Source organism: Streptomyces umbrinus (assembly GCF_030817415.1).
GTDB lineage: Bacteria > Actinomycetota > Actinomycetes > Streptomycetales > Streptomycetaceae > Streptomyces > Streptomyces umbrinus_A.
The window spans coordinates 7842045-7899509 of sequence record NZ_JAUSZI010000002.1 but is presented as its reverse complement, the minus strand read 5'-3'; the positions used below and the strand labels follow the sequence as shown (position 1 = coordinate 7899509).

The 57465-nt window shown below is 69.8% G+C and carries 49 protein-coding genes and 4 pseudogenes (2 of these 53 running past the window's edge); 25 read left to right on the top strand and 28 right to left on the bottom strand.

Annotation, left to right across the window (positions count from 1 at the left end; translation table 11 throughout):
- Together QF035_RS34885 and QF035_RS34880 are read right to left on the bottom strand one after the other, a co-directional pair.
- Positions 1–445, bottom strand: partial view of a helix-turn-helix domain-containing protein gene (locus QF035_RS34885; RefSeq protein WP_307524607.1) — the 5' portion only. It extends 407 nt beyond the left edge of the window; only the first 445 of its 852 coding nucleotides appear in the window; it begins with the start codon at positions 443–445; its stop codon lies beyond the left edge, outside the window.
- A gap of 17 nt (positions 446–462) precedes the next feature.
- Positions 463–1222: pseudogene (locus QF035_RS34880) on the bottom strand (DUF6879 family protein).
- A 168-nt stretch (positions 1223–1390) separates the two neighbouring features.
- Between QF035_RS34880 and QF035_RS34875 the strand changes: the two are divergent.
- Together QF035_RS34875 and QF035_RS34870 are read left to right on the top strand one after the other, a co-directional pair.
- Positions 1391–1597, top strand: coding sequence for a hypothetical protein (locus QF035_RS34875; RefSeq protein WP_307524605.1), 207 nt, complete (start codon positions 1391–1393; stop codon positions 1595–1597).
- The gene (locus QF035_RS34870; RefSeq protein WP_307524603.1) at positions 1594–1815 is read left to right on the top strand and encodes a hypothetical protein; all 222 of its coding nucleotides are present in this window, start codon (positions 1594–1596) and stop codon (positions 1813–1815) included. The genes QF035_RS34875 and QF035_RS34870 overlap by 4 nt, the downstream gene beginning before the upstream one ends.
- Before the next feature lie 497 nt (positions 1816–2312).
- Here QF035_RS34870 and ppdK read toward each other — a convergent pair whose 3' ends face one another.
- Both ppdK and QF035_RS34860 read right to left on the bottom strand, forming a co-directional pair.
- Positions 2313–5063 carry a pyruvate, phosphate dikinase gene (ppdK, locus tag QF035_RS34865; RefSeq protein WP_307524602.1) on the bottom strand — a complete coding sequence of 917 codons (2751 nt, stop codon included), beginning with the start codon at positions 5061–5063 and terminating at the stop codon, positions 2313–2315.
- 439 nt (positions 5064–5502) lie between these two features.
- Positions 5503–6720, bottom strand: coding sequence for an ROK family protein (locus QF035_RS34860; RefSeq protein WP_307524600.1), 1218 nt, complete (start codon positions 6718–6720; stop codon positions 5503–5505).
- Positions 6721–6865: 145 nt separating this feature from the next.
- Here QF035_RS34860 and QF035_RS34855 point away from each other — a divergent pair, with 145 nt between their 5' ends.
- Both QF035_RS34855 and QF035_RS34850 read left to right on the top strand, forming a co-directional pair.
- Positions 6866–8365: an MGH1-like glycoside hydrolase domain-containing protein gene (locus QF035_RS34855; RefSeq protein ID WP_373466780.1), complete on the top strand. Its 1500-nt coding sequence runs from the start codon at positions 6866–6868 to the stop codon at positions 8363–8365.
- Positions 8362–10296: an amylo-alpha-1,6-glucosidase gene (locus QF035_RS34850; RefSeq protein ID WP_307524598.1), complete on the top strand. Its 1935-nt coding sequence runs from the start codon at positions 8362–8364 to the stop codon at positions 10294–10296. Before QF035_RS34855 ends, QF035_RS34850 begins: the two co-directional genes overlap by 4 nt.
- Before the next feature lie 171 nt (positions 10297–10467).
- Here the strand turns inward: QF035_RS34850 and dusB are convergent, their stop codons facing one another.
- Positions 10468–11622: a tRNA dihydrouridine synthase DusB gene (gene dusB, locus QF035_RS34845; RefSeq protein ID WP_307524596.1), complete on the bottom strand. Its 1155-nt coding sequence runs from the start codon at positions 11620–11622 to the stop codon at positions 10468–10470.
- Between the two features lie 126 nt (positions 11623–11748).
- Here dusB and QF035_RS34840 point away from each other — a divergent pair, with 126 nt between their 5' ends.
- The gene (locus QF035_RS34840) at positions 11749–13191 is read left to right on the top strand and encodes an MFS transporter (RefSeq protein ID WP_307524594.1); all 1443 of its coding nucleotides are present in this window, start codon (positions 11749–11751) and stop codon (positions 13189–13191) included.
- A gap of 216 nt (positions 13192–13407) precedes the next feature.
- Here the strand turns inward: QF035_RS34840 and QF035_RS34835 are convergent, their stop codons facing one another.
- On the bottom strand, positions 13408–14397 hold the full coding sequence (locus tag QF035_RS34835) for a helix-turn-helix transcriptional regulator (protein WP_307524592.1): 990 nt from the start codon (positions 14395–14397) through the stop codon (positions 13408–13410).
- A gap of 101 nt (positions 14398–14498) precedes the next feature.
- Here QF035_RS34835 and QF035_RS34830 point away from each other — a divergent pair, with 101 nt between their 5' ends.
- The 3 genes and pseudogenes from QF035_RS34830 (at position 14499) to QF035_RS34820 (ending at position 17981) form a co-directional block, all read left to right on the top strand.
- Entirely contained in the window at positions 14499–15926 is a 1428-nt protein-coding gene (locus QF035_RS34830; RefSeq protein ID WP_307524590.1) for an MFS transporter, read from the top strand.
- Positions 15927–16158: 232 nt separating this feature from the next.
- Positions 16159–16365: a hypothetical protein gene (locus QF035_RS34825; protein ID WP_055616036.1), complete on the top strand. Its 207-nt coding sequence runs from the start codon at positions 16159–16161 to the stop codon at positions 16363–16365.
- A 211-nt stretch (positions 16366–16576) separates the two neighbouring features.
- A pseudogene (locus QF035_RS34820) lies at positions 16577–17981 on the top strand (cation:dicarboxylate symporter family transporter).
- 93 nt (positions 17982–18074) lie between these two features.
- Here the strand turns inward: QF035_RS34820 and QF035_RS34815 are convergent.
- Both QF035_RS34815 and QF035_RS34810 read right to left on the bottom strand, forming a co-directional pair.
- Entirely contained in the window at positions 18075–19013 is a 939-nt protein-coding gene (locus QF035_RS34815) for a DUF4394 domain-containing protein (protein ID WP_307524588.1), read from the bottom strand.
- 211 nt (positions 19014–19224) lie between these two features.
- Positions 19225–20607 (bottom strand): glycine--tRNA ligase, encoded by a 1383-nt coding sequence (locus tag QF035_RS34810; RefSeq protein WP_307524586.1) that lies wholly within the window; start codon positions 20605–20607, stop codon positions 19225–19227.
- A 216-nt stretch (positions 20608–20823) separates the two neighbouring features.
- Between QF035_RS34810 and QF035_RS34805 the strand changes: the two genes are divergently transcribed.
- From QF035_RS34805 to QF035_RS34790, 4 genes are read left to right on the top strand one after another with little or no spacing between them, the layout of a single operon-like run.
- Positions 20824–21786: a metal ABC transporter substrate-binding protein gene (locus QF035_RS34805; RefSeq protein ID WP_307524584.1), complete on the top strand. Its 963-nt coding sequence runs from the start codon at positions 20824–20826 to the stop codon at positions 21784–21786.
- A 22-nt stretch (positions 21787–21808) separates the two neighbouring features.
- Positions 21809–22606, top strand: a complete 798-nt coding sequence (locus QF035_RS34800; protein WP_307524582.1) for a metal ABC transporter ATP-binding protein — start codon at positions 21809–21811, stop codon at positions 22604–22606.
- A gap of 5 nt (positions 22607–22611) precedes the next feature.
- Positions 22612–23526 carry a metal ABC transporter permease gene (locus QF035_RS34795; protein ID WP_190227970.1) on the top strand — a complete coding sequence of 305 codons (915 nt, stop codon included), beginning with the start codon at positions 22612–22614 and terminating at the stop codon, positions 23524–23526.
- 59 nt (positions 23527–23585) lie between these two features.
- Positions 23586–24005 carry a Fur family transcriptional regulator gene (locus QF035_RS34790; RefSeq protein ID WP_055613414.1) on the top strand — a complete coding sequence of 140 codons (420 nt, stop codon included), beginning with the start codon at positions 23586–23588 and terminating at the stop codon, positions 24003–24005.
- A gap of 157 nt (positions 24006–24162) precedes the next feature.
- On the opposite strand, the gene QF035_RS34785 is transcribed toward QF035_RS34790, so the two are convergent.
- From QF035_RS34785 to QF035_RS34765, 5 genes are all read right to left on the bottom strand, one after another.
- Complete coding sequence (locus QF035_RS34785; RefSeq protein ID WP_200398269.1) at positions 24163–25014, bottom strand: isoprenyl transferase; 852 nt, start codon at positions 25012–25014, stop codon at positions 24163–24165.
- 48 nt (positions 25015–25062) lie between these two features.
- Positions 25063–25809, bottom strand: a complete 747-nt coding sequence (recO, locus tag QF035_RS34780) for a DNA repair protein RecO (protein WP_307524578.1) — start codon at positions 25807–25809, stop codon at positions 25063–25065.
- A gap of 150 nt (positions 25810–25959) precedes the next feature.
- Positions 25960–26574: a DUF1266 domain-containing protein gene (locus tag QF035_RS34775; protein WP_307524576.1), complete on the bottom strand. Its 615-nt coding sequence runs from the start codon at positions 26572–26574 to the stop codon at positions 25960–25962.
- 35 nt (positions 26575–26609) lie between these two features.
- Positions 26610–26813: a hypothetical protein gene (locus QF035_RS34770; protein WP_307524574.1), complete on the bottom strand. Its 204-nt coding sequence runs from the start codon at positions 26811–26813 to the stop codon at positions 26610–26612.
- A complete protein-coding gene (locus QF035_RS34765) occupies positions 26810–27037 on the bottom strand; it encodes a hypothetical protein (protein WP_307524572.1) in 228 nt (75 codons plus the stop codon). The genes QF035_RS34770 and QF035_RS34765 overlap by 4 nt, the downstream gene beginning before the upstream one ends.
- A gap of 127 nt (positions 27038–27164) precedes the next feature.
- On the opposite strand from QF035_RS34765, the pseudogene QF035_RS34760 reads away from it, so the two are divergent.
- Both QF035_RS34760 and QF035_RS34755 read left to right on the top strand, forming a co-directional pair.
- Positions 27165–27997 (top strand): annotated as a pseudogene (locus tag QF035_RS34760) (helix-turn-helix domain-containing protein).
- Entirely contained in the window at positions 27979–28269 is a 291-nt protein-coding gene (locus tag QF035_RS34755; RefSeq protein ID WP_307524570.1) for a DUF397 domain-containing protein, read from the top strand. The pseudogene QF035_RS34760 and the gene QF035_RS34755 overlap by 19 nt, the downstream one beginning before the upstream one ends.
- Before the next feature lie 64 nt (positions 28270–28333).
- Here the strand turns inward: QF035_RS34755 and QF035_RS34750 are convergent, their stop codons facing one another.
- Entirely contained in the window at positions 28334–28804 is a 471-nt protein-coding gene (locus QF035_RS34750; protein WP_307524568.1) for a peptidoglycan-binding protein, read from the bottom strand.
- A 37-nt stretch (positions 28805–28841) separates the two neighbouring features.
- A complete protein-coding gene (locus QF035_RS34745) occupies positions 28842–30098 on the bottom strand; it encodes an MFS transporter (protein WP_307524566.1) in 1257 nt (418 codons plus the stop codon).
- 56 nt (positions 30099–30154) lie between these two features.
- Here QF035_RS34745 and QF035_RS34740 point away from each other — a divergent pair, with 56 nt between their 5' ends.
- Positions 30155–30757, top strand: coding sequence for a CGNR zinc finger domain-containing protein (locus QF035_RS34740; protein WP_307524564.1), 603 nt, complete (start codon positions 30155–30157; stop codon positions 30755–30757).
- A gap of 14 nt (positions 30758–30771) precedes the next feature.
- Here the strand turns inward: QF035_RS34740 and QF035_RS34735 are convergent, their stop codons facing one another.
- A complete protein-coding gene (locus tag QF035_RS34735) occupies positions 30772–31557 on the bottom strand; it encodes an AraC family transcriptional regulator (RefSeq protein ID WP_307524562.1) in 786 nt (261 codons plus the stop codon).
- A gap of 55 nt (positions 31558–31612) precedes the next feature.
- Between QF035_RS34735 and QF035_RS34730 the strand changes: the two genes are divergently transcribed.
- Complete coding sequence (locus QF035_RS34730) at positions 31613–32185, top strand: class I SAM-dependent methyltransferase (RefSeq protein WP_307524560.1); 573 nt, start codon at positions 31613–31615, stop codon at positions 32183–32185.
- Positions 32186–32252: 67 nt separating this feature from the next.
- Here QF035_RS34730 and QF035_RS34725 read toward each other — a convergent pair whose 3' ends face one another.
- The 3 genes from QF035_RS34725 to QF035_RS34715 form a co-directional block, all read right to left on the bottom strand.
- Positions 32253–33449, bottom strand: coding sequence for an abortive phage infection protein (locus tag QF035_RS34725; RefSeq protein ID WP_307524559.1), 1197 nt, complete (start codon positions 33447–33449; stop codon positions 32253–32255).
- Positions 33450–33594: 145 nt separating this feature from the next.
- Positions 33595–34053, bottom strand: coding sequence for a protein-tyrosine phosphatase family protein (locus tag QF035_RS34720; RefSeq protein ID WP_307524557.1), 459 nt, complete (start codon positions 34051–34053; stop codon positions 33595–33597).
- A complete protein-coding gene (locus QF035_RS34715; protein ID WP_373467007.1) occupies positions 34050–34730 on the bottom strand; it encodes a FadR/GntR family transcriptional regulator in 681 nt (226 codons plus the stop codon). The genes QF035_RS34720 and QF035_RS34715 overlap by 4 nt, the downstream gene beginning before the upstream one ends.
- Before the next feature lie 367 nt (positions 34731–35097).
- On the opposite strand from QF035_RS34715, the gene QF035_RS34710 reads away from it, so the two are divergent.
- From QF035_RS34710 to QF035_RS34690, 5 genes are all read left to right on the top strand, one after another.
- Positions 35098–36726 (top strand): ABC transporter substrate-binding protein, encoded by a 1629-nt coding sequence (locus QF035_RS34710; RefSeq protein ID WP_307524553.1) that lies wholly within the window; start codon positions 35098–35100, stop codon positions 36724–36726.
- Between the two features lie 99 nt (positions 36727–36825).
- Positions 36826–37788, top strand: coding sequence for an ABC transporter permease (locus tag QF035_RS34705; protein WP_269648972.1), 963 nt, complete (start codon positions 36826–36828; stop codon positions 37786–37788).
- On the top strand, positions 37788–39830 hold the full coding sequence (locus tag QF035_RS34700; RefSeq protein ID WP_307531652.1) for a dipeptide/oligopeptide/nickel ABC transporter permease/ATP-binding protein: 2043 nt from the start codon (positions 37788–37790) through the stop codon (positions 39828–39830). The genes QF035_RS34705 and QF035_RS34700 overlap by 1 nt, the downstream gene beginning before the upstream one ends.
- A 1-nt stretch (position 39831) precedes the next feature.
- On the top strand, positions 39832–40923 hold the full coding sequence (locus QF035_RS34695; protein WP_307524549.1) for an oligopeptide/dipeptide ABC transporter ATP-binding protein: 1092 nt from the start codon (positions 39832–39834) through the stop codon (positions 40921–40923).
- Positions 40923–41858, top strand: a complete 936-nt coding sequence (locus tag QF035_RS34690) for a dihydrodipicolinate synthase family protein (RefSeq protein ID WP_307524548.1) — start codon at positions 40923–40925, stop codon at positions 41856–41858. Before QF035_RS34695 ends, QF035_RS34690 begins: the two co-directional genes overlap by 1 nt.
- Before the next feature lie 299 nt (positions 41859–42157).
- On the opposite strand, the gene QF035_RS34685 is transcribed toward QF035_RS34690, so the two are convergent.
- The 6 genes from QF035_RS34685 to leuA form a co-directional block, all read right to left on the bottom strand.
- A complete protein-coding gene (locus QF035_RS34685) occupies positions 42158–43321 on the bottom strand; it encodes a sialidase family protein (RefSeq protein WP_307531650.1) in 1164 nt (387 codons plus the stop codon).
- A 209-nt stretch (positions 43322–43530) separates the two neighbouring features.
- Entirely contained in the window at positions 43531–44202 is a 672-nt protein-coding gene (locus QF035_RS34680; RefSeq protein ID WP_307524547.1) for a response regulator, read from the bottom strand.
- A complete protein-coding gene (locus QF035_RS34675) occupies positions 44199–45557 on the bottom strand; it encodes a sensor histidine kinase (protein WP_373466779.1) in 1359 nt (452 codons plus the stop codon). Before QF035_RS34675 ends, QF035_RS34680 begins: the two co-directional genes overlap by 4 nt.
- Before the next feature lie 110 nt (positions 45558–45667).
- Positions 45668–47797, bottom strand: a complete 2130-nt coding sequence (locus QF035_RS34670; RefSeq protein WP_307524546.1) for an MMPL family transporter — start codon at positions 47795–47797, stop codon at positions 45668–45670.
- A 252-nt stretch (positions 47798–48049) separates the two neighbouring features.
- Entirely contained in the window at positions 48050–48760 is a 711-nt protein-coding gene (locus QF035_RS34665) for a TerB family tellurite resistance protein (protein ID WP_307524544.1), read from the bottom strand.
- A 172-nt stretch (positions 48761–48932) separates the two neighbouring features.
- Positions 48933–50654 (bottom strand): 2-isopropylmalate synthase, encoded by a 1722-nt coding sequence (gene leuA / locus QF035_RS34660; RefSeq protein WP_307524542.1) that lies wholly within the window; start codon positions 50652–50654, stop codon positions 48933–48935.
- 446 nt (positions 50655–51100) lie between these two features.
- Here leuA and QF035_RS34655 point away from each other — a divergent pair, with 446 nt between their 5' ends.
- From QF035_RS34655 to QF035_RS34645, 3 genes are all read left to right on the top strand, one after another.
- A complete protein-coding gene (locus QF035_RS34655; RefSeq protein WP_307524540.1) occupies positions 51101–52171 on the top strand; it encodes a M4 family metallopeptidase in 1071 nt (356 codons plus the stop codon).
- Between the two features lie 70 nt (positions 52172–52241).
- On the top strand, positions 52242–52508 hold the full coding sequence (locus QF035_RS34650; RefSeq protein WP_055616049.1) for a protealysin inhibitor emfourin: 267 nt from the start codon (positions 52242–52244) through the stop codon (positions 52506–52508).
- A 182-nt stretch (positions 52509–52690) separates the two neighbouring features.
- Positions 52691–54019 carry a GH1 family beta-glucosidase gene (locus QF035_RS34645; RefSeq protein WP_307524537.1) on the top strand — a complete coding sequence of 443 codons (1329 nt, stop codon included), beginning with the start codon at positions 52691–52693 and terminating at the stop codon, positions 54017–54019.
- Between the two features lie 181 nt (positions 54020–54200).
- Here the strand turns inward: QF035_RS34645 and era are convergent, their stop codons facing one another.
- The gene (gene era, locus QF035_RS34640; protein WP_269649622.1) at positions 54201–55160 is read right to left on the bottom strand and encodes a GTPase Era; all 960 of its coding nucleotides are present in this window, start codon (positions 55158–55160) and stop codon (positions 54201–54203) included.
- Positions 55161–55331: 171 nt separating this feature from the next.
- Between era and QF035_RS34635 the strand changes: the two genes are divergently transcribed.
- On the top strand, positions 55332–55670 hold the full coding sequence (locus QF035_RS34635) for a P-II family nitrogen regulator (RefSeq protein ID WP_307524534.1): 339 nt from the start codon (positions 55332–55334) through the stop codon (positions 55668–55670).
- On the opposite strand, the pseudogene QF035_RS34630 reads toward QF035_RS34635, so the two are convergent.
- Both QF035_RS34630 and QF035_RS34625 read right to left on the bottom strand, forming a co-directional pair.
- Positions 55567–56580: pseudogene (locus QF035_RS34630) on the bottom strand (WxL protein peptidoglycan domain-containing protein); the annotation flags it as partial. The gene QF035_RS34635 and the pseudogene QF035_RS34630 overlap by 104 nt on opposite strands.
- A 119-nt stretch (positions 56581–56699) precedes the next feature.
- Positions 56700–57465, bottom strand: the 3' portion of a protein-coding gene (locus QF035_RS34625) for a beta-xylosidase (protein WP_307524532.1). 560 nt of this gene lie beyond the right edge of the window; only the last 766 of its 1326 coding nucleotides appear in the window; the start codon falls outside the window, past its right edge; the stop codon is at positions 56700–56702.

Sequence of the window (57465 nt, the reverse complement as noted above, 5' to 3'; positions counted from 1 at the left end):
TGTCACGCGGAGACTGCTGGAGTTCGGCGTAGCGGTTGAAGATGTGCCGGGCGTAGTCGGGGGTCTGGAGGATCCCGAAGATCATGGACGACTCCCAGCCACGGAACACGGACGCGTCGGCGTGTGCGGCCAGGTGGGTGTCCTGGACGGGCTTGTGCCCCGAGGCGAGCTGCCGCCGCCATGACCGGATGTGTGACTCGAACCCCCTGAGCCGGGCGAGGAGTTCGTCGTACGCGGCCGGCTGGCCGGTCCCCTCGGTCCAGGCGCGGAGGTCATCGGGCGTGGCGGTCTGACGACCGTTCTCCAGCTTGCTGACCTTCGGCTGAGGCCAGCCCAGCCGCTGGGCAAGTGCGGAACCGGTGAGCCGACCGTCCGGGGCCGTGAGCCTCAGCTCGCGCAGCCGCACCCCGAGCGCTTCACGCGCCTGCTGGTAGTCGGTCGTCACCGGTCCCGTTCACCTGCCTACTCGGTCGCGGCCAGGCCGGCCGCAAAGGTCTCGTACGGCACGGCGTAGTGCCCGGCGGCGTCGCGCACCTGGGCGTAGCGGTTGACCTCAACCGGCTCCGTGATCAGTTCCACGTCCACGAGGTTGTCGGCCTCGCCGAAGTCGAGCCGGGCCACCAGCCGGGAGTCGAAGATCCAGAAGTCTTCTCCGGGGAGTTGGAGCCGCTCGGCGTCGGCCCTCCAGAGCTGCCGGATGTCCTCGCCCACGGCGCTGTTCCGGCGGGCGTTGTCGAGCAGGTAGAGCTGGCCGGGAGTAGGCGGGTTGTCGACGATGCGGACACGCTCGAACCGCTTGCCGAGGGCAGTCTGTTCGCGACGCTCGGCGCACCATTGTGCGTCCCTGCCCTCCCAGTCGACGGACTCACCGGGGAGAAACTGCGCGTAGGTGTCGGTGACTTCGTCGGACGCGTACCGGCGGCGAGTCTCCAGCCGCCACGCGGTGTGCTGGAACTGGGTGAACAGCCTGTCGAACTCATCCAGGCCGATGCTGTTCGGCACGCGGGTGACCTCCTTGGGACCGAAGTCGACGAGCAGTTCGCGCGGAACGACGATGGGAAGGAACCTCACCCTCTCCGAGATGCCTCAGGCGGGCGACGTCGTCAGGGTCGGTGAGCACCGGTCCGTGAATGATCACCTCGCCGGTGTCGAGATCTTCGTGCACGGCGGGGCACCCGTTCACGCCACTCCCGGTGCCGTTGAATCGCAACCGTCGCGCCATGATCAGTTCCTTTCGCCAGGGTTTTGATCAGCTTCGCGCCAGGACGGACGACCCGGCTACGGCCTCCCTGCCGCTTCAGGAGAATTCTCGGGCATGAGCCGTAGCTACCCGAGAATAACCGGGCATAGCCCGTAGCTTCCTCAACAGCCCCTCCGGAACGCTCAGTTCATGGTCACCACCAAGAAGAAGCAGGCCCCCACGGACGCCGGGGCAGCGGTCGAAGTTCTACGGGATGCACTGACGGCGGCGGGGATCGTCCTGCCGTCCCTGGGAGTGGATGTTGCGTCTCCCTCGCTCAACCTGATCGCCCTGGGCCGGGTTCGCCCTGAAGTGGCGCTTCGGCTCGCCGACGTGCTCCGGAAGGGGTGCGCATGAACGGGTACTCGCCTCAGATCGGCGAGGTGGTGTGGGACGAGGTGACACGCAGAATCGGACGGGTGATGGACCGGGTCAGCGCGCGCTGGCAACTCAGGCCGCTGGGCGGCGGCCGCGAGTGGGACACCAACGGTCCCTTACGCCCCGCTACGGCTTCGGAACAGCTGTCGGCGGACGTTTCCCTGGCCAACGCCCGGAGCCGGGGAGAGTCCCCGTGAGCGGCCTCGGGTGGGAGTGGCTAGACGAAGAGAGTGGCGGACCGGGCCACAAGCAGCTCGTAGCCGACTCCGGCACGTTCAGCGTGGTGCGCCAGGCGTACGCGGCGCTTCTGGAGCACGGCGCCGGTTGCGAGACATGCCGCAAGGGCGACTGCGATACGGCTGACGCCCTGTACGGCGCATGGCGCGACTTGGGAGGTCCGTGGAAGAAATAGGACGGTCGCCAGCAAACGCCATCTCACCTGCTCACCGACTTGGCTTGCCAGTGCCTGCAGAAGATGTACGAAGAGGCGGCACCTCCGCACAAGGCGCCGCCCCTTCGTCTTTCGTGCACCGGAGCCGCGATCCGTCGGTGAGGGTGGGATGGCGGACGACGGCCCCGGGGTCCTGCGGGCCCGGTCTACACGTGGGCCGGGGATTTGCGGGCCCGGCCCTACAGGTGGGCCGGGGTTCTACGGACCCGGCCCACACATGGACCAGAGCCATTCAGCCCCGCCCTACCGGTGGTCGCTCCCCTGCGAAGAAGAAGCCGCCCGCCCCGCCTCCAGCCGTGCCACCGGGATTCGGAACGGGGAGCAGGAGACGTAGTCGAGGCCCACCTCGTGGAAGAAGTGGACGGACTCCGGGTCGCCGCCGTGTTCGCCGCAGACGCCGAGCTTCAGGTCGGGGCGGGTCTCGCGGCCGGCCTTCACCGCGGACTTGACCAGGGAGCCCACGCCGTCGCGGTCGATCGTCTCGAAGGGGCTGACGCCGAAGATGCCCTTCTCGAGGTACGCCGTGAAGAACGAGGCCTCGACGTCGTCCCGGCTGAAGCCCCACACCGTCTGGGTCAGGTCGTTCGTGCCGAAGGAGAAGAACTCCGCCGCCTCCGCGATCTGACCGGCGGTCAGGGCGGCGCGCGGCAGCTCGATCATCGTGCCGATGGACAGCTTCAGGTCAGTACCGGTCGCGGCCTGGACCTCCGCGATGACCTGGTCGGCCTCCTCGCGCACGATCTCCAGCTCCTGGACCGTGCCCACCAGCGGGATCATGATCTCCGCGCGAGGGTCGGCCTTGGCGGCCTTGCGCTCGGCGACAGCCTCGGCGATCGCCCGTACCTGCATGGTGAAGAGACCGGGGATCACCAGCCCCAGGCGTACGCCGCGCAGGCCCAGCATCGGGTTCTGTTCGTGCAGGCGGTGCACCGCCTGGAGGAGCCGCAGGTCGTTCTCGTTGGAGTCCTTGCGGGACTCGGCGAGCGCGACGCGGACCGACAGCTCCGTGATGTCCGGCAGGAACTCGTGCAGCGGCGGGTCCAGGAGGCGGACGGTGACCGGGAGGCCGTCCATCGCCGAGAACAGCTCCACGAAGTCCTGCTTCTGGAGCGGAAGGAGCGCCTTCAGCGACTCCTCGCGCTCGGCCTCCGTGTCCGCGAGGATCAGGCGCTCGACCAGCTCACGACGGTCGCCGAGGAACATGTGCTCCGTACGGCACAGGCCGATGCCCTGGGCGCCGAAGCGGCGGGCGCGCAGCGCGTCCTCGGCGTTGTCCGCGTTGGCGCGCACCCGCAGGCGGCGCTTGCGGTCGGCGAACGCCATGATCCGGTGCACGGCCTCGACCAGTTCGTCGGCGTCGTTGGCGCCCGCGTGCATCCGGCCCTCGAAGTACTCCACCACGGGGGACGGGACGACCGGGACCTCGCCGAGGTACACCTTGCCGCTCGATCCGTCGATGGAGATCACGTCGCCCTCTTCGACGACGTGCCCGCCCGGCACCGTCATCCGGCGCCGCTTGGTGTCGACCTCCAGCTCCTCCGCGCCGCAGACACAGGTCTTGCCCATGCCGCGCGCGACCACGGCCGCGTGGGAGGTCTTGCCGCCGCGGGAGGTGAGAATGCCCTCGGCCGCGATCATGCCGTCCAGGTCGTCGGGGTTGGTCTCCCGGCGGACCAGGATGACCTTCTCGCCCGAACGCGACCACTTCACGGCCGTGTACGAGTCGAAGACCGCCTTGCCGACCGCCGCGCCCGGCGAGGCGGCGATGCCCCGGCCGACCTGCGACACCTTCGCCTCGTCGTCGAAGCGCGGGAACATCAGCTGGGCCAACTGGGCGCCGTTGACGCGCTGGAGCGCCTCCGCCTCGTCGATCAGCCCCTGGTCCACCAGCTGTGTGGCGATACGGAAGGCGGCGCCCGCCGTCCTCTTGCCCACCCGCGTCTGGAGCATCCACAACTGCCCGCGCTCGATGGTGAACTCGATGTCGCAGAGGTCCTTGTAGTGGTTCTCCAGGGTCGCCATGATCTGCATGAGCTGGTCGTACGACTTCTTGTCGATCTGCTCCAGCTCGGCGAGCGGGACCGTGTTGCGGATGCCCGCGACCACGTCCTCGCCCTGCGCGTTCTGCAGGTAGTCGCCGTACACGCCCTGGTGACCGCTGGCCGGGTCGCGGGTGAAGGCGACGCCCGTGCCGGAGTCCGGGCCGAGGTTGCCGAAGACCATGGAACAGACGTTGACGGCCGTGCCGAGGTCGCCCGGGATGCGCTCCTGGCGGCGGTAGAGCTTGGCCCGGTCGGTGTTCCAGGAGTCGAAGACCGCGTGGATGGCGAGGTCCATCTGCTCACGCGGGTCCTGCGGGAAGTCCCGGCCGGCCTCGGTCTTGACGATCTTCTTGAACTTGGTGACGAGCTTCTTGAGGTCGGCCGCTTCGAGGTCCGTGTCGACGGTGACCTTCTTGGCGTCCTTGGCCGCCTCCAGCGCGTCCTCGAAGAGCTCTCCCTCGACGCCGAGGACCGTCTTGCCGAACATCTGGATCAGCCGGCGGTACGAGTCCCACGCGAAGCGGTCGTCGCCGGCCTGCTTGGCGAGGCCCTGCACGGACTTGTCGGAGAGGCCGATGTTCAGGACGGTGTCCATCATGCCCGGCATGGAGAACTTCGCCCCGGAACGGACCGAGACGAGGAGGGGGTCGTCGGCCTGGCCGAGCTTCTTGCCCATCTTCGCTTCGAGGGCGTCGAGGTGTGCACTCACCTCGTCACGCAGTGCCGCCGGCTCGTCGCCACTGTCGAGGTAGGTCTTGCATGCCTCGGTGGTGATGGTGAAGCCGGGAGGCACGGGAAGGCCGAGGTTGGTCATCTCGGCGAGGTTGGCACCCTTGCCACCAAGGAGATCCTTGAGGTCCTTGTTGCCCTCGGTGAAGTCGTAAACGAACTTCACGTCCGCGACGCCGCTGTCGCCGCTCTCAGCTACGTGGGGATCTTTGTTTTCCGACACGGGTCTCGACTCCTCGAGGACGCGGTGGCTGCCCTGACGACGGGGAACATACCCAGATCGAAGGCGCCTGGGTACGTCCACTTGCGCGTCATACGGCCGTAACCACTCGTCCGCCAGCAGATCGAAAGTCAAGGAGAGGTAAGCCGGGCGATCGGACAGCGTTCACTTCTTGAACGAGTCTACGCCCGCCCGCCCGGAATATCGCTCACATGAGCGGCACTCGGCACGCCTGAGTTCACGTCGTAAATGATCAAAGGGTGGCACTGAGTGCCACCCTTTGAGAAGTGCAGCCGCCCAAGATCCGCTCATCTGAGCGAAACCCCGATCAGGCGTGGCGAGAATCACGCAGTTTTCGGCGCCCGGATTTCACCATGCGGACCGGTACGGAGACGGAAACGTGACCGTCACACGCCCATGGCGAGTGACTGGCGAGCGACCGTCACACGCCCATGGCCAGCAGCCGCTCCTCGACCCGTTCGGGCGCGTACAGATGCTCCACGACCATCGCACCGGCCCCGACCAGGCCCGCCCGCTCGCCGAGCCGTGAGGTGACGACGTCCAGGTGGGCGGTGGATCGGGGCAGGGCCCGCTGGTAGAGAAGTTCGCGGACGCCGGTCAGGAACGCCGTCCCGGCCAGGTCTCCGGCGATCATCAGGACGCCGGGGTTGAGCAGCGTCACCACGGTCGCCAGTACGTCACCGACGTGCCGCCCGGCCTCCCTCGCGAGCGCGGCCGCGCCGGGATGCCCGGAGGCCAGCAGATCGCGCACATCTGAGCCCGACGCCGCCGGAACGCCCGTCTCCGCCAGCCTGCGCGCGACCGCGCCCCCGCTCGCGACGGCGGCGAGGCATCCGAACGACCCGCACCTGCACAGCGCGTCGGCGCCCTCGGGGACCCGGATATGCCCGATGTCTCCGGCGCCGCCGTCGATGCCCCGGTAGATCGAGCCGCCGACGACCACACCGGCGCCGATACCGGTGGAGACCTTCACCAGCACGAAGGCCGAGCAGTCGGGGTGGCCGGTGCGCTGTTCCCCGTACGCCATGAGGTTGGCGTCGTTGTCGACGAGGACCGGGACGGCGCCGGTGCCCGTGTGCTCGGTGAAGGCGCGGGTGAGGCGGCCCCGTATGTCGTAGCCGTCCCAGCCGGGCATGATCGGCGGCTGGACGACCCGGCCGGTCTCGCTGTCCACGGGCCCCGGCACTGCGAGCCCGATGCCGCACACCTCGTGCGCCCGGTGCCCGGCCTTCTCCAGGAGCTCCGCGAACCAGCGGCCCAGCTCGCCGAGGACCGCGTCCGGGCCCTCCTCGATCAGCAGCGACCCCGTGTGCTCGGCCAGCAGCTCACCGGTCAGGGACAGCACGGCGGCGCGGGCGTGCCGGGTGTCGAGGTCGGCGGTGAGGACGACGGCGTGTGAGTCGTCGAACTCCAGGCTGACCGAGGGACGGCCGCCGAGCGGCGAGTCCACCGGGCCCGCGGCGCCCTCGCGCAGCCAGCCGGCCCGGAACAGCCGGTCGAGCCGCTGCCCGACCGTGGCCCGCGACAGCCCCGTGACCTGCTGCAAGGCCCCGCGCGTGGTCGCGCGCCCGGTGCGCACCAGCTCCAGCAGGTCGCCGGAGCTCGCCTGGCTCCCGGTCTTCCCGGCGCGTGTGGCCATTCCGCTACTCCCTGTGGTTCCGGTCATACGGACCCCTTGCGCTCACCAACTCTGCATTACATATTGAGTTTTGCGTGTTAAATAGACGTAACCCTACGGTAGCTACTGCCGAACTGGTCGGCCGCATGTCTTCGGGGAGACCTGAGTGGACCGCACAACCCAGCTCACCGCCCGTCGCACCGGGATCGTGGATCCCGTACGTACCGCGACCTCACCGCCGTTTTCCGGCCATGGTGAGATCGGCCCTTCCAGGGTGGCCGTATACGATCCGGTCCGCCCGGCGGGATCGCTGCACCTCAGGGCGGCCGAGGTACTGCACGGCAACTGGACCGGCACGTCCACGGTGCCCTCGCGCGGTCTGTACCCCCACCAGTGGTCCTGGGACTCCGCGTTCATCGCGATCGGCCTGCGCCATCTGTCGCCGCTGCGGGCGCAGGTCGAGCTGGAGACACTGCTCGACGCGCAGTGGGGCGACGGCCGGATTCCGCACATCGTGTTCAACCCCTCCGTCCCCCTCGACGCGTACTTCCCGAGCCCCGACTTCTGGCGCTCCTCGACCGCGGGGCGCGCTGCGGGCGCCCCGCGCACCGTACAGACGTCGGGCATCGTGCAGCCACCGGTGCACGCGCTGGCGGCCTGGCTGGTGCACGTCTCCGACCCGGGTCTGTCCCGGGCGCGGTCCTTCCTGTCCCGGGTCTACCCGCGGCTGGCGGCCTGGCACCGCTATCTGCTGCACCGCCGGGACCTGGGCGGCGGGGGCCTCGCCTCGGTGGTCCACCCCTGGGAGCAGGGCATGGACAACGCGCCGAGCTGGGACGCCCCGCTGTCCCGTGTGACGCCCGCCCCGGCCCGCTCCTTCCGCCGCGCGGACCTCGACCACGGCGCCGCGGAGGACCGGCCGACGGACCTGGACTACGGACGGTACGTACGGCTGGCGACGGACTACCGGGACGGGCAGTACGCGGACGGCACCGCCGGCACCGACGGCTTCGCGGTGGAGGACCCGGCCTTCAACGCGCTCCTGATCGCCTCCGAGCACGCGCTGGCGCGGATCGCGCGGGAGCTGGGCGCGACGGGCACGGCCCGGCACGCGCGCGCGGAGCGGCTGACCGCGGCGCTCGTCGACCGGCTGTGGGACCCGGCCGAGGGCATGTTCTTCTGCCGGGACGTGCGTACGGACGGGCTGATCCCCGAGCGCGGCGTCTCCGGCCTCGTCCCGCTGCTCCTGCCGACGCTCCCCCGCGACACGGCCGCCACGCTCGTACGGACGCTGTACGGGCCGCACTTCGGGCTCGGCGAATCGACCCGGCTCGTCCCGAGCTACGACCTGACCGGGCACGCCTTCGACCCGCACCGGTACTGGCGCGGTCCGGCCTGGTTCAACACCAACTGGCTGGTGGAGCGCGGGCTCAGGCTGCACGGGGAGCACGCTCGCGCGCAGAAGCTGCGGGGCGCGCTGCTGGAGACGGCGGACACCTCCGGGTTCGCGGAGTACGTGGATCCGTACACCGGCGAGGCCTGCGGAGCGCTCGGTTTCAGCTGGACCGCGGCGCTGACGCTGGACCTGCTGCACGAGGCACCCGAAGCGGTGCACAGCACGACGGAAGAGTTCGGCAAGGGCGCCAAGGGAGGGGACCGGCGATGACGGACCGGCATCATCTGCTCGTGCACGGTGGGACGTTCGCGGCCGTGGGCGACGGCGGGGACATCAACGGGGTGCACGGCGCCAGTTCGCCCCACGGGCTGTTCGTGCGCGACGCCCGGCACCTGAGCCGCTGGCAGCTGACCGTCGACGGGGCGGTGCCCGAGGCGCTGACGCCGGTCGCGGACGGCGACACGGCCCGCTGTGTGCTCGTACCGCGCGGCGGCCGGCAGGAGCCGCCCGCGTACACGATCTTCCGCGAACAGGCCGTGGCCGACGGGGCGTTCGTCGAGTCGCTGCGCGTCACCAGCAACCGTCCGGCACCGACGACGGTCCGGATCGCGGTCACCGCGGACGCCGACTTCACGGACCAGTTCGAGCTGCGCTCCGACCACCGCACGTACACGAAGATCGGCGTGGTCCGCTCCCGCCAAGTCCTCGACGACGGCGTGGAGTTCACCTATCAGCGCGGCGAGTGGCGGTCCAGTACGACCGTGACCTCCGAGCCCGCGCCGGACGGCGTGGAGGAGACCGGCACGGGCGCGCGCCGCCTCGTGTGGACCCTCGAACTCCAGCCGCACGAATCGGCCGAGCTGGCCCTCCGGGTGGCGGCGCGCCCGCACGGTATGCCGCACCCGGAGGTGCCCCCCTCCCCGGCCGCCGCCAACGCCCGACTCCTCGCGCTGGAAGGGGAGTTCGCAGAGGGCGTGCCCTTCCCGACGGGCTGGCCCGAGCTCGCCGCGGCCTGTGCGCGGGGCCTGTCCGACCTGGCCGTGCTCCAGGTGCCCGCAACGGGCCCCGACGGAGAGGAACTTCGCGTCCCGGCGGCCGGAGTCCCGTGGTTCCTGACCCTGTTGGGCCGCGACGCCCTCCTCACCTCCCTCTTCGCGCTCCCCTACCGCCCCCAACTGGCCGCCGCCACCCTGCCCGCGCTCGCCGCGGCCCAGGCGACCGAGGTCGGCGTGGGCACGGTGGCCCAGCCGGGCAAGATCGTGCACGAGATGCGGCACGGCGAGCTGGCCCACTTCGGGCAGGTGCCGTACGGGCGTTACTACGGCTCGGTCGACGCGACCCCGCTCTTCCTCGTCCTCCTCGGCGCGTACGTCGAACAGACGGGTGACACGGCACTCGCCCGCCGCCTCGAGCCCAACGCCCGGGCGGCGATCGGCTGGATGCTGGACCACGGCGGGCTGACCTCGCGCGGATATCTCGTCTACCGCGCGGACGAGGGCGGCCTCGCCAACCAGAACTGGAAGGACTCCCCCGGCGCCATCTGCTCCGGCGACGGCTCCCGGCCGACCGGCCCGGTGATGGCCGCGGGCGCGCAGGGATACGCGTACGACGCGCTGCGCCGGACCGCCCACCTGGCCCGGACCGTATGGGACGACGAGGTGTACGCGGCGCTGCTGGAGCAGGCCGCGGCGGATCTCCGCGACCGGTTCCAGCGGGACTTCTGGATGCCGGACCACTCCTTCCCGGCGCTCGCCCTCGACGGCGACGGCAACCACGTCGACGCGCTCGCGTCCGACGCGGGGCACCTGCTCTGGTCCGGGCTGCTGGACAAGGAGTACGGGGAGCTGGTGGGGCGGCGGTTGCTGGAGCCGGACTTCTTCTCCGGCTGGGGTGTCCGCACGGTTGCCTCGGGCCAGCCCGCGTACCATCCGCTGTCCTACCACCGGGGGTCGGTGTGGCCCCACGACAACGCGCTGATCACGCTGGGGTTGGCGCGGTACGGGCTCCATGACGAGGCCCGTACGGTGGCCCATGCGCTGGTGGATGCGGCGACGGCCGCCGGGCACCGGCTGCCGGAGGTTCTGGCCGGGTACGGCCGCGATACGCATGCGGAGCCGGTGCCGTATCCGCATGCGTGCGTGCGCGAATCACGGTCCGCGGCGGCTCCGTTGGCGTTGCTCACGGCGGTCGGGGGAGCGTGAGGTTCGTTGAGCGGGTGCGGGTGCGTGGGGGCTGGTCGCGCAGTTCCCCGCGCCCCTTAAAAGCAAGGGCTACCGCCCCCGAAGACGAAAGGCGTGGGCGCAGCCCCGGCTTTTGTCTTCAGGGGCGCGGGGAACTGCGCGGCCAGCCCCCACCGGGCCCGCACCAAACCCTCAGCCCCCGGACGTGTCCAGCTCCGCGTCCTCGCTGATGCCGGCGCAGTCGTACGGGTCCTTCAGCCAGCCGTCCGGCAGGACAACCCTGTTGTTGCCGGACGTGCGCCCGCGTGGCCCGTCCGCACCGACAGGCCAGGGCTGGTCCAGCGCCAACTCCTCCAGCCCCTCGGAGAGTTCGGCCAGTGACGAGGTGATCGCAAGGCGCTTGCGCATCTCGGAGCCGACCGCGAAACCCTTCAGGTACCAGGCCACGTGCTTGCGGAAGTCGATGACTCCGCGAGCCTCGTCCCCGATCCACTCCCCGAGGAGGGTCGCGTGGCGGACCATCACGCCCGCCACCTCCCGGAGGGTCGGCCGCGCATAGTCACCGCCGCGGCCCTCGAACGCCGCCACCAGGTCGCCGAACAGCCACGGACGCCCCAGGCAGCCGCGGCCGACGACCACGCCGTCACAGCCGGTCTCCCGGACCATCCGCAGCGCGTCGTCCGCCGACCAGATGTCACCGTTGCCGAGAACGGGAATCTCCGGCACATGCTCCTTGAGCCGGGCGATGGCGTCCCAGTCGGCGGTGCCGCCGTAGTGCTGGGCGGCGGTGCGGCCGTGCAGCGCGATCGCCGTCACGCCCTCCTCGACGGCGATACGCCCGGCGTCGAGGTACGTGATGTGGTCGTCGTCGATGCCCTTGCGCATCTTCATCGTGACGGGCAGGTCACCGGCCCCGGACACCGCCTCGCGGAGGATCGCCCGCAGCAGGTGCCGCTTGTACGGCAGCGCGGACCCGCCGCCCTTCCGCGTGACCTTCGGCACGGGGCAGCCGAAGTTCAGGTCGATGTGGTCGGCGAGGCCCTCCTCCGCGATCATGCGGACGGCCTTGCCGACGGTCGCGGGGTCGACCCCGTACAACTGGATCGACCGCGGGGTCTCCGACGCGTCGAAGTGGATCAGCTGCATCGTCTTCTCGTTGCGCTCGACCAGCGCCCGAGTGGTGATCATCTCGCTGACGAACAGGCCCTTTCCCCCGCTGAACTCCCGGCACAGCGTGCGGAACGGCGCGTTCGTGATCCCGGCCATGGGGGCGAGGACGACGGGCGGCTGGACGGTGTGCGGGCCGATCCGCAGGGCGGAGTTCACCGTGGATGTGGGCGTGGGCATTCCCCCATTGTCGCGCACGCCGACAGGTGCCACGAAAGTCGCCCGTGACTGCGCCCAGCAGGCCCCGGCCCGCCGACCTCATTCATTAGTTAGGCACACTACCGAAGCGGGCGTATCCTGGTCGGCATGCCCGAGCTCAGCCACCGGCGACGCATGCTGGTGCTCGCGATCTGCTGTATGAGCCTGCTGATCGTGAGCCTCGACGTCACCATCCTCAATGTCGCCCTGCCCGCCATGCAGAAGGACCTGGACACGAGTCTGGCGGGCATGCAGTGGACGATCGACGCGTACACCCTGGTGCTCGCCTCGCTGCTGATGCTCGCCGGTTCGACGGCGGACCGCATCGGCCGCAAGAGGGTCTTCATGGCCGGCCTGGTCGTCTTCACGATCGGCTCGGTCCTCTGCTCGCTCGCGCCCAGCCTCGATTCGCTCATCGTCTTCCGCATGATCCAGGCGGTCGGCGGCTCGATGCTCAACCCGGTCGCGATGTCGATCATCACCAACACCTTCACGGACCCGCGCGAGCGTGCCCGCGCGATCGGGGTCTGGGGCGGTGTGGTCGGCATATCCATGGCCGCGGGCCCGCTGGTCGGCGGCCTCCTCGTGGACTCGGTCGGCTGGCGTTCGATCTTCTGGATCAACCTGCCGGTGGGCCTGGCCGCGCTCCTGCTCACGCTCCGGTACGTGCCCGAGTCCCGCGCCCCGAAGGCCCGCCGCCCGGACCCGGTCGGCCAGGTCCTGGTGATCGCGCTGCTCGCCTCCCTCACGTACGCGATCATCGAGGCGCCCTCCTCCGGCGCCGGCCAGACCCTCGCCTTCGGCGGTATCGCGCTCGCCGCGCTCGTCACCCTTCTCCGGTACGAGCCCCGCCGCGACGAACCCCTCATCGACCTGCGCTTCTTCCGCTCGGCTCCCTTCAGCGGGGCCACGGTCGTGGCGATCAGCGCGTTCGCGGCGCTCGGCGGCTTCCTCTTCCTCTCGACGCTCTACCTCCAGAACGTACGCGGCCTGGACGCCCTCCACGCGGGCCTGTGGATGCTGCCGATGGCGGTCATGACCTTCGTCTGCGCGCCCCTGTCCGGGCGGCTGGTCGGCAACCGCGGCCCCCGCCTGTCGCTTCTCATCGCGGGGACGGCGATGACCGCGAGCGGCGTTCTCTTCGCCGGTTTCGAGGCCGAGACGGAGAACGTGACCCTCGTCATCGGCTACTTCCTCTTTGGCCTCGGCTTCGGTTTCGTGAACGCCCCGATCACCAACACCGCCGTCTCCGGCATGCCCCGCGCCCAGGCCGGGGTGGCCGCCGCCGTCGCCTCCACGAGCCGCCAGATCGGCCAGACGCTGGGCGTCGCCGTGATCGGCGCGGTGCTCGCCTCCGGCGTCGGTTCCTCCTCCTACCGCGACACCTTCGTCTCCGCGGCCCGCCCCGCCTGGTGGATCATCACCGCGTGCGGTCTGGCGGTGCTGGTCCTCGGCGCCCTCACCAGTGGGCGCTGGGCCCGACGAACGGCCGAGCGCACGGCTTTGCGACTGGAGTCGCCGGAGGTCAAGGAGTCAGCGGGGGTTGTGTGAGGGTGCGGCCCGGTGGGGCTGGTCGCGCAGTTCCCCGCGCCCCCTGCGGGGCTTGGGCCGGTGGATGTCGCGCGGGTGCGTCGTGGCTGAGCGCGCAGTTCCCCGCGCCCCTTAAAAGACAAAAGCCAGGGGCGCAGCCCCGCTTTTAGGGGCGCGGGGAACTGCGCGACCAGCCACAGGCGGCCCGCACGTACCGCACGACCTCCCGCGGAGCACTCAACCCCGCTCCACAGCAACCGCATGCAGCTTCTCCAGCCGCTCCCGCGACTCCTCATCGGCGGGTGCGTACGTGACCATCCGCGGCCCCTCCGCCGGACCGAGCCACAGGTCGGTGTGGACCAGGGTCAACCGCCCCACGTACCGGTTGTCGAAGAACTTGGTCTTGCTGCGCGAGCCGACCACCTCGTGCCGCTCCCAGACCTCGCGGAACTGCTCCGACTCCGCCCGCAGCCGCTTGAGCAGCATCTTCCAGGCGGGGTCGGCGAGATGCCCGGCCATCGAGGCGCGGAACTTGGCGGCCATCAGCCGGATCGACTCGTCGAGCAGCACGATCGACGAACGCCACTGCTCGTTCGTGGTGAAGAGGACCATGCAGTTGCGGTCCTCGGCCGGCACCTCGTCGAGGTCGCAGAGCAGACGCCCGTACGTGCGGTTGTACGCGAGGATGTCGTACCGGCTGTTCTGGATGCAGGCCGGCAACGGCTCCAACTGCTCCAGCGTCTGCAACAGCGCCGGAGTGATCGTGGGGCAGCGCGAGGCGGGCGTGGGGTCGACGGCACCGGCGAGCTGGAAGAGGTGGGCGCGCTCGTTCTGGTCGAGCATCAGTGTGCGGGCGAGGGCGTCGAGGACCTGGACGGAGACCTGGATGTCCCGGGCCTGTTCGAGCCACGTGTACCAGGTGACACCGACCGCGGAGAGGTGCGCGACCTCCTCCCGGCGCAGACCCGGCGTGCGCCGGCGGCGGCCGCGGGGCAGGCCGACCTGCTCGGGGGTGAGGTGCTCGCGACGGTGCCGCAGGAAGGCGGCGAGCTCGTGGCGCCGGATGTCGGACTCGCGCGAGGCCCGGCTCTCCGACTCACGCGCACCCTCCGGCTCACGCGCGGGCGCACCCGAGGCCCCCGGGGCCTGGGCCTCGCGCCCCTGCACTCCGGTGGACCCGGTCGCCCCGTTCTCCCGTACCGCGGTTTCCTCGGCCATGGTCGTCATGCCTCCAGCGTGCCGCCGCCCTCACCCTGTTTCCAGGTACTCCTTGTAACAGGATAAAGAGACTCTGGTACCAGTCTGAGAGGGGGAGCACTCTCGACAGCGTGACCGAAACCCTCGCTTCCCGTACAGCCCGCTCGACCGTCGTCCCACCCGTGCTCGGCGGGCTCGGACTGTTCACCGTGCTGCTCGGCGCGGCCCTGCCCCTCATCGACTTCTTCATCGTGAACGTCGCCCTGCCCACGATCGGCCACGACCTGGCCGCGGGCGACGCGGTCCTGGAACTCGTCGTCGCCGGATACGGAGTCGCGTACGCCGTGCTCCTCGTCCTCGGCGGCCGTCTCGGCGACATGTTCGGCCGGCGTCGGCTCTTCCTCGGCGGGATGATCGCCTTCGGGCTGACCTCGCTGGCGTGCGGGCTCGCGCCGAGCGCGTGGACGCTCGTGGCGGCGCGCGTCGCGCAGGGCGCGGCCTCGGCTGCGATGCTCCCGCAGGTCCTCGCCACCATCCAGTCGGCGACCGCGGGCCCGCGCCGCGCCAAGGCAATGGGCCTGTACGGGGCCACGGCCGGGCTCTCCATGGTGGCCGGGCAGATCCTCGGCGGCGTCCTCGTCGCGGCGGACATCGCGGGCACCGGCTGGCGCGCGGTCTTCCTGGTGAACGTGCCGGTCGTGCTGGTGGGCCTCTTCCTGGCCGCCAAGGCCGTGCCCGAGACCCGCTCGCAGCACCCGGCGCCGGTGGACGGCCCCGGAACGGCCCTGCTGGCCATCGCCCTGGTGTCCCTGCTCGCACCGCTCACCGAGGGCCGGGCGGCGGGCTGGCCCCTGTGGACGTGGGTGTCCCTGGCGGTGTTCCCGATAGCGGCGACGGCCTTCTACCTCGTCGAGCGGCGGGCGGAACGTCTGGGTCGCACCCCGCTGGTCCCGCCGAGCCTGTTCTCGAACCTCCCCCTCCGCCGGGGCCTGGTGATGATCCTCCCCTTCTCGATCGGCTTCAGCGGCTTCATGTTCGTCATCGCGGTGGCGCTGCAGCAGGGAGTCGCCCTGAGCCCGGTCCGCGCGGGCCTCACCCTGGCCCCGATGGCGGTGTCCTTCTTCGTGGTCTCCCTCCTGGGCCCGCGGCTGGTGGCCCGGTGGGGCACGCGGGTGGTGACCGCGGGCGGCCTGGTCCAGGCGGTCGGCGTGGCCGTCCTCGCCCTCACGGTGTGGAGCTCCTGGCCCCACGTCGGCGGTCTCGAACTCTGGCCCGGCGTGATCATCGCGGGTGCCGGTCAGGCCCTCCAACTCCCCATCCTCTTCCGCGTCATACTCTCCGAGGTCCCCCCGGCCCGCGCCGGCGTGGGCAGCGGCGTCATGATCACCGCCCAGCAGTCGGCTCTCGCCCTGGGCGTGGCCACCCTCGGCACCCTCTTCCTCACCCTCACCCCGGGCCACGGCATGCGGGACGCCCTGGTCACGACGCTTCTCGTCCAGCTCGCCGGGGTCGCACTGACCACCGGCCTGAGCCTGCGACTGCCCCGCGCCATCGCCTGAACGCAGGGAACAGTGCGCGGAATTCGCACACAACTCACCACAGTTGTGTCCCTGTTGATGTTGTTCTTGCTGCACACTCCTTAGGGCCTGTCTGACAATTCCCGTCTGCCTCGCGACGCCATGCACGCACTCTCGCCGCACCTGACGCCGCGAGGCCGCCCTCCGGGCGACGACGGGAATTGTCAGACAGGCCCTAGCGCGCGCAACCAAAGCGCGACCACCAGGAGGCGTCATGCTGCAGATCAACACCAGCAAGGTGAGCCGCTGGGACCAGCACGGCCGCGAGCACATCGTCCGAGTCCAACGCTCGGGCGTGCAGCGGACGATCAGATGCGACACCTGCGGCTGGCGGAAGGCCGCCCAGTTCCTGCCCTGGCTGAAGGCCGAGGAGCATCTCGCGGAGGCACACCAGGCAACAGTGGATCCGTCGGAGGCCTGAGGGAGCACCGACCGAACACGGTCACAGCGCGGTGCGGCGGGGGTCGAACCAGACCCCCGCCGCACCGCGCTCTCCGTCTTTGGAGCAACATCCAAGATTTGGCCTGATCCGCGGCCGGGTTCTTCTGTGGATCACACGACCGGGGCACAGTGACGACGATCACCATGCGGAAGTTCTTTTCCGCATGATAGAAGTCGCTTGGAGGAACACCGTGCCACCGTCTGTACCGTCCCTGCCGCGACGCGCCGTCCGCAAGCTGCGGACCTCGCTGTTCGCGCAGGTCGCCTGCGCACTCGTCCTCGGAATCCTCGTCGGAAAACTTTGGCCGGACATCGCCACGGCCGCCCAGCCCCTCGGCGACGGGTTCATCCGGCTCATCATGGCGATGATCTCGCCCCTGGTGTTCTGCGTGGTGGTCGTCGGTATCACCAAGGCCGGCGATCTCAAGGCGTTCGGACGGATCGGACTCAAGGCCCTGATCTGGTTCGAGGTCGCGACCACGTTCGCGTTGCTCTTCGGGCTGATCGCCGGGAACCTCGTCCAGCCCGGCGCCGGCATGAACGTCGACCCGTCGAAGCTGGACGCCTGGGCGGTCGACGAGAAGACCGGTGGCGGCTCGCTGCCCTCGACCAGCGAGTTCATCCTGCACTCCCTGCCCGACAGCGCGGTCGGCGCCTTCGCCGAGAACTCGCTGCTGTGCAGGTCCTGGTGCTGGCCTGTCTGACCGGCGCCGCGGTGCTCCACCTCGGCCACACCAAGGTGCCCGCGATCCTGCCCGCCGTGCAGCAGGCCCAGGAGATCGTCTTCGCGATAGTCGGCTTCGTCATGAAGCTCGCCCCGCTCGCGGTCTTCGGCGCGACGGCCCACCTGGTCGGCCAGTACGGGGTCGGAGTCATGTCCACGTACGGCAAGCTCATCCTCGTCTGTTACGCGACCGCGCTGATCTTCCTGCTGCTGCTCGCCGTCGCCCTCAAGGCGGTCGCGGGCGTCAGCCTGTGGAAGTTCGTCCGCTACACCCGCGAGGAGATGCTTCTCGCGCTCGGCACCGCGTCCAGCGAGACCGTCATGCCCCGCATGATGCAGAAGCTCCGCCACGCCGGCTGCCGCGACGACGCGGTGGGTCTGGTCCTGCCGACCGGGTACTCCTTCAACCTCGACGGAGCCTCGATCTACCTCTCCGTCGGCACGCTCTTCATCGCCCAGGCCGTCGGCGTGGACCTCTCACTGGGCCAGCAGATCACCGTCGTACTGATCCTGATGCTGACCAGCAAGGGCATGGCGGGCGTGCCGGGTTCGGCGTTCCTCGCCCTGTCGGCGACCGCCTCCGCGCTCGGAGTCATCCCCGTGGGAGCCGTCGCCCTGCTCCTCGGCGTGGACCGCATCATGGACTCGATGCGCGTCGCCACCAACCTGCTCGGCAACTGCGTCGCCGTCTCCCGCTGGGAGGGCGCCCTGGACTCGACCCGCGCCAAGAAGGTGTCGACGGCGAACTCCCCTTCGTGGAGGAGCAGGAGGAGAAGGACGCGCCCTCGAAGCCTCCCGTCCCCGAAGGTGCGGACGCGCTCCCCGCCCAGCCCACCGCTCTCACCAAGCAGCCCGCCACCGAAGGAAGTTGACCGGCCAGGACAGGAGGGGTGGCGGCCGACGGACTTCACCCGTCGGCCGCCACCCCTCAACTGCCGGTCATCACAGGCCAGTTGTCGTCCTCGTCACCCCTGGTTCAGCGGCAGCGCGACATCCACGACTTGCCGCCCGTGCGGGAACGAGCCGAGCGAACTCAGCTTCCCCGTCAGCAGGTTGACCCGGAACGACTTGCCGCCCGTCACCGCGTACCCGGTGTTCGTCCCGTTCCGGGCCGAACTGTAGATGTCGAACCCGGAGTTCAGCGGCGCGTCCACGCCCAGCTTGCCCGTCGGTGCGAGGTTGCCTGCGTTGGCGGGCGACTGCACCGACACCTGGTCCAGCGTGGTGTCGAGGTCGAAGAGGGTGGTGGCCGTCGTCGCGTCGAGGTCGTTGTTCGTGTACGCGGCCCCGGTCACGCCCAGCGCGGTGGCACCCGGGTTCGGGGGCACCGGCGGGTTGGTGAGGGTGCCGTCGACGGCGGTGGTGCCTGGAGCCGGTGCGCCGGCCGGGTCGTCGAGGTTGTGGCGGAGGTTCTGGCCGGTGTCGCTGATGACCCGGAGCCGGTTGGCGGCCGGGTTGAAGTCGACGCCGAAGGCCTTGCCCTGGAGGGCCACGCTGAGCTGCGAGACCTTGGTGGCGCGGGCGCCCGCCTCACGGATCGTGTAGATGCCACCCTGGTCCCCGACGGCGTACAGCTTTCGATTCTGAACGCGGTAGTCGATCCCGACCAGCGTCCGGTCGCCCTTGAGCCCGTCGACCTTCCCGAGCGGCACCGCGGCTCCCGGCCTGTCGACGCGGAACAGGACGAGCTTCTGGTCCGCGGTGAGCCCGACGGCCCGCAGCCCGCTGGGCGCGAGCGCCTCCGGCAGCCCGCCCCCACCACCCTTGGCCTCGACCCCGGCCCCGGCCCCGGCCCCGGAGCCACTCTCCTCCGCCGACCCGCCCAACGCCCCGGCACCAACGGCACCGACCGTCCCGAGCGCCACCGCCATCGCCAGTACGCCCATGACTGCTTGCTTGCGCATCCGAACCCCCGTAGAAGGTGCCGGCCCACCCCCTGCGGACCGTCTGCCCCCTCCTTCGGAACCCCCGTCCCCCCGGATTGCAAAAACCCCGGTTCCATTACATCCGTTACGGACGTGACAGAACCGGGGCATTTGCTTTTAGGGGCGCGGGGAACTGCGCGACCAGCCACGACGAACCCGCAGCTTCAAACGGCGCACCCCCGCGGAGCGATCAGCAACCGACAAGGCGGCTCGCCAGGTACCCCTCGATCTGGTCCAGCGACACGCGCTCCTGCTTCATCGAGTCCCGCTCGCGAACAGTAACCGCGTTGTCGTCCAGCGTGTCGAAGTCCACCGTCACACAGAACGGCGTACCGATCTCGTCCTGCCGCCGGTACCGACGACCGATGGCCCCGGCGTCATCGAAGTCGATGTTCCAGTGCTGACGGAGCGCCGCGGCAAGCCCCTTCGCCTTCGGCGACAGCTCGAGGTTGCGCGACAGCGGAAGCACCGCGACCTTCACCGGCGAAAGCCGGGGGTCGAGCCGCAGAACGGTCCGCTTCTCCATCTTGCCCTTGGCGTTGGGCGCCTCGTCCTCGACGTAGGCGTCCAGGAGGAACGCCAGCATCGCGCGGCCGACACCGGCCGCGGGCTCGATGACGTACGGAGTCCAGCGCTCGCCGGCCTCCTGGTCGAAGTAGGAGAGGTCCTGGCCGGAGGCCTTGGAGTGCGCGGAGAGGTCGTAGTCCGTGCGGTTGGCGACGCCCTCCAGCTCACCCCACTCGTTGCCGCCGAACTGGAAGCGGTACTCGATGTCGGCGGTGCGCTTGGAGTAGTGCGAGAGCTTCTCGGCCGGGTGGTCGTACCAGCGCATGTTCTCCTCGCGGAGACCGAGGCCGGTGTACCAGTTCCAGCGCTCCTGCATCCAGAACTCCTGCCACTTCTCGTCCTCGCCCGGCTTGACGAAGAACTCCATCTCCATCTGCTCGAACTCGCGGGTACGGAAGATGAAGTTGCCGGGCGTGATCTCGTTGCGGAAGGACTTGCCCATCTGCGCGATGCCGAACGGCGGCTTGCGGCGCGAGGTCTGCTGGACCTGGGCGAAGTTGGTGAAGATACCCTGCGCGGTCTCGGGGCGCAGGTAGGCGACGGAGCCGCTGTCCTGGGTGGGGCCGAGGTGCGTGGAGAGCAGGCCGGAGAACTGCTTGGGCTCGGTGAACTGGCCCTTGTTGCCGCAGTGCGGGCAGTTGACGTCCGCGAGGCCGTTCTCGGGCTGCTTGCCGTGCTTGGCCTCGTACGCCTCTTCAAGGTGGTCGGCACGGAAGCGCTTGTGACACGAGGTGCACTCGGTGAGCGGGTCGGTGAAGGTGGCGACGTGACCGGAGGCCACCCAGACCTCCGTCGCCAGGATCACGGACGAGTCGATACCGACGACGTCCTCGCGCGACGTCACCATGTAGCGCCACCACTGGCGCTTGATGTTCTCCTTGAGCTCGACACCCAGCGGCCCGTAGTCCCAGGCGGCTCGCTGGCCGCCGTAGATCTCACTGCACGGGTAGACGAAGCCACGGCGCTTGCTCAGGCTGACGATGGTGTCGATCTTGTCGGCGGCCACGGTGCTCTCTTCATTACGACGACGGGCGACGAAGCAGTTGCTTCAGAGCGAATGCTTCAGATTACCGGCGGTCCCTGCCCCCGGATCAAATCGGTTCGGGTCCTGGCCGCACACCGTCCCCACCTCTCCCGTCACACCCCTCCCATACCGGGATGAAGCCCAGATCACAAGGTGCGTTATTGACAACCGTTTCCAGAATTGTTGAAAATGGGTGTCATGAACGTACGACGACGTCTTGTAACCGGCACCGCGGTCGCCGCGGCCACCGCCCTGGGTCTCGGGCTCCTCTCCGCCTGCTCGTCCGAGTCCAACGCGGCCGACGACAACAGCGGGAAGCTCGACGTCGTGGCGTCGTTCTACCCGTTGCAGTTCATAGCCGAGCGAATAGGCGGGGACCACGTCAGCGTGAGCACGCTGACCGAGCCCGGCCAGGAGCCGCACGACCTGGAGATCAGCGCCAAGCAGACCGCGCAGCTCCAGGAGTCGGACGTGGCCCTCTATCTGAAGCACCTCCAGCCCTCCGTCGACGACGCGGTCGCCCAGTCCGAGATCAAGACGAAGATCGACGCGGCCACCCTCACCAGCCTGGAGAAGCACGGCAACGAGGTCGGCGGCCACGCGGCCGAGCACGACGACCACGAGGGCGAGGAGGGCTCCGGCGAGGACCCGCACATCTGGCTCGACCCCGTGAAGTACGCCGAGGTCGCCGAGGGTGTGGGCAAGGCCTTCGAGAAGGCCGACCCGGACAACGCGGCGGACTACACGAAGAACACCGCGGCCCTGGTGAAGCAACTGGACGCCCTCGGCAAGCAGTTCGAGGACGGCCTCAAGAACACCAGGACGAAGGTCTTCATCACCACGCACGCCGCCTTCGGTTATCTCGCCGAGCGCTATGGCCTCACCGAGGAGGCCATCAACGGCCTGGACCCGGAGAGCGAGCCCAGCGCCAACCGCGTCAAGGACCTTGAGAAGATGGCCAAGGCCGACGGCGTCTCCACGGTCTTCTACGAGACCCTCGTCAGCGACAAGACCGCGAAGACCATCGCCGCGGACGCGAACCTCAAGACCGATGTGCTCGACCCGATCGAGGGCATCACGAAGAAGTCCCGCGGTGACGACTACTTCCAGGTGATGGAGTCCAACCTCAAGGCGCTGCAGTCGGCACTGGGCGCGAAGTGACCAACCCCCGGAGGGTGGCGGTATGAAGGACGGCGGCACGAGGGACGAGCCCGGCGCATCGCCCGTCATATCCCTGCGCGGTGTGACGGCCGAGCTCGGCTCACGCCCCGTCCTGCGCGGTATCGACCTCACCGTGAACCGCGGTGAGGTCGTCGCGCTGCTCGGCGCCAACGGCTCCGGCAAGTCGACGGCCGTCCGCACGGTCATCGGCCAAGTGCCGGTCACCAGCGGCGAGATCGAGCTGTTCGGTACCCCGCGGCGCCGCTTCCGCGACTGGTCGCGCGTGGGTTACGTACCGCAGCGCACGACCGCCGCCGGCGGCGTACCGGCCACGGTGACCGAGGTGGTGTCCTCCGGGCGGCTGTCCCGGGCCCGCTTCGGTGTCCTGCGCAGGGCCGACCGCGAGGCGGTTCAGCGGGCCATCGCCCTGGTCGGCCTCGCGGACCGGGCCAAGGACTCGGTGAACGCGCTGTCCGGCGGGCAGCACCAGCGCGTACTCATCGCCCGTGCCCTCGCCGCCGGACCCGAACTGCTGATCATGGACGAGCCGATGGCGGGCGTGGACCTGGCCAGCCAGGAGGTGCTCGCGGAGACCCTGCGAGAGCAGGTCTCCCAGGGCGCCTCCGTCCTGCTCGTCCTGCACGAACTGGGCCCGCTGGAGCCGCTGATCAACCGCGCGGTCGTGCTGCGCGACGGCTGCGTCATGCACGACGGCCCGCCCCCGCAGGCACTCGGCCAGCACGCGCTGCCCGGCCACGACCACGTACACCCCCACGCGGCTCACGACGCCGAACCGATCCGGACGGGACTGCTGAGCTGATCGCCATGAACCTCGAAATCCTCGACTACGCCTTCATGCAGCGGGCCCTGCTCGCCGCGGTCCTCGTCGGCATCACCGCACCCGCCGTCGGCATCTACCTCGTGCAGCGCCGCCAGGCCCTGCTGGGCGACGGCATCGGCCATGTCGCGATGACCGGCGTCGGCCTCGGCTTCCTGCTCTCCTGGTCCCCGGTGTGGATGGCCACGGCCGTCTCCGTGGTCGGCGCGATCCTGATGGAACTGATCCGCTGGTACGGCAAGACGCGCGGCGACATCGCGCTGGCGATGCTGTTCTACGGGGGCATGGCGGGCGGCGTGATGTTCATCAACCTCGCGCCCGGCGGCTCCAACGCCAACCTGACCTCGTACCTCTTCGGCTCGCTCTCCACGGTCTCCGAGGAGGACGTGACGGCGATCTGTCTGCTGGCGGCCTTCGTCGTGCTCGTCACGGTCGGGCTGCGGCGGCAGCTGTTCGCGGTGAGCCAGGACGAGGAGTTCGCGCGGGTCACCGGGCTGCCGGTGCGCGCCCTGAACCTGCTCACGGCCGTCACCGCGGCGGTCACCGTCACGGTCGCCATGCGGGTCGTCGGCCTGCTGCTGGTCTCCGCGCTGATGGTGGTGCCGGTGGCCGCCGCGCAGCAGCTCAGCCGCAGTTTCGCCGCCACGTTCGCGATCGCGGTGGCGATCGGGGTGAGCGTGACCATCGGCGGCACGGTGACCTCGTACTACCAGGACGTGCCGCCCGGTGCGACGATCGTCCTGCTGACCATCGGCGTGTTCATCCTGCTCACGGCGTTGGCGACACCACTGGCCCGGCGCAGGGCGCGGGCCGCCGCGCAGGCCGCGGCCCAGGAGGCCGGCGATCCGGCGGAGTGCGCGATTCCGGCCACGCGCACACCCACCGGAAAGGTCGGCGTCTGACTGCGCCCTGTCCGGGCTGGCACAATGGCCCGGCAAGCCGCAGACGTTTGGAGGCAACGGTGACTACCGCTGGACCGCCCGTTCGGGGCCGTTCCACCCGGCAGCGTGCCGCCGTGGCGGCGGCGCTCGACGAGGTGGACGAGTTCCGCAGCGCCCAGGACCTGCACGACATGCTCAAGCACAAGGGCGACTCCGTCGGGCTGACCACGGTGTATCGCACGCTTCAGTCCCTTGCCGACGCGGGCGAGGTCGATGTCCTGCGCACGTCGGACGGCGAATCCGTGTACCGCCGCTGTGAGAGCGGCGACCACCATCACCACCTCGTGTGCCGTGTCTGTGGCAAGGCCGTCGAGGTGGAGGGTCCGGCCGTGGAGAAGTGGGCGGAGGCCATCGCGGCGGAGCACGGCTATGTGAGCGTGGCCCATACGGTGGAGATCTTCGGCACCTGTGCGGAGTGCGCTGCGCGCGCCAAGGGGTAGGGCGGCGGCGGTTCGTTTTCGGGTGCGGGTCCGTGAGGGTTGCTCGCGCAGTTCCCCGCGCCCCTGAAAAGCGGGGTTGCGCCCCTGGCTTTTGTCTTTAGGGGCGCGGGGAACTGCGCGATCAGGCCCCACCGGCCCGCACGTCCGAACGAAACGATCAGGCCCCTTCGGGGCGCCCCCGCATGCCCTCTTCCATTGCCAGGAGGTCCTCGTTGGGGACGGCTCCGCCGAAGCGGCGGTCGCGGGAGGCGTACTCCACGCAGGCACGCCACAGGTCGCGGCGGTCGAAGTCGGGCCACAGGACGTCCTGGAAGACCATCTCGGCGTAACTGGACTGCCAGATCAGGTAGTTGGAGGTGCGCTGCTCGCCGCTCGGGCGCAGGAACAGGTCCACGTCCGGCATGTCCGGGTAGTAGAGGTACTTCTGGATGGTCTTCTCGGTGACCTTGTCCGGGTCGAGCTTCCCGGCGGCGACATCCGCGGCCAGCGCCTTCGCGGCATCGGCGAGTTCGGCGCGGCCGCCGTAGTTGACGCAGAAGTACAACGTCATCGCGTCGTTCTTCTGCGTCTGCTCCTGGGCGATCTGGAGCTCCTGGACGACGGACTTCCACAGCTTGGGCATGCGGCCGACCCAGCGGATCCGGATGCCGAGCTCGTCCATCTCGTCGCGGCGGCGCCGGATGACGTCCTTGTTGAAGTTCATCAGGAAGCGGACCTCCTCGGGCGACCGCTTCCAGTTCTCCGTCGAGAAGGCGTACAGCGAGAGGTTCTTGACGCCCAGCTCCAGACAGCCCTTGAGGACGTCCATGACGACGCCCTCGCCGACCCGGTGCCCCTCGGTGCGCGGCAGCCCGCGCTCCTTGGCCCAGCGGCCGTTCCCGTCCATCACGCACGCCACGTGGTTCGGGATCAGCTCGCCGGGGAGCTTGGGCGAGCGGGCGCCGGACGGGTGCGGCTCCGGCGTCTTGTACTCGCGGCGCTGGCGCCCCAGGATCCCGCGTACCACCATGTGCTTCTCGTCTCCTCTTACGTGACGTGACTACGGGTACTTCTTTGCCTATTTCTCTACGTACCGCAGCGAGCGCAGTCCGCGCTCCAGGTGCCAGTGCAGATAGGCCGACACCAGACCGCTGCCCTCCCGGACGTACCGCGGCTCGCACGCGTCCGCGGTCGCCCAGTCCCCCGTCAGCAGCGCGGCGAGCAGTTCGAGGGCCCCCGCCGAGGGTACGACGCTGCCGGGCACCCGGCAGTCGACGCAGACGGAACCTCCCGCGGCGACCGAGAAGAACCGATTCGGTCCCGGCATGCCGCACTTCGCGCAGTCGCCGAAGCTCGGCGCGTAGCCGTTCACGGCGAGTGAGCGCAGCAGGAAGGCGTCGAGGATGAGGTGCGGCTCGTGCTCGCCCTGCGCGAGCGTCCGCAGTCCGCCCACCAGCAGCAGATACTGCTGCACGGCCGGCTCGCCCTCGTGGTCGGTGAACCGCTCGGCGGTCTCCAGCATGGCCGTCCCGGCGGTGTACCGCGCGTAGTCGGCGACGATCCCGCCACCGTACGGAGCGATCGTCTCGCTCTGTGTGCACAGCGGCAGCCCGCGCCCGATCAGCTCGCTCCCCCGCGCGAAGAACTGCACGTCGACGTGGGAGAAGGGTTCGAGCCGCGCCCCGAACTTCGACTTGGTCCGCCGCACGCCTCGCGCGACGGCACGTACGCGCCCGTGACCGCGAGTGAGCAACGTGATGATGCGGTCCGCCTCGCCCAGCTTCTGGGTGCGCAGGACAACACCGTCGTCCCGGAAGAGACTCATCGCGCGCCCCCACGGGTTTCCGGCTGGGGGTACGGGGGTCGTCCCCCGGGAGACCGCAGCATGATGCGGTCCGCTTCACCCAGCTTCTGGGTGCGCAGGACAACACCGTCGTCGCGGAACAGGCTCATGGGCCCATTCTCGCGTACGGAGTCAGCGGGTGTGGTCGGGGTGGCTGATCGCGTGCCAGGGCGCCATGTTCCAGGGGCTGGCCCGGTTCGCGGGGTCCAGGAGGGACTTCAGATGGGCGTCCGAGACCGCCTGCGGGGCGGGTGCGTCCGGGGTGCCCCGCAGATTCTCCCGCCAGACCATCCTGCCCAGCAGATAGTGCTCGGCGTACTCGTTCCAGGAGGCGTACGACCTCACCACCGCCGGGACGATGTTCTTCAGCGCGGTCCACGCGTCGGCCTCGCCGAGCATCCCGCACGCGAAGCCCCGGCGGGTGATGTCGACGTACAGACCCGCGTCCCACGCCAGAGGTTCGACGCCGAGCCGCCGCCGGGCGCCGGCGCGGTAGCCGGTCCGGGCGAGGCCGTCGAGCCGGCCGACCAGTTCGTCACGCGAGGCGATCTCCCACTGGTCGGCCAGCCAGCGCCCGGCCCTGTCGTCGTCGATGCGGGTGAACGGGTACAGGGTCGTCCGCGAGGCGTCCCGGTCACGGTTCACCGGCGCGCTGAGCGACACCATCCACAGCTGGTGCATGGTGAGCGGAACGGGGTACTTTCGCGCGGCCTTCTGCCTGCGACGTTTCCATATCCATATCGCCATGGCGCAGCACCCTATGACAGGCCCCTCCAGGCGTTTCAGGGGACCTCGCCGCGGCTGCGCGCGGTGGCCGCGCTGAGACGTTCCGCCGCGGTGGCTCCCCGGACGGTGTCCGGTGCGCAGTCCCACTCCTTGCCGCCGCCGTACGGCCTGAGCTGTACGTAGGGTCCCTCGTGCCCCATCACCACGCCCACCCTTCCCGTCCTCGTGTCGACGACGTACGTCCCGACCTTCGGCTTCATCCCAGCACCGCCGTGAGTCGCGCCGCCGTCTCGACGGAACACCGCCCCAATTCGACGAGCGGACAAGGGGCCTCCCGCGCCAAACTTGCCGGGTCGATCCCCAGTGTCGGCAACTTAATTCCTGCCGTTGCCAGTGCCGCGCGCAATTCCTTCACCGTTTCCTCCGCTTGTTCGACACACGCCGCCGAGTACTGTGCGCCGTGGCCGATCCCGTCAGCCTTCACCGTGTTCCCCTTTCCAATTGGGTTTCACGCTTTTCATCTCCACGGTGACGCTTGCCGCTTAGACTTTGGAAGACCTCTACGCTCAGCAACGTCGGTGCAGTACACGGCAGTACAAGGGGGCTTGGCCATGGCCAATGGTTCGCGGCAGGCTGCTTGGGAGTTCTTCGGAACGGAGTTGAAGAGGCGCCGCGAGGAGGCCGGGTTAACCCAAGTGGACTTGGGTCATCGCGTTTTTGTGTCGGGCGGCTACATCGGGCAATTCGAACAGGCAATTCGCCGACCGCAGTTGGATGTGGCCCAGCGGATCGATGACCTTCTACAAACCGGAGGTTTTTTCGAGAGGCTGTGGCGAAAGCTCATCAAGGAAGAGCGGTTCGCGGAGTACTTCGCGCACGCGGCGGAGCTTGAGCGACTCGCCACCGAGATCTGCGAGTACGCTCCAGCGGTCCTTCCTGGGCTGCCTCAGACCGCTGAGTACGCACGCGCGATCTATCTGGCGAGCAACCCGCTGGCCGCCGACGAGTACATCGAGGAGATGGTGAGGCTGCGGATGGACCGCGCCCTGCTCCTCAAGGACGCTACACGGCCCGTGTATTGGGCGGTGCTGCACGAGACGGTACTGCGGGTCCCGGTCGGTGGCCCCGCAGCGATGGCTCTGCAACTGGACCACATCGCGGCGGTGGTCCGCGACCGCAAGGCACTCGTGCAGGTGCTTCCGTTCTCCGTCGGGGCGCACCCCCAGATGGGCAAGATGATGACGCTCATGGAGTTCGAGGACGCCCCGCCAACTGTCTATACAGAGGGCGTGCTTTCAGGGAATCTGCTGGACGATCCAGCAGTAGTGAAGCGGACCAGGCGGATTACGATCTGCTCAGGGCCGCCGCGTTGTCGCCGGAGGCGTCCCAGGCCCTGATCGAATCGGCGGCGGAGGACCACAGACGATGCGCGAGTACGACCTGAGTAATGCCAGGTGGCGCAAGAGCACCTACAGCGGCGGCAGCGGAGGCGAGTCCTGCGTCGAGGTCGCCTACGACTTCATAGGCGCCGCCCGCTGGCGCAAGAGCACCTACAGCGGCGGCGACGGCGGCGAGGCGTGCCTCGAAGTCGCCGACGGAGTCCCCGGCGTCGTGCCCGTCCGGGACAGCAAGTCCCCTGACGGTCCCGTCCTGTTGGTGTCCGCGCACGCGTGGCGCGCGTTCGTCGGAGAAGTGACGCGGCGCTGCGCCGGTTGACGGGGCGGCCGACAGACGAAGCGCGGGCAGTCGGGGATCACCCCCACTGCCCGCACCTGCTGGCTCAGCAGGACCTGGCGCACCACGCGGCGAACTTCTTGAAGGAGACCGTGGCGCGGGGGCCCCAGATTCCGTCGATCGGGCCGGGGTAGCCGTAGTCGGCCGTCAGGAAAAGCAGCAAGGCCCTGTCGGTGCCGACCCCGGGGATTCCGTTGATCGGGCCGGGGTACCCCCAGTTCGCCTGGAGGAAGCGCTGCATCGCCTTCCAACTTTCGGTGTCCAACTGGCCGTTGAGGGGGCCGGGGTAACCCCAGTCGTCCATCAGCCAGCACTGGACGTTCCTGGCTTCCCCCGTGGACAGACCGTGGTTGTCCACCGCGAGCGGGCTGACGGCCTCGGCGCTCGCCGCCGGCGTCGTGGCCGGCTTCGTGGCCGCCTCGGTCGCCGCGAAACCACTGCTCGCACCGGCAAGGCTGCCGACGACGATCCCGGCGACCGCCGTGGCGCCGACTAACGTTCTCGTCAAAGTCCGCACGTGTTTCCCCCTTCTCGGATTTCCGACTGGCACAGACTCATGTTCCCGGGCTTCCACCGTCGCTGTCATGCTCATACGAACCTGTTGACACAACGCAGCTCAGGCCCGCTACGAGCTGAACCCCCGCGGCCGTCAGGAGTGCGGTCGGCAGTGAGTGCGTCGCGAGCGGGCCGGCGACGGCCGCGCCGAGGGCGAAGCCGGTGATCTTGAGGCTCGCGCCTGTCATGAAGACCTGGCTGCGGAGGCGTTCCGGTGACTCCCGGTGCCGGATCGCCAACAACGCGGCGAGTTGCGGGCCTTCACCCACGCCCGCCGTCAGCGCCGCTGCGATGACCAGCACCGGGTGGCCCGTCGCGGACAGTACGAGCGCGGCCGCCAGGAGCAGCGTGCTGCCCCAGATGATCGTGTCCGGCGCGATGGCGCGGGGACGGCGTGCGCGTACGGCGTTGGCGGCGAGGGCCGAGACCGCCGTGCAGGTCAGGAGCAGCGTGCCCTCGGCGGCCGAGCCGAAGGCCCGCTCACCGAGCAGCGGGGTGCAGGTGATCAGCATGCCCAGGCCCGTGCAGGAGATGACCGAGGCGAGAGTGGCCCGGGCCAGCGGTCGGGTGCGGGTGATGGCGCGGATTCCGGCGGCCAGGTCGGCGGTCAGGGATGCGGCCGGTTGGGTCTTGCCCCGGTCGCAGTCCCGGTCGCGGTAGCCGTCCCGGCCCCGGTCTCGATCCTGGTCCCGGCCGCGGCCCGTCGGCAGGGTCCACGCCGCAGGCAGGGCGCAGGCGATCAGCGCCGCCGACGCCACCACGGCGGCCGGTGCTCCGAGGAGGTGTGCGAGCCCTCCGGCGAGTGCCGGGCCGACCAGGCTCGCCAGGCTGAACGTCATCGCGTCGAGCGCGTTCGCGCGGGGCATGCGCCCGCGGGGCACGACCCTGGGGAGTTGGGCGGTCCAGCCGCCGGAGAGGGCCGGCCCGAGCAGTCCCGTGAACACGGCGATCAGGACGGTGAGTTCGAGGGGAAGGCGGCCGAGGCTCAGGAGGATCAGCACCAGGCCCGTTCCGTACAGGGCGAGGGCCCGGGCCAGCAGGCGGCCCGGCCTCGGGGACCTGTCGAGGAGCGCTCCGAGCAACGGGCCGCCGACCGCCGCCGAGACCGTGATGCCCGCGAGCAGCGCCGACGCCTCCGTGGCCGACCCTCCGACCGCGTAGCCCGCCAGCAACAGCGCGGGACCGGACATCTCGTCGCCCGCCCGCGCCGCTGCCGCCCCGGCGAGGAAGGACCCCATCGCGTAACGCCTCTTCATCGGGATGACGTTACGTACGTAACTCAAACCTTAGCAATATGCGTTACATTCGGCTCATGGCAGCCCTCCCCGACGACTGGTCCACACGGCACTCCGTCCTGGCCAACGCCCGGCGCACCGCGGCCCTGATCAACACCCTGTCCAGTGCGGACGACCGGGCGCCCCAGCCCAGACAAGTGGCCGAAGTACTGCGGGAGTACGGCGAGTCGGAGCCCGTCGAGCTCGCCCCGGACGACGTCGTACGGATGCGTGCGGCCGCTCTCCTCCTCCGTGAGGTCTTCGCAGCCGAGGACGTCGACGCCGCCGCGGCAGCCCTCAACCGCCTGCTGGCGGAACAGACCGGACCGCTGCGGCTCACCTCGCACGGCGGCAGCGCTCCGTGGCACCCCCACCTCGACAGCCACGACGACGCCCCCTGGAACGAGTGGTTCCTGACCTCGTCCTGTCTGGCGCTGACCGTCCTCCTCTGGGACCACCAGCGCCCGCCCGGCGGCCTCTGCGCCTCCCCCGCCTGCCGGAACGTCTACCTCACCTCGGGCCCGGGCCCGGCTCGCCGCTACTGCTCCCGCCGCTGCGCCACCCGCGAACGCGTCGCGGCCCACCGCCGGGGGCAGAGGGCCACGGACACCGAATCGGGCTCGGGCTCCGGCAACTCGTAGTACGTGGTTCAGCCTCAGACCGGGAAGTACTGCCGGGGCGTGACGCCCACGATCCGCCGGAACGCCGCCACGAACGAACTGGCGGAGGCGTATCCCACCCGCCGGGCCACCGCCTCCGTCGTCAGCCCCTCGGCGAGGAGCGGCATCGCGAGCTGCATGCGCAGGCGTTCGCGCCACTGGCCGAAGGCGAGGCCCGTCTCGGCGACGAAGAGCCGGGCCAGCGTACGGGCGCTCGCGCCGACCTCCCTGCCCCAGGCCTCCAACGCCCGCCCGTCGTCCGGATGTTGGACGAGCGCCCGGGCCACCGCCCGCGTCCGGGGATCCCGGGGTTCGGTCACGGACACGCTCGTCACCGGTACGGGACGCAGTACGTCGAGGAGTACGGCTTCGGCCCGCGACCGGGCGTCCGGGGCGAGATCGGTGCGTACGAGGTGGTCGACGAGTGCCCGGAGCAGCGGGTCCACGCCCACCACCGTGGGTTCGGTCCAGGTGATCTCCGGGCACGCCGCCGGGTTCACGTACGGAGTCCGCATGACGGCGTCGCCCTCCGCCTTCGTCGTATGGGCCAGCCCGGCGGGGATCCAGAGCGCCAGCGACGGCGGCAGCAGCCAGGCGCCGCGCTCACTGGTCACCCGCAGCAACCCCTTTGCGGCCCAGGCGAGTTGGTGGAACGTGTGCCAGTGCCGGCCGAACCCGCTGCCCCTCGGCATCGCGAAGTGGCCGATGAAGATCGCGGTGGCGGCCGACCGCCCGACAGGCTGTGCGCCCGGCCGTCCGTCCGGCTGTCCGTCTGGCGACATGGGACGGCAGCGTAGCCCGTGTCGGACACCGCCGCCCCGCTCGTACCGTCGCCTCATGCCGATGAACCGAGCACACCGCAGACTGTGCAGCTCCGAGAAGTGGGCCCGGACGACGAGGGACCACATCCTCCCCTGGACCCTGACGGACGTACCCCTCGGCGACGACGTACTGGAGATCGGTCCGGGCTACGGCGCGAATCTGCGCGTACTGATCGAGCAGGTCCCCCGTGTCACGGCCGTCGAGATCGACGAGGGCACGGCCGCCCTGCTGGAGCGGAAGTGGGGCGACCGGGCCACGATCCTGCACGCCGACGGAGCCGCGATGCCACTGCCGGACGAGAGCTTCTCCTCCGTCGTCTGCTTCGTGATGCTGCACCACGTGCCGACGGCCGCCCAGCAGGACCGGATCTTCGCGGAGGCGCACCGCGTGCTGCGCCCCGGCGGTGTCTTCGCCGGGTGCGACAGCCAGCCGAGTTTCCGGTTCCGGGTGCTGCACTTCCGGGACACGATGAACACGGTGGATCCGACCGGCCTCCCGGACCGTCTCGCGAAGGCGGGCTTCGAGGACGTGTCGGTGGACCGGCACCCCGAATCCGGTGCCGTCCGCTTCCGCGCCACCCGCCCGTGAGCCTCTGCGCCGCCCGCCCGTGAACTTCCGCGCCACCCTGCCGTGAACCCGACCGGCCACGGACCGCTCAGCAGCCCGCCCGGCCGTAGTGCCGGGCCACCGCGTGGAATGACTCCTTGGGCTCCCAGTGCCAGCCGGATTCGGGGTCGTCGGGGCGGTCCTTGATGGGCTTGACGATGGCGTACGAGGCCATGTCGAGGTCGTAGAGCGGCTTGTCGGGGCGATGCGGAGCGTCGGCGGTGACGAACTCGAACGCCATCGCCGCATGCAGGTTCATCGACTCGAAGACGTCGAGGAGATCGGTGAGGTACGCGGCCTGAACGCGTTCACTGCGCACCACGTTCCCCTTGATCTCCGGTGGTGTCTTGCCGTAGTCGACGATGCTCCAGCCCATTCCGCCCTGTTCCGGGGCGCCGACGAACGTACAGGTGCCGAACTCGGTGATGGCGAGCGGCTTGCCCCAGCGCTGGAACTTCCTCAACTCACGGACGTAGTCGGCTCGTTGCGGGAAGTACGAGTAGTAGTCGATGCCCACGATGTCGAAGAGGTTCCAGTCGACGTTCTCGAACGTCGGGTCCTGCATGGCGGCGTAACTGAGCCTGCCGCGGAAGACGGACCGTCCGGCCGCCGCCGCCTTCGCGGTGAACGCGGCCAGCCGCTTCTGCACCTTCGCCAGATCGAAGTTGCCCTTCTCCAGGTTGTCGATCCGCTCGAAGACGTCGGCCCCCGGCACGATCCCCGGCACGAACAGCCAGAACTCGCACCCCACGGCGAGGGTGACGCGGGCGCCCTGCTTCCGCAGTCGCTCCCCGTGCCTGCCCGCCTCCGCCAGGTGCTCCAGGATCTCCCGCTCCGGCACGTCCCCCAGCGTCGGCTGCAGCCAGACGTGCAGCCCGCGCTCGGCGGCCTCGCTCGCCGTGGCGTTCAGCCGCTCGACCCCGTCCCCGGTGACCTCGACGGTGTCGGCGTGCAGGTCGTCCGCGATCACCCGGATGTCGCCGCGCATCCTCCGCCCGCTCCACGCCGTCCCCGGGGTCTCCCCGGCCCCGACGGTGTAGACGACGCCTCGGTGCGTGAGCCCGCGCGGCCCACCGGCGGCGGCTCGCGGCGACGGAGAGGGCGACCGGGACGGGCGCGTCGAGGCCGACGCCCCGGCGGCCGGCAGTCCCACCGCCGCTCCGACCCCCATGACCGCCGCTGCCCCCATGAACCGCGCCCTGCTGATCCCTGCGCTCTCGGCCTTGTCGTTCCCCGTGTTCTCCATGCCGCCAGTCTGTTGAACCGGGGCACTTCCGGCTGTCGGCCGATGGTCTACGGCACCCCGACCAAGGGATGAGCGCCCACCGCCGGAAGTGGCAAACCACTTCTACGCCCCCGCCCCACCCCCAAAGCGGCGGGGACCGTTCCCGTCATGAACCGGGCCCCGCTCCCTCCTCGAACCGACGTACGTATGTCCGCTGCCACGGCGTCTCCACGGCGTGGCGGTCGTAGTTCCGTCGTACGAACTCCACGGCCTCCTCGGGCGGTACGCCGTCCAGGACGGCGAGGCAGGCCAGTGCCGTGCCGGTCCGTCCGCGACCGCCCCCGCAGGCGACCTCGACACGCTCGCCGGAATCCGCGGCCCGCCCCCAGGTCGCCGTGAGGACCTTCCGCGCGTCCGCCCTGTCCCTGGGCAGCCAGAAGTCCGGCCACTTCAACCACCGTGTGTCCCAAGGGACTTCGGGCGGCTGTTTGCCGAGGAGATAGAGGCCGTACGTCGGCGGGACCGCCGAGGGGTCGAGCCCGTGCCGCAGCCCCCGGCCCCGGACCAACCGCCCGGACGGCAGCCGCAGTACGCCGGCCGTCCCCTCGTCCCAGCCCTCGCTCATCCGACCCCCCGTGACTCCTGCGCGGCCCGCGCCTCGATACCGCGGAAATGGTCCGCCATCGCCTTCTGCGCCCCCTCCACGTCTCCTGCTCTCAGGGCGACGACGATGTCACGATGGCGGCGGACCGTCACGTCGGGGGCCGGATCGTCCGTCCAGCCCCGCACGCGGGCGACCCGCCGGAACACGGTCCAGAAGGCACCCAACAGCTGGGGCACCAGGGCGTTTCCGAGGGACGCGTACAGCAACTCGTGGAATTCACGGTCGAGTTCGGGGAACGGGCGGCCCGCCTCCTCCATCCGTTCCACCACGGCCTCCAGCCGTGCCAGCTCCGCGTCCGAGAGGGTGCCGGCGACCCGCCGGACGAGCCCCTCCTCCAGAACCTCCCTGATCTGGAGTATCTCGGCCAACGCGCCTGTGTCGTCGCCCTGTCGGGCCAGCGTGCGGAAGGTCAGACCGTCGACGAGCGGGGTCAGTGACGCCTCGCCGACATAGGTGCCGTAACCGTGTCTGATCTCCACGATGTCGAGGGCCTGGAGTGCCTTGAGGGCCTCGCGGACGGAGTTGCGGCTGACGCCGAGGGACCCCATCAGCTCGGCCTCGGTGGGCAGGGGCGCGCCGGCCCGGAGCCTGCGGTCGAGGATCATCTGCATGACCTCACGCTGGATCTGACTGCTCACCCGCGGCTCACGGACCGAGCGCGCCCGGGGGAACGAGTTCCTGGGCCCGGCATCCCCGGGCCCGTCGACCTTGGGCCGTCCGTCCTTGCGTGGGCTGTCGTTCCTGTGGTCGTCGGATACGCGCCGCTCAGACATGCGCCGCATCGTACGCGCGCGGGACATCCCACGTCCCACCTCCCGGCAGGATCGGCCGTCAATCGGCGATTGACCATCCGTCAACTCGGCGCGTTTCAGGGCGACATTGGTTGCACCTCTGGAAGAAACGGCATTCGTGCGCGCTCCCTTGACCACCCCCACGCGCCCTCTTATGGTCACGCTGCACCTATGACGTAGGACGTCGTATCTCCCACCCCTTGCTGGAGGAACCGTGCGCGACGCGACCCACGCACCGGCGCTCCACCGCCGGTCGTTCCTGAAGTACTCCGGCGCGCTGGGCGCCGCCGCCGCGATCAGCTCGACGCTCTCCGCCTGCTCGTCGGGACCGGAGTCCACGAACGAGACGGGAGGCGGGGGCGAGGGCGCCGACCGGACGCTCACCGCGGTCATCGGCTACGGCAACGACCAGAGCTGGGACCCTCTGATGACCGCCTCGGCCTTCGCGATGGCCGGCAACCACCACATCTACGAGGGGCTGCTCGACACCGATCCGATCAGCCGTGAGCCGTACGCGGCGCTCGCGACGGCCGTTCCGGCGGATCTCCGGGCGACGGCCTGGAAGTTCACACTGCGCGAGGGCGCGAAGTGGCACGACGGGCAGCCCGTCACCGCCGACGACGTGGTCTTCACCTATGAGCGCGTACTGGATCCGAAGACGACGACGCTCGCCAAGAACTTCTTCGCGTCCTGGCTGAAGGAGGTGAAGAAGGTCGACGAGAAGTCGGTGGAACTCATTCTCAAGTTCCCCTTCCCCGACGGCGCCCAGCGGCTCACCCTCGCCAAGATCATGCCGAAGCACGTGTTCTCGAAGGCGGGTGCGCTGGACGAGGCGACGACGGGAAAGGCGATCGGCTCCGGGCCGTACCGGCAGGCCGCCCACCACCCGAAGTCCAACACCACCTTCGAGGCGTTCGCGGACTACAACGGCCCCCGCAAGGCCGCGTTCAAGAAGATGAACTGGCTGACGATCGTGGACGCCGCGCCGCGCGTCGCGAAGATCTCGGGGTCGAGCGCGGGCGCGCAGATCTCCGACAACATCCCGTACGCCAATATCTCCCAGCTCGAAAAGGGCGGCCTGAAGGTCGAGGGTGGGGCGGGAATGAACCACATCTTCCTCCTCTTCAACACCGCCCACAAACCCTTCGACGACGTACGGGTGCGGCAGGCGCTGCACTACGCCATCGACAAGGAGAAGATGATCCAGGCCGCGCTGCGCGGTCATGGGAAGGCTGCTTCGTCGTATCTCAACGAGGGGAATCCGACGTACCGGAAGGCGAAGACCGTCTACGACTACGACCCGGACAAGGCCAAGGCTCTCCTCAAGGAGGCCGGGGTCAGCGGGCTCACGGTCAGCCTGATGGCGGTCAACGTGAGCTGGATCGTGGACTGCCTGCCGACCATCAAGGCCTCCTGGGACGCCATCGGCGTCAAGACGACCCTCGAACCGCAGGAAACGGCCGCGCTGTTCACGAAGCTCGACCAGAAGAAGGACTTCCAGGTCGTCGCCGCCGCGTCCAATCCGAACCAGTTCGGTCTCGACGCGGATCTGATCATGCATTACAACTACGGGCCCGGGAACACCTGGATGCGGTATGCCCGGTGGGAGAACAACTCCGTGGCGAAGGATCTGTTCAAGCGGATGGATCAGGCTACGCAGGAGCCGGACGCGGAGAAGAAGAAGTCGATGACGCAGGAGTACATCGACATTGTCGCGGAGAACGCCGTGATTTATCCGGTGGTGCACAACGAGTTGATCACCGCGTGGAATGCGGGGGATCTTTCGGGTATTCGGCCACAGCCGTACCCGGGGATAAACGTGCTCCAGGCGAAGTGGGTTTAAGCGTTGTGCGGAGACTGCGGGCCGTCGTGGGCTGAGCGCGCAGTTCCCCGCGCCCCTAAAAGATCAGCCGGACCTGAGAGGTAAGGGGAGAATTCACCCGTGATCGCGATCGTCAGAATTGTTGGGCGGCGGATCGTGCTGCTCGTGCCGTTGATGCTCGGGATCATTTTGTTCGTGTTCGTTGTGATGCGGTTCTCGGACAGTGATCCGGCGTCCGCGTACTTCCAGGGCGCGAACCCGACCGAACAGCAGCTGCACGACTTCAGGGAGCGCAACGGACTGCTGGATCCGTTCCCGGTGCGGTACTTCGACTTCGTCGGGGATCTGGTCCGGGGTGACATGGGGGTCAGCGCGCTGACGCGTGCCCCGGTCGTCGACCAGGTCACCACCGCGCTGCCGCTCACCATGCAGCTGACCTTCCTGGGCCTCGGCATCGCGGTGGTGCTGTCGCTGCTCGGCGGGGTCACCGCGGCGATCTACCGGGACCGGTTCCCGGACCAGCTGATCCGGGTCGTCTCGCTGACCGGTGTCGCGGCGCCCGGCTTCTGGCTGGCGCTGCTGATGATCCAGTACCTGGCCGTGGACCTGGGCTGGTTCCCGACCAGCGGATACGTCAACCCGGCCGACTCGTTCACGGGCTGGCTGAAGACGATGACGCTGCCCGCGCTGGCGCTGTCGCTGCCGGTCGCCGCCCAGCTCACCCGGATCGTCCGTACGGCCGTGGTCGAGGAGCTGGACAAGGACTACGTACGGACGGCGATCGGCAGCGGGCTGCCGCCGGTGGTCGTGGTCGGGCGGAACGTGCTGCGCAACGCCCTGATGAACCCGCTGACCGTCCTGGGTCTGCGGGTCGGCTATCTGCTCGGCGGTGCGGTCGTCATCGAGACGATCTTCAATCTGCCGGGGATGGGAAAGCTCATGATCGACGCCGTGAAGAACGGTGATCCGGCCGTCGTGCAGGGCGGTGTGCTCACGATCGCCTTCGGGTTCGTGGTCGTGAACCTCGTCATCGACATCCTCTATCTGCTGGTCAACCCGCGCCTGAGGAGTGCCGAAGCATGATGCTGATGTACCGGAAGCGGCTGGCGGAGAAGCTCTCCCTGCCCGGCATCCGCCTCAGGGGCTTCAAGCGGCTCCCGCTGATCTCGCGGATCGCGGTCGTGGTCATCGGGATCGTCGTCCTCACGGCCCTGCTCGCCCCGCTGATCGCCCCGCACGACCCGCTCGACCAGGCGACCCTGGTCGACAACGGCCACGGCGAGGGCGCGCCGTCCGGCGAGCACTGGATGGGGCAGGACAGCCTGGGCCGCGACATCCTCAGCAGGCTGATGTACGGGGCCCGTTGGTCGCTGGCGATCGGGCTCGGCGCGACCGGGCTCGCGCTCGTCGTGGGGGCGCTCATCGGCGCGATCGCGGCGACCTCGCGCAAGGCGGTCGACGAGACGCTGATGCGCTGCCTCGACATCGTCATGGCCTTCCCGGGCATCGCGCTCGCGGCAGTCTTCGTCGCGGTGTTCGGCGGCAGCATCCCGATCCTCATCGGCGCGATCGCGTTCCTCTACATGCCGCCGATGGCACGGGTCGTACGGGCCAACGTGATGGACCAGTACGGCGAGGACTACGTGACGGCCGAGCGGGTCATAGGAGCGCGTACGCCGCACATCGTGTGGCGGCACGTGGCCATCAACTGTGCCGCCCCGGTCCTGGTGTTCTGCACCGTGCAGGTCGCCGAGGCGATCGTCTTCGAGGCGTCGCTGTCCTTCATCGGCGCGGGTGTGCGGCCGCCGGACCCGTCCTGGGGCAGTGTCATCGCGGACGGCAAGAACATGGTGCTGACCGGCGGCTGGTGGGCGACCGTCTTCCCCGGTCTGCTGATGCTGGTCACCGTGCTGTCGCTGAACATCCTCTCCGAGGGCGTCTCGGACGCGTGGGCGGCGCCGGCCGCGCGGGACGTCGAGGCGCGCGAGGAGGAGGACCGGCTGGAAGCACCCGAGCCCGGCAGCGGCAAGGTGCTCGAACTGCCGGGACTGACGGAGGCGGCCCAGCGGCTGCGCACCCGGGCACGGCCTCTCCCCGAGGGCCGACCGGTGCTGAGCGTGGAGAACCTGGCCATCGGATTCGATGCCCGCCACGGGGGTGTGGACATCGTCGACGGCATCAGTTTCGACGTGCAGCCCGGTGAAGTCCTGGGCCTGGTGGGCGAGTCGGGTTGCGGCAAGTCGCTGACCGCGCTCGCCGTGATGGGCCTGGAGCCGAAGGGCGCCCGGGTGCGCGGCCATGTGCGGTTCAATCAGTGGCAGTTGGTGGGCGAGCCGATGAGCGTGCGCCGAAAACTCCTGGGCCACGAGATGGCGATGATCTACCAGGACGCGCTCTCCTCCCTGAACCCGGCGATGACGATTCGCGCCCAGCTCAAGCAAGTTGTGAGGAGGGGCGGCACGCGTACGGGCGCCGAGCTCCTCGAACTGGTCGGCCTGGACCCGGAACGCACCCTGCGCAGCTACCCGCACGAACTGTCCGGCGGCCAGCGCCAGCGCGTACTCATCGCCATGGCCCTCTCCCGGGACCCGAAGCTGATCGTCGCCGACGAACCGACGACCGCCCTCGACGTCACCGTGCAGGCGCAGATCATAGAGCTGCTGCTGCGGCTGCGCGCCGAACTCGACTTCGCGCTGATCCTCGTCTCGCACGACCTGGCCCTCATCGCGGATGTCACCGACCGGGTGGTCGTGATGTACGGCGGCCAGATCGTGGAGTCTGGCGTGACGGCGGACCTCGTCGAGTCCCCCTCCCACCACTACACGCGCGGGCTGCTGGGCAGCGTCCTGTCCCTTGAGTCGGCGGCCGAACGGATGACGCAGATCAAGGGAGTCGTACCGTCGCCCGCCGACTTCCCTGCGGGCTGCCGGTTCGCCGACCGCTGCCCGATGGTGACGGACGTGTGCCGTACGACGGCTCCCCGGCTGGCGGGCCCGCCGCGCCGCCACGAGGTCGCCTGCCACCACCCGGCGATCGCCCTGACCGCGACCTCGACCGGGCCGACCGAAGCAACCGGACCCGCCGGACCGTCCGGACCGCCCGAGCCGACGGAAGCGAGGCCGTGAGATGACCCAGCCTGTCGATGGCCATGAAGTGAGCCGCCCCGGGAGCCCGCTCGTGGTGCTGTCCGACGCGCACGTCGTCCACAAGGCGCGCACCGGCGGCCTGTTCGCACGCGACCGGGTGTACGCCCTCACCGGCGCCGACCTCACCATCGCGCCCGGCGAGACGGTGGGCGTCGTCGGGGAGTCCGGCTGCGGCAAGTCGACGCTCGCCAAGGTGCTGGTGGGGGTGCAGAAGCCGACGTCCGGCACGGTGTCCTTCCGCGGCAGCGACCTGTGGACGATGCCACCGGCCGAACGGCGGGTCACGGTGGGCGCGGGCACCGGCATGATCTTCCAGGACCCGTCGACCGCCCTGAACCGCCGGCTGACGGTACGGCAGATCCTGCGCGACCCCCTCGACGTGCACAGGCGGGGAACGGCCCGGCAACGGGAGGACCGCGTACGGGAGTTGATGTCGCTGGTGGGCCTGCCCAAGGCACTGGCGGACGGACTCCCCGGTCAGCTGTCGGGCGGTCAGCGCCAACGGGTCGCCATCGCACGGGCGTTGGCCCTGGACCCCGATCTGGTGGTCGCGGACGAGCCGACGAGCGCGCTGGACGTGTCGGTCCGCGCCCAGATCCTCAACCTCCTCCTCGACCTGAAGGAACGGCTCGGCCTGGCACTGGTCTTCGTCTCCCACGACATCCAGACCGTACGGAGGATGAGCGACCGGGTCATCACGATGTACCTCGGCCGGATCGTCGAGGAGTCCCCGGCCGACGAGGTGACGGACGGGTCCCGGCACCCGTACACACGGGCGCTCTTCTCGGCGACACCGGGACTGCTCGACCCGATCGACCCGATCCCGCTGGTGGGCCCCGTACCGTCGGCCACCCGTCCGCCCAGCGGCTGCCCCTTCCGCACCCGCTGCTGGAAGGCGGATCCGGTCTGTGCCGGGACGATGCCGGACTTCGCGGCCGCGTCGAGTCCGGGGCACCGGTTTCGGTGCCACCATCCTGTGGAGGACGGTCAGTCGACACGCGACCTGGTCGCACAGGCCGTCACCACCGTTCCGGAGGCCACCGCCATGGCCGAGATGCCCAGGGAGCCCTGATGCCCGTGCCCGCCCCGCTGACCGGTGTCGTACCGCCCGTCTGCACGCCCCTGACACCGGACCGCGAGGTGGACGTCCCGTCGTTGCTGAGGCTGGTCGACCACTTGGTGGACGGCGGGGTGGACGGCCTGTTCGTCCTGGGTTCCTCATCAGAGGCGGCGTACTTGACGGACCGTCACCGTCGGCTGGTCGTCGAGTCGGTGGTGGGCCATGTGTCCGGCCAGCTCCCGGTGCTCGCCGGGGCCATCGACATGACGACCCCGCGGGTCCTGGACCACGTCCGGTACGTGACGGAGGCGGGCGCCGACGCGGTGGTCGTGACAGCACCCTTCTACACCCGCACGCACCCGGCGGAGGTGGCCCGCCACTACCGTTTGATCGCTTCCCGTTGTCCTGCCCCGGTGTTCGCGTACGACCTCCCGGTCGCCGTCCATTCCAAACTGGGCACCGAGTTGGTGCTGGAGCTGGCCGCGGAGGGGGTGCTGGCCGGGCTCAAGGACTCCAGCGGGGACGAGGGCGGCTTCCGGGCCGTCGTGACCGGGGCCCGTGCGCATCCCGGGGTCTCGGGGTTCTCCGTCCTCACCGGGTCCGAACTCGTCGTGGACAGTGCGCTGGCGATGGGGGCGGATGGGGCGGTGCCGGGGCTCGCCAACGTCGATCCGCACGGGTACGTGCGGCTGTACCGGCTCTGCCGGGAGGGCGACTGGGAGCGGGCTCGGGACGAGCAGGAGCGGTTGTGTTCGTTGTTCGGGATGGTGCGGGTGGGGGATGGGGGGCGGATGGGGGGCAGCTCTTCGGCGCTCGGCGCCTTCAAGGCCGCCCTGCATCTGAGGGGCATCATCGCCTGCCCCGCGACGGCCGAGCCACAGGTCCCGCTGTCACCGGAGGAGATCGAAGGGGTGGGGAAGTTCTTGGCGGGGGCGGGCTTGTTGTAGGACGTTTTTTCGCCCCTGCCGCCCCTACCCTCCCCCACTCTCGGCTTCGCTCGAGCGGGGGGACCCCCATCGTCCTTCTGGGGCTCCGCCCCAGACCCCGTGGGGTGCGTTGTCGGGTGCGGGTCCGGATGTGGCTGGTTGCGCAGTTCCCCGCGCCCCTTTAAGGGGCGCGGGGAACTGCGCAATCTTTTGGCGGGGGTTCGGGGGCGGAGCCCCTGAGTTAGTGACGATGGGGGTCCCCCCGCTCGAGCGAAGCCGAGAGTGGGGGAGGGTAGGGGCGGCGGGGCGAAAGAAACCCCCTACCCCCGCAGCTCGCCCACCCCCACCCGCCGGAACTCGATCCCCTCGTACATCCCCGCGGCCCCCGTCTCGTAAAGGACCCCGACCCTGTCGGACCCCAGCTGGACGAGGTCGGAGTACGCAGCCGGCAGCGTGGAGAGAGTCTTCGCCTTGGTGAAGGAGTGGCCCGCGTCCGCGCTGCGCCAGACCGCCATGGACTGCCGAACCGTGGGCACGGACGGCCCGGAGAAGAGCAACGGAGCCCCCGTCCCCTGGCCGACCCCCGTCAACTGCAGAACGCTGCCCTGAACCACAGGCACGTCATTGAGCGTCGGCTGGACCAGATAGGGCCGGTCGAGCGTCACACCCCCGTCACTGGAGTAGCTGTCGAGCCGGTTGCCCACACTGCTCCCGTGCTGGTCCCGGGAACTGAAGTACAGCCGCCCGTCGGGCAGTTGCGCGGCAATACTCTCGTTCGCGTTCTCGACCCCGTCGTACAGGTCGTCCACGAACCCGACCCGCCACGTCACCCCACCGTCATCGCTGTAGATCGCGTGCGCCCCGTAGTACTTGGCCTCCTGCCCGGTGTCGGCGGAGCCGGCCGCCGGCGAGGCCGAGTGGTTGGACGGCACGACGAGCCGCCCGGCGTACGGCCCCCGCGTCAGAGCCACCGCATGCCCGGGCCCGGTGGCATACCACCGCCACCCCGGCAGCTTCACCGCCGAGGTGATGTCCCGCGGCGCGCTGAAGCGACGCCCGTCGTCCCGGCTCGTCTGCACGAAGACACGCCGGCTCTGCTCGGCCGTGACCTCCCCGCGCATGATCTGCGCCTCGGTCACAGCACCGCTGTTGTAGGACGTGAGGAGGACGACCTTCCCGGTACGGGGGTCGACGACAGGCGCCGGATTGCCGCGCGTGTCCCCCTTCCCGGCCGCGACGACGGACAGCGGCCCCCAGGTGCAGCCACCGTCGAAGGACCGTCTGAGGACGACGTCGATGTTCCCGGTGTCCCCGGCACCGTCACGTCTGCCCTCGGCGAAGGCGAGCACGGCACCCGTGCGGGTCGTGACGGTGGCGGGGATGCGGTAGGTGTCGTACCCGTTCTGCCCGGCCGCGTACGGAACGGAGGAGACACACCCCCGCGACGGCCGTTCCGCGGCGAACGCGGTACCGGTGGACGCGATTCCGGAGGCGAGTCCGGCGACGAGCCCCGCGACACCGGCAAGGGCGATCGGACGAAGACGACGACGTGAGGAAGCCACGGTTTCTCCTGAGGACGCGAGACATAGGACGTGGGATGTCTCTCGGGAAACGAGAAACTAGTGCGCACCGAGGGACAGAGCAATGCCCTTGCAGCCAAAGGCAGTTGAGGGGTGCCCGAACTCGGACGAACTCAGACAGCCCCAGGTATCACAAGCCCCGACTCATACGCCACGATCACCAGCTGCGCCCGGTCCCGCGCCGCCAACTTGCCCATGATCCGGCTGACATGGGTCTTCGCGGTCAGCGGACTGAGTCCCAACGCGTCGGCGATCTCGGTGTTGTTGAGACCGCGCGCGACGAGCGCGAGTACCTGTCGTTCCCGCTCGGACAGCCCGCTCGGCCCGCCCACCGCGGACGGCGTCGCGGTGTCCGGCGCGCGCAGAAAGCGGGCGATGAGCCGTGAGGTGGGACCGGGCGAGAGGAGGGACTCCCCCGCGGCCACCGTCCGGATGGCGTCGAGGAGTTCGGCCGGCCGGATGTCCTTCACGAGGAAGCCGGACGCCCCGGCCCGCAGTGCCTCGACGATGTGCTCGTCGGTGTCGTACGTCGTCAGGACGAGCACCTTCACACCCGCGAGATCCTCGTCGGCGGCGATGAGCCGGGTCGCCTCGATCCCGTCCAGGTCGGGCATGCGGATGTCCATCACGACGAGATCGGCCCGCGCCGACCGGGCCAGCGCCACGGCCTCCCGCCCGGTACCCGCCTCGGCGACGACCTCCATGTCACCGGCCGACGAGACGAGCATCGCGAAGGAGGCCCGTACGAGATTCTGGTCGTCGGCGAGCAGTACGCGGATCGTCATCGAGCCTCGTCCTCCCGGGGCAGCGGCAGTGTGGCGGTCACCTCGAAGCCCTCGGCGGGCCCCGGTCCGGCGTCCAGTGTGCCGCCCACGCTACGGGCCCGCTCCCGCATTCCGACAAGCCCGAACCCCGGCGTGCCGCCGGACGGGCCCGCCGCGCCGCCCACGTCCGCGTCCCCGCCCGTCCCGTCGTCCTTGACGCTCACCAGCAGCGCGCCGTCCGCGGTCCACAGACCCACCCGCACGGTGAGGTCCTCGCGGCCACCGTGGCGTACGGCGTTGGTGAGCGCCTCCTGCACGATCCGGTAGGCGGCGGCGCCCACGGAGGGCGGTATGCCGTCCGCGCGGACGGACAGTTCGACCTTGGCCCCGGCCACCCGGCCCGACTCCGCGAGACCGGCCAGTCCGTCGATCCCGGGCAGCGGCCCCCGCATGTCCCCGGGCCCCGAAACGGAACCGGGACCGGCCCCCGCGCCCAGGTCTGTGCCCACTCCCACGACCGCGTCGTGCGCCCGCAGCACCTCCAGCGTCGTACGCAACTCCCCCCGGGCGGTCCGGCAGGTCCCCGCGATGTCGTCCAGCGCCTGGGCGACGGCCTTGCGGTCGAGGCGCTCGGGGTCGGCGGTGAGGACGTGGGCCGCCACGGACGTCTGGACGCCGATGAGCGTGATGCTGTGGGCGAGCAGGTCGTGCAGGTCCCGGGCGATCCGCAGCCGTTCCTCGGCGACGCGGCGCCTGGCCTCCTCCTCACGGGTGCGTTCGGCGCGCTCGGCCCGGTCGACGATGGAGGCGACGTACCGGCGGTAATAGCGGACATCGATACCGATGAACAGGATCGCGATGATCCAGCCGGAGATCCGCAGGAACTCCAGCGCCCCCTTCGGATTGGTGAGGCCGTTGATGATCACTGTCGGGCCGAGGACGGCGACACCGGTGAGCAGCGTGCGGCGTACGGTGCCGGTCGCCGCGACCGTGTAGAGCGCCAGGAGGGTCGCGGGGATGGGCAGGGCGTGGTTGTTGTCGAGAGCGTGGTACGGAGCCACGCAGGCCGCCACCCCGAGCAGGGCCGCCACCGGACTGCGCCGCCGCCACACGAGGGGCACGTGCCCGGCGAGCAGCAGCGTCCAGCCGAGCGGGCCGGGCCAGGTCCCTTCGCCGCCCATCAGGGCGATGGCGACGGCGAGCACGGCGACGCCCATCGCGAGGACCGCGTCGTTGCGGGTGCGGTGCGGCGCGGTCAGCGGTTCGCGGTTGATGGCGGACATGATGCGCTCGACGCGGCGGGACCGCCCGCCGCCGACCGCCGTCTCCGCCGCCGACCGGTCGCGTACCCCTGTGGTCGTTCCCCGTTCTTCCACGGCTCCATCTTCCGGTACTCGTGCGGGCACCCGGGCGCCCCTCCGAAAGGAGAGGCGCCCGGGCGAACCGCCGGATCAACGTGCCCGATCAGAGTGCTCGATCAGTGTGCTCAGGGTGCGCCGACGGACTCCGGCCGCCGTGGCGGCTCGGTCGGTCCGCCAGGTCCGCTCGGCCCGGCCGGTTCGGCCGGCTCGGGCTCCCGTGAGAGCACGCCCGGCCACCACACCTTCCGGCCCAGGGCGACGCTGGCACTGGTCACCAGGTACGTCCGTACGAGGAAGGTGTCGAGCAGGACGCCGACGGCGATCACGAAGCCGAGTTGGACCAGTTGCACCAGGCCCATGTTCGTCAGCACGGCGAAGGTCGCGGCGAGGACGAGTCCGGCGGAGGCGATGACACCGCCGGTGGTGCGCAGCGCGGTGAGCGCGGCGGCGGCCGGTTCCGCTCCCGACAGGGACTCCTCCCTCATCCGGTGCATGAGGAAGATGCCGTAGTCGACGCCGAGGGCGACGAGGAACACGAACGACAGCAGCCCGAGCCCCGGATCGGTGCCCTCGAAGCCGAGGAGCGGTCCGAAGACCAGCCCGCCGATCCCGAGGGACGCGCCCCACACCGCGACGACCGCGACCACCAGGAGCAGCGGTGCGACCAGACTCCGCAGCAGCCCGATCAGGATGAGCATCACGGAGACCAGGACGAGCGGCACGACGACCTTCGTGTCCCGCGCGTTGGTGTCCTCCAGGTCGATCTGCTGGGCGCTGGCCCCGCCGACGTAGGAGCCCTTCAGCTCGTCCCGCAGCGACTTGATGGTGGCGGTCTCCCCGGCCGACTGGGGCGCGCTCTTCGCGAAGACGGAGATCTCGGTCCAGCCGTCTCCCGTACGTCCCTTCTCCGCGCTGCCGACTCCCGGGGTGCCGCGGACGGCCGCGAGGGTCTCGTCGGCGCGGCCCTGCGGGGTGACCACGTCGATGGGCTGGCTGCCGCGCTCGGGATAGGCCCTGCCGAGGGTCTCCATCGCGGCGACGGCCTCCGGCTTGTCGACGAAGGAGTCCTCCTGCTTGACCGGTCCTGGCAGGTTGAGCGAGCCCAGGGCGAGAGCGCCGAGGAGTACGGCACCGCTCGCGAGCACGGTCAGCGGCCTGCGTCCGGCCGAGCTGCCCATCGCCGAGAACAGGCTGCGCCGCTGCTTGGGCTCGCTCCCGAAGGCCGGCACGAGCGGCCAGAACACCCGCCGCCCGACCAGTACGAGGATGGCGGGGAGCAGGGTCAGCATCGCGATCAGCGCGCACAGCACGCCGACGGTGCCGAGCGGGCCCATGCCCCGGCTGCTGTTGAGGTCGGCGGCGAGCAGACACAGCAGTCCGACGGCGACGGTGCCGGAGGAGGCGAGCACGGCGGGCCCGCAGCCGCGCAGGGCGGCGACCATGGCGTCGTACGGGCGCTCGATGCGCCGCAGTTCCTCCCGGTAGCGCGAGACGAGCAGCAGCGCGTAGTCCGTGCCCGCCCCGAACACGAGGATCGTCATCACGCCCGAGCTCTGCCCCGAGACTGTCGTGCCGAAGGCCTGGTTGAGGCCGTAGGCGACACCCATCGACATGAAGTCGGCGATCCCGGCGACGACGAGGGGCACGAGCCACAGCACGGGGCTGCGGTAGATCAGGATCAGCAGGATGGCGACGACTGCGACGGTGGTGTAGAGCAGCGGTCCGCCGAGCGAGTTGTAGACCTCGGCGGCGTCGGTGGCCAGTGCGCCGGTGCCGCCCACCTCGACGCTCAACCCGCCTTCGCCCTGGGCTACTTCACGGACGTCGTTGACGAGCTCGTCCCGCAACTTCTCGTTCGTCCCGGGCTCGTTGCTGGCGACCGGGTACATCAGGGTCGTACCGTCCTTCGACGGAATCCCCTTCGGGGCGCCGCCGATCAGCTCGTGCTGCCCGGCGATCTCCGCGACCTGACCTGCGGCGGTCTCCCGGTCGGCGGCGCTGAGCCCGCCGTCGCGGTGGTAGACGAGCACCATCTCGGTGGTCTCGCCACCGGGCAACTTCTCCTGGATCTCCGCCACTTGCGTCGAGTCGGCGCTCGCCGGCAGGTAGTCGGTGACCCGGTCGTGCTGCACGTCGGCGAGCTTCGCCGCGAACGGCCCGACGAGCGCGAGCACGGCGATCCACAGCCCGAGCACCGCCCATGGAACGGCTCGCCCGCGCCCCGTCCTCGTCGTGGTTGTCTGTCCGGCCCCCATTGACCGATCTCCCTCCGGGTGACGTCTGCTTCGGTCCCCAGACTTCCGTCGAAGACCACAGCTTTCGTCGGGCGGGAGAGCGAGGTGGACCGTACTGCCGGGGGCGGCGAGGGGCAGGGATTACTCCCCTGGGAGTAATCGACGGCGCGCCCCGTAAGGGGCGCGGGGAACTGCGCGCCCAGCCCCCACCGGCCCGCAGCAATCACTCAGCCCCCGCCGGGAGGGCACGAGGGGCCCGGCCCCACCCCGGGGTCACGACGGCGTCCGCGCCGCCGTGAGCAACCGCGTCACATCATCCGCACAGATCGTCAGCGCAGCGCCAACCGTCGAGAGCGTCTCGCGCTCAGCAGGCGTGTACGGCCCGTCGGCGAGAGCGATACGAGCACCCTGGAGAAGGATGGCCTCGCGGCCGCCAGGGGCCAGGTGCGGAGCCAGCGGGTCCAGAGCCTCATGGAGCTCTATGGCCAGCCCGGGCCCGCAGGGCTCCCCGAAGATCCGGCCGGTGTCGGCGGCGAGCGCCTCGACGAGGGCCGCGAGCTGCTCCTCGGTGCAGTCGTCGAACCCGGCCGAGCGGACGGCGCTCGCGGCCGTCTCCAGGGACGTACGGGCGCAGGTGCCGCCGGCGGCCAGGACGGCGAGCGCGACGGTGTGGACGGCGTCACGGAGCATCGCCGAGAAACGGGTCGTGGTGGGGTGGTCGAGGACGTCCGCGCTGTAGTGGTGACCGCAGGCCGCGCACTCGACGACGGGACCCGTCTCGCCGCGCGGGAGGACCGGTACGCCGAGGCAGGTGAAGCGGCGGCGGCCGGTGAGGCGCTGGTAGTTGCGGTCGCCTCCGCAGCCGGGGCAGAAGAACTCGCCGTCGCCCACAGTGGTCCACGCCGTGCGGGTTCCGAGGATGCGCGAAACGCCCATGGAGCCGGCGCGGACAAACCGGCCGTTTCGTCCCCGTCCTGGCAGCACGTCGCACCTCCGTAACGCCGCGGCAACATCGCCGCGTTGGCGTGATGTTAGCCACATTGTTGAGGAAGAGTCAGTACCCAGGGCGAGACCACTCTGTGACATGGCTTGATACACGCCGCGGTCCCGCCCGCCTGTGAGGCGGACGGGACCGGAGAAACGCAGGTGAACGGCCTTATCGGGTCGCGCGGTTGACCGCGGAGACCACAGCCTTCAGTGAGGCGCGTGTCGTATTCGCGTCGATGCCGATTCCCCACAGAACCTTGTCGCCGATCGCGACCTCGATGTACGAGGCGGCCTGCGCGGACGCGCCCTCGCTCATCGTGTGCTCCTGGTAGTCAAGCAGCCGGGCGTCGATCCCGATCCCCTGCAGGGCGTGGAAGAACGCTGAGATCGGGCCGTTTCCGGTGCCGACCAGAACGGTCTCGGTACCGTCCACCTCGGCCTCGACGGTGAGCGTGTCGACGCCGTCACGGTCGGTCGTGGACTGGCCGTTGCTGACCTGGATACGGCCCCAGGGGTTCTGGGCGTTCGGCAGGTACTCGTCCTGGAAGACCGCCCAGATGTCCTTGCCGGTGACCTCGCCGCCCTCGGCGTCGGTCTTCGCCTGGATGATCTTCGAGAACTCGATCTGCATCCGGCGCGGCAGGTCCAGGCTGTGGTCGTTCTTCAGGACGTACGCGATACCGCCCTTGCCGGACTGCGAGTTGACCCGGATGACGGCCTCGTACGAACGCCCGACGTCCTTCGGGTCGATCGGCAGATACGGGACGGCCCACTCGATGTCGTCGACGGTGACGCCCTTCGCGGCCGCGTCGGCCTCCATGGCGTCGAAGCCCTTCTTGATGGCGTCCTGGTGGGAGCCGGAGAAGGACGTGTAGACCAGGTCGCCCACGTACGGATGGCGCGGGTGGACCTCCATCTGGTTGCAGTACTCGGCGGTGCGCCGCACCTCGTCGATGTCCGAGAAGTCGATCTGCGGGTCCACACCCTGGGAGAACAGGTTCATGCCCAGCGTGACCAGGTCGACGTTGCCGGTCCGCTCGCCCTGCCCGAACAGACAGCCCTCGATACGGTCGGCCCCGGCCATCAGCGCCAGCTCGGCCGCCGCGACGGCCGTACCCCGGTCGTTGTGCGGATGGACGGACAGGCAGACGTACTCACGGCGGGACAGGTTCCGCGACATCCACTCGAAGCGGTCCGCGTGCGTCGACGGGGTCGAACGCTCCACCGTGGCAGGCAGGTTGAGGATGATCTCGCGGCCCGGGCCCGGCTGCCAGACGTCCATGACGGCCTCGCAGACCTCCAGGGCGAAGTCCAGCTCGGTGTCCGTGAAGATCTCGGGGCTGTACTGGTAGCCGAAGGTCGTCTCCGGGCCCAGCAGCTTCTCCGCGTACTCCACGACCAGCCGGGTGCCGTCGACGGCGATCTGCTTGATGTCGTCCTTGGAGCCACGGAAGACGACCCGGCGGAAGACCGGCGCGGTGGCGTTGTACAGGTGGACGGTGGCGCGCTTGGCGCCCTTCAGCGACTCCACGGTCCGCTCGATCAGATCCTCGCGGGCCTGGGTCAGTACGGAGATGGTGACGTCGTCCGGGATCGCGTCCTCGTCCTCGATGATCGAGCGCACGAACGCGAAGTCGGTCTCGCCGGAGGCCGGGAAGCCGACCTCGATCTCCTTGTAGCCCATCTTCACCAGCAGGTCGAACATCTCGCGCTTGCGCGCGGGCGACATGGGGTCGATCAGGGCCTGGTTGCCGTCACGCAGGTCGGTGGAGAGCCAGCGGGGGGCGACGGTGATCCGGTTGCCCGGCCACGTACGGTCGGCGATGTCGACCTGGTCGTACGGGCGGTACTTGTGGATCGGCATAGAGGTGGGCTGCTGGCGATTGGCCATGATGCGAGGGGCTCCTCTTGGTCCGCTTGATCCTCGGAGAGAATCCGAGGGACGGCCGACGGCGCAACGCCGAACTCCGCGGGGAGGGGGTCGGCCTCGACTACAGGCCCTCGCCGCGGCAGCTAAGGAGAAGCAGCCCGTAACGCATGATGCTCCGCATGCTAGCCGAGCCAGGCCCCACGCGAGGGTTCGTATCAGTATGCGGGACGCCGGGGAATTGCGTCACAAAAGGTGCACAAGGTCACATCGTCACACATCGGCGCACTTCCCCCTTCGGGGCTCGGGGGCCTGTGTTCTTTTAGGGGCGCGGGGAACTGCGCGACAAGCCACACACGGCCCGCGGCTGTACCACAGCGAGTCACTCCCGCGGCGCCCACATCCCCGCATTTCACCAATCATGGTTGCCTCTAGTGACAGCAGCATCACGCAGTGCAATGGTGCCGACCATGACGACAAACGGGGGCTACGAGCCCGTCTTCTGCACCATCGTTCCACCCCACGTCCTCGACACCCTGGCCCAGGCCGAGGACCCGGCACTCGCCGGCAAGGCACGCCGCACCCTGGAGCGCGACGCCTTCGAGCGCACCCACCGCCGCCTGACCACGGTCATCGGCGCGCCCACCCTGGCCCCGCCGAAGGGCGCCGCCGAGGACAAGCCGAACCGCACGATCCACGACGCGAAGCACAAGCAGGACCTGCCCGGAAAGAAGGTCCGCGGCGAGGGCGACAAGCCCGGTAAGGACGCCACGGTCAACCGCGCGTACGCCGGCCTGGGCGCGACCTTCGAGCTGTTCCAGAAGGCGTACGAGCGGAACTCGATCAACGCCGAGGGACTGCCGCTCAACGCGACCGTGCACTTCGGCGAGGACTACAACAACGCCTTCTGGAACGGCGAGCAGATGGTCTTCGGCGACGGTGACGGCGAGATCTTCCTCGACTTCACCATCCCGGTCGACGTCATCGGCCACGAGCTGGCCCACGGCGTCACGCAGTACACGGCGAACCTCACGTACTTCGGCCAGCCTGGTGCCCTGAACGAGCATTTCTCGGACGTCTTCGGCGCGCTCATCAAGCAGTACACGCTCGGCCAGACCGCCGCCGAGGCCGACTGGCTGATCGGCGCGGGCCTGCTGGCCCCGCGCGTCACGGGCACGGCCCTGCGCTCGATGAAGGCCCCGGGCACCGCGTACGACGACGACGTGCTCGGCAAGGACCCGCAGCCCGCCACGATGGACGACTACGTACAGACGGGCCGCGACAACGGCGGCGTCCACATCAACTCGGGCATCCCGAACCACGCCTTCTACCTCGCGGCGACCGCGCTGGGCGGGCACGCGTGGGAGCGTGCCGGACGGATCTGGTACGACGTGCTGACCGGCGGCGAGCTGGGCTCGAAGGCCAACTTCACGGACTTCGCGACGCTGACCGTGGCCAGGGCACGCGCCTCGTTCGGCGAGGGCGACGAACTGCAGGCCGTGACGAAGGCGTGGGAGCAGGTCGGGGTACGAACTCTGTGACCGTGACCCGCGCCACCGTTTCGCACTAGAGCCGTTTCATAGTGGAGCCGTTTCGTACTAGACAGGACCCATGCGTATTCAGGTGAGGCGCACGGGCGGATTCGCGGGCATCGAGCGGCACGCCGAGGTGGAGACCTCGGGCCGCACCGACGCCCAGGAGTGGCACGCCCTGGCCGAACAGGCGATCGCGTCCGGCCGGGGCACGCCCCCCATAGGGGTTCCGGACGGCTTCAGCTACCAGATCACCGTCAACGGCAGAACGGTCTACTGCGCGGACCCACGCCTGACGGAGGAGCAACGCAAACTGATCTCAAGGGTCCTGAAGGAGGGTTCCTGAAGACACCGCCCCACGGGGGCGCCCCTCCAGGGACGCGGGGAACCGCGCGACCAGCCACATCCGACCCGCGGCCGCCGAATCACAGCAAGCCCCTCCCCTTCGGGCGCCCCGGCAGAACCGGCAACGGCCAGTTCACCCCACCCCGTTGACTTCACCAACCGCCGCTACAGATGATCGCGCGCATGGCGAACACGGCGACGAACCCGATACCCCAGTTCCCGGCCGGCTTCCTCTGGGGCGTGTCCACCTCGGCCCACCAGATCGAGGGCGCGGCGGACAAGCGCGACCCCTCGGTCTGGGACGCCTTCACGGCCGAACCGGGGCACATCAAGGACAACTCCACCGCGGCGGTGGCCTGCGACCACTACCACCGCTACCCGGAGGACGTCGCGCTCCTGCGCGACCTCGGCGTGGACGCGTACCGCTTCTCGGTCTCCTGGCCGCGGGTGAACTCCCCCGGCGGCCTGGACTTCTACGACCGCCTGGTCGACGAACTGACCGCGGCGGGCATACGCCCCGTCCCGACCCTCTTCCACTGGGATCTGCCGGTGTCGGTCGAGGAGACGGGCGGCTGGCTGAACCGGGACACGGCCGAGCGCTTCGCCGAGTACGCCGCCGTGGTGGTCGACCGGCTGGGTGACCGGACCAGCAAGTGGATCACCCTCAACGAGCCTGCCGAGCACACCCTGTTGGGCCACGCCCTGGGCGCGCACGCGCCGGGAAAGCAACTCCTCTTCGACTCGCTCCCCGTGGCCCATCACCAGCTGTTGGGCCACGGCCTGACCGTACGGGCCCTGCGTGCGGCCGGAGTCACGGACATCGGCATCGCCAACTCACACGGCCCGACCTGGCCCGCGTCCCAGGAACCGGAGGACCTGGAGGCGGCCGGCTTCTACGACCTGCTCCTCAACCGGCTGTTCGCGGACCCGGTGCTGACGGGCCAATACCCCGACGGGCTCGGTGAGTTGATGCCCGGGGACGTCGAGGCCGACCTGAAGGTCATCTCTGAGCCGATCGACTGGTACGGGATCAACTACTACGCCCCGACCAGGGTGGGCGCGCCCCAGGGGGCCGAGATCGAGTTCGGCGGACTGACGATGCCCGCCGAACTCCCCTTCTCCGTAAGGGAGATCGAGGGCTACCCGGTGACGGATTTCGGCTGGCCGGTGGTCCCGGAGGCGCTCACGGAACTGCTGGTGGACTTCCGCGAGCGGTACGGCGACCGGCTCCCGCCCGTGGTCATCACGGAGAACGGCTGCTCGTACGAGGGCCTCGACGACCAGGACCGGATCGCATACCTCGACGGCCATCTCCGGGCACTGCACCGGGCGTCGGACCAGGGCGTCGACGTCCGCGGCTACTTCGTGTGGTCGCTCCTGGACAACTTCGAATGGGCAGAGGGCTACGCCCGCCGCTTCGGCCTGGTCCACGTGGACTTCGACACGCTGAAGCGAACGCCGAAGGCGTCGTACGGCTGGCTACGGGACGTGATCCGAACCCAGGGAGGGTGAGCCGGGGGCTCCGCCCCCGAACCCCCAAAGACTGCGCAGTTCCCCGCGCCCCTAGGTTTTCAGGGGCGCGGGGAACTGCGCGACAAGCCACATCCGGGCCCGCACCCGACAACACACCCCACGGGGCCCGGGGCGGAGCCCCAGTTTCGGGAAGGGGCGGGGCTGGGGAAAAGGAAAAGGTCTAGAAGCCGAGCTTGCGCAGCTGGCGCGGATCCCGTTGCCAGTCCTTGGCGACCTTGACATGGAGGTCGAGGAAAACCGGCGTACCCAGAAGCGCCTCGATCTGCTTGCGCGACTTGATCCCGACCTCCTTCAACCGCTTCCCCTTGGGCCCGATGATGATCCCCTTCTGACTGGGCCGCTCGATATAGACGAACGCGTGGATGTCGAGAAGAGGCTTGTCGGCAGGCCGGTCCTCGCGGGGAAGCATCTCCTCGACGACAACGGCGATGGAGTGCGGCAACTCGTCCCGCACCCCCTCCAGCGCGGCCTCACGAATCAGCTCGGCCACCATGACCTGCTCGGGCTCGTCCGTGAGGTCACCCTCGGGATAGAGCGCGGGCCCCTCCGGAAGCAGCGGCACCAGCAGATCCGCGAGCAGATCGACCTGCTTGTCCCCGACGGCGGACACCGGCACGATCTCGGCCCACTCGAACCCGAGCTCCTTGCCGAGCTGGTCGATGGCGATGAGCTGCTCGGCGAGCGTCTTGCTGTCCACGAGGTCGGTCTTCGTCACGATCGCGATCTTCGGCGTCTTCTTGATCGACGCCAGTTCCTTCGCGATGAAACGGTCACCGGGACCGAGCTTCTCGTTCGCCGGCAGACAGAACCCGATCACATCGACCTCGGCCCACGTCGTCCGTACGACGTCGTTCAGCCGCTGGCCGAGCAGCGTGCGCGGTTTGTGCAGCCCAGGCGTGTCCACGAGGATCAGCTGGGCGTCGGGCCGGTGCACGATGCCGCGCACGGTGTGCCGCGTCGTCTGCGGCTGGTTCGCCGTGATCGCCACCTTCTGGCCGACCAGAGCGTTCGTCAGGGTGGACTTGCCCGCATTGGGGCGGCCCACGAAGCAGGCGAAGCCGGCGCGGTGGATCGCCTCGGACGGCTCGGAAGACTGGGTACGAACGCTCATGACGCCCATTGTCCCTGATCATCGGAGCCCCGCCGCACCCAGCGGGCCCGGCACACCGGCCAGGACCTTACGACACAGGCCTGGACGGCCTTACGATCACGGGGTTCCGGCCACTCCCCGCCCCTCCCCATCACCCGCACCCGCACCCGCACCCGCACCCGCAGAAGGTCAGGCCCCGGCATGAAGCTCATCACCGCGATCGTCAAGCCGCACCGACTCGACGAGGTCAAGACCGCCCTCCAGGACATCGGCGTGCACGGGCTGACCGTCACGGAGGCCAGTGGGTACGGGCGCCAGCGCGGCCACACGGAGGTGTACCGCGGGGCCGAGTACCAGGTCGACCTGGTCCCCAAGATCCGTATCGAGGTCGTCGTCGAGGACGCGGACGCCGACGCCGTCATCGAAGGGATCGTGAAGGCGGCGAGGACGGGGAAGATCGGCGACGGGAAGGTGTGGACGGTGCCGGTGGAGACGGTGGTGCGGGTACGGACGGGCGAGCACGGTCCCGACGCCCTCTGATCCTGATCCCCACGGCCACGCCGCCCGCGATCCCCACTCCCAGCACGACCGCCACGAGCCACGGCAACGCGAAGAACGACGTACTCGCCGACTCGCGGGTGTCGTGCGCGCTGGCGGTCAACGTCACGTCGCCCCAGTCGAGTTGGGGCGCGCCACGCCACGGTTCGCTCAGCTTCACCCGCTGCCCGGGCAGCAGCTCGGAGGGGACCTCGGCCAGGTCGCGGGCGAGGAGCGTACGGCCGAAGAGCCCCTCGGCCTTGAGCTCCACCTTGGGGTTGAGGGTGACGTTTCCGGTGTTGTGGAGGGTGTACGAGACGGTGGCCGTGCTGTCGCCCATGCCCGGGACCAGGGGCTGGTGGTGGGTGATGCGGACGTCCTCGACGGCGACGGCGGGCACGGTCGGCCCGCCCACCCGCAGATAGATCCGGGCTCCGACGGCCCGCTGCACACCGACCTCGACGGCCCCCGAACCGCCGTCGATGCGCTCGTCGAGAGCGACCAGCGCACCCGGATGATCGCCGGGTTCGGCGCCCTCGGGCACCCGGATCGTGAACGGCACGGTGACCGAGCCGTGCGCGGGCACGGTCACCCGGGACTTCGCGGGCTTCGCCCAGGCGCCGACGCCCCGCTGCTTCTCCTTGCTGGTGCGCACCGCGAACCCGCCGTCCCGGGCGGTGTTGTAGGCGTCGGCCGCGTACAGCCGGAAGGTCAGTGGCACCCCGGTCTTGTTGGCGACGGTGACCTTGTCCTTGAGGGTCGTCCCCGGATCGGCGGAGAGGTGGAAGTAGGGCCGCGAGGCGAGGTCCGTCGAGACGGGGTGGACGGACCAGCTGCCGTTGTCGGCTGCGTACGCGGGCGACCCGGTCAGGCCGAGGAACAGCAACAGGAGGAGGACGAACGGCTTGCGCATGGGTGCGGACCCCCGGTGAGCGAGTCGGACGAGGCGGACGGGCGGGTGCGCGCCCGGCCACCGATGAAACGAGCCTGCTTACAGCTCTGTTGACGAACCGTCAGGTGCGAGCGGGAGCGTCAGGTGAGCGTGAGCGTCAGCACGCCGGAGTACGCACCGGGCGGGGTGAACGCCGGAACGTTCAGCGACAGCCTGGCGTCGACGGTGAACTCACCACCGGTCTGCGCGCCGTTGGGGGTGGAGGCCAGAGTCGCTCCCGCGCTGCCGACCGAGCCGGGCGAACCGGGCCGGCAGGTGCTCGGGCTGCCGGTCTTGGTGGCGCAGACCGGGGTCCAGCCCAGCTTGGCGGCGTCGATCTTCGCCCCGCCGGGACCGGCGAAGTCGGTGACCTTGCCGGTCAGGGACCAGCCCGCGGGTCCGCCGCGGAAGTCCTTGACGGTGACCGTCTGCAGGGAGCCGCGCGAGAAGCCGCCCTTGCCGTAGTCGACCGCCGCGAGTTCGACGGTGTCACCGGCCTGGGTCATGGACAACGTGCCTGCCTTGACCGAGGAGTTGAGCTTCTGGCTGCCTTCGGGGAGAGGCGTGTCGTCGATGACGACGTAGGCGGCGGGACCGGCACCCTTCGCGTCGCTCCAGGCGCTCCCCTCGTACGCCACGACCCCGGTCGTCGCCTTGTCGCTGACGGTCAGGGTGCCGCTGATGGCGCCCTGCGCGTTCGCGGTGGCGGTGCCCTTGTCGGCGGTCTCGGCGGCGCCGGCCCGTCCGGCGAGGGTGACTGCGGCGCCCGGGGTGAAGTTCGCGCCGGTGACGGTCACGCTGTCACCGGGCTTCCCGGAGGCCGTACCGAGGCTGATGGCACGGTTGTTGGTCTGTCCGCCGTCCGTC

Bases quoted from the DNA above. Each gene is read 5' to 3' on its own strand.
- QF035_RS34730 (WP_307524560.1), top strand. From the start codon at position 31,613: ATGCCGATGAACCGAGCACACCGCAGACTGTGCAGCTCCGAGAAGTGG.
- QF035_RS34635 (WP_307524534.1), top strand. From the start codon at position 55,332: ATGAAGCTCATCACCGCGATCGTCAAGCCGCACCGACTCGACGAGGTC.
- QF035_RS34775 (WP_307524576.1), bottom strand. From the start codon at position 26,574: ATGGCGATATGGATATGGAAACGTCGCAGGCAGAAGGCCGCGCGAAAG.
- leuA (WP_307524542.1), bottom strand. From the start codon at position 50,654: ATGGCCAATCGCCAGCAGCCCACCTCTATGCCGATCCACAAGTACCGC.
- QF035_RS34800 (WP_307524582.1), top strand. From the start codon at position 21,809: ATGAAGGACGGCGGCACGAGGGACGAGCCCGGCGCATCGCCCGTCATA.
- QF035_RS34835 (WP_307524592.1), bottom strand. From the start codon at position 14,397: ATGACGACCATGGCCGAGGAAACCGCGGTACGGGAGAACGGGGCGACC.
- QF035_RS34745 (WP_307524566.1), bottom strand. From the start codon at position 30,098: ATGAAGAGGCGTTACGCGATGGGGTCCTTCCTCGCCGGGGCGGCAGCG.
- QF035_RS34805 (WP_307524584.1), top strand. From the start codon at position 20,824: ATGAACGTACGACGACGTCTTGTAACCGGCACCGCGGTCGCCGCGGCC.
- QF035_RS34825 (WP_055616036.1), top strand. From the start codon at position 16,159: ATGCTGCAGATCAACACCAGCAAGGTGAGCCGCTGGGACCAGCACGGC.
- QF035_RS34840 (WP_307524594.1), top strand. From the start codon at position 11,749: ATGCCCGAGCTCAGCCACCGGCGACGCATGCTGGTGCTCGCGATCTGC.
- QF035_RS34655 (WP_307524540.1), top strand. From the start codon at position 51,101: ATGACGACAAACGGGGGCTACGAGCCCGTCTTCTGCACCATCGTTCCA.
- QF035_RS34770 (WP_307524574.1), bottom strand. From the start codon at position 26,813: ATGAAGCCGAAGGTCGGGACGTACGTCGTCGACACGAGGACGGGAAGG.
- QF035_RS34690 (WP_307524548.1), top strand. From the start codon at position 40,923: ATGCCCGTGCCCGCCCCGCTGACCGGTGTCGTACCGCCCGTCTGCACG.
- recO (WP_307524578.1), bottom strand. From the start codon at position 25,809: ATGAGTCTCTTCCGGGACGACGGTGTTGTCCTGCGCACCCAGAAGCTG.
- QF035_RS34755 (WP_307524570.1), top strand. From the start codon at position 27,979: ATGCGCGAGTACGACCTGAGTAATGCCAGGTGGCGCAAGAGCACCTAC.
- QF035_RS34850 (WP_307524598.1), top strand. From the start codon at position 8,362: ATGACGGACCGGCATCATCTGCTCGTGCACGGTGGGACGTTCGCGGCC.
- QF035_RS34815 (WP_307524588.1), bottom strand. From the start codon at position 19,013: ATGCGCAAGCAAGCAGTCATGGGCGTACTGGCGATGGCGGTGGCGCTC.
- QF035_RS34720 (WP_307524557.1), bottom strand. From the start codon at position 34,053: ATGAGCGAGGGCTGGGACGAGGGGACGGCCGGCGTACTGCGGCTGCCG.
- QF035_RS34700 (WP_307531652.1), top strand. From the start codon at position 37,788: ATGCTGATGTACCGGAAGCGGCTGGCGGAGAAGCTCTCCCTGCCCGGC.
- QF035_RS34650 (WP_055616049.1), top strand. From the start codon at position 52,242: ATGCGTATTCAGGTGAGGCGCACGGGCGGATTCGCGGGCATCGAGCGG.
- QF035_RS34680 (WP_307524547.1), bottom strand. From the start codon at position 44,202: ATGACGATCCGCGTACTGCTCGCCGACGACCAGAATCTCGTACGGGCC.
- QF035_RS34860 (WP_307524600.1), bottom strand. From the start codon at position 6,720: ATGGCCACACGCGCCGGGAAGACCGGGAGCCAGGCGAGCTCCGGCGAC.
- QF035_RS34870 (WP_307524603.1), top strand. From the start codon at position 1,594: ATGAACGGGTACTCGCCTCAGATCGGCGAGGTGGTGTGGGACGAGGTG.
- dusB (WP_307524596.1), bottom strand. From the start codon at position 11,622: ATGCCCACGCCCACATCCACGGTGAACTCCGCCCTGCGGATCGGCCCG.
- QF035_RS34785 (WP_200398269.1), bottom strand. From the start codon at position 25,014: ATGGTGGTACGCGGGATCCTGGGGCGCCAGCGCCGCGAGTACAAGACG.
- era (WP_269649622.1), bottom strand. From the start codon at position 55,160: ATGGGCGTCATGAGCGTTCGTACCCAGTCTTCCGAGCCGTCCGAGGCG.
- QF035_RS34795 (WP_190227970.1), top strand. From the start codon at position 22,612: ATGAACCTCGAAATCCTCGACTACGCCTTCATGCAGCGGGCCCTGCTC.
- QF035_RS34740 (WP_307524564.1), top strand. From the start codon at position 30,155: ATGGCAGCCCTCCCCGACGACTGGTCCACACGGCACTCCGTCCTGGCC.
- QF035_RS34670 (WP_307524546.1), bottom strand. From the start codon at position 47,797: ATGGGGGCCGGACAGACAACCACGACGAGGACGGGGCGCGGGCGAGCC.
- QF035_RS34875 (WP_307524605.1), top strand. From the start codon at position 1,391: ATGGTCACCACCAAGAAGAAGCAGGCCCCCACGGACGCCGGGGCAGCG.
- QF035_RS34645 (WP_307524537.1), top strand. From the start codon at position 52,691: ATGGCGAACACGGCGACGAACCCGATACCCCAGTTCCCGGCCGGCTTC.
- QF035_RS34735 (WP_307524562.1), bottom strand. From the start codon at position 31,557: ATGTCGCCAGACGGACAGCCGGACGGACGGCCGGGCGCACAGCCTGTC.
- QF035_RS34725 (WP_307524559.1), bottom strand. From the start codon at position 33,449: ATGGAGAACACGGGGAACGACAAGGCCGAGAGCGCAGGGATCAGCAGG.
- QF035_RS34695 (WP_307524549.1), top strand. From the start codon at position 39,832: ATGACCCAGCCTGTCGATGGCCATGAAGTGAGCCGCCCCGGGAGCCCG.